Origin of the sequence: Thiomicrospira microaerophila (genome assembly GCF_000934765.1) — a bacterium.
Classification (GTDB): domain Bacteria; phylum Pseudomonadota; class Gammaproteobacteria; order Thiomicrospirales; family Thiomicrospiraceae; genus Thiomicrospira; species Thiomicrospira microaerophila.
Genome location: NZ_JYNN01000016.1, coordinates 1 through 57,671 on the forward strand (window position 1 = coordinate 1; position 57,671 = coordinate 57,671).

General features: G+C 46.3%; 58 protein-coding genes, 1 pseudogene and 1 riboswitch (1 of these 60 running past the window's edge). Of the genes and pseudogenes, 14 read left to right on the forward strand and 45 right to left on the reverse strand.

Going from position 1 to position 57,671, the window contains the following annotated elements:
- The 8 genes and pseudogenes from NA59_RS06675 to pglX form a co-directional block, all read right to left on the reverse strand.
- Positions 1–222, reverse strand: a pseudogene (locus NA59_RS06675) (IS5/IS1182 family transposase); the annotation flags it as partial.
- A 57-nt stretch (positions 223–279) separates the two neighbouring features.
- Positions 280–816: a hypothetical protein gene (locus NA59_RS06680; protein ID WP_044409946.1), complete on the reverse strand. Its 537-nt coding sequence runs from the start codon at positions 814–816 to the stop codon at positions 280–282.
- Complete coding sequence (locus NA59_RS06685) at positions 813–3,533, reverse strand: hypothetical protein (RefSeq protein ID WP_044409949.1); 2,721 nt, start codon at positions 3,531–3,533, stop codon at positions 813–815. The genes NA59_RS06680 and NA59_RS06685 overlap by 4 nt, the downstream gene beginning before the upstream one ends.
- A 469-nt stretch (positions 3,534–4,002) precedes the next feature.
- A complete protein-coding gene (locus tag NA59_RS06690; RefSeq protein ID WP_044409952.1) occupies positions 4,003–4,302 on the reverse strand; it encodes a HigA family addiction module antitoxin in 300 nt (99 codons plus the stop codon).
- Entirely contained in the window at positions 4,302–4,580 is a 279-nt protein-coding gene (locus NA59_RS06695; RefSeq protein WP_044409955.1) for a type II toxin-antitoxin system RelE/ParE family toxin, read from the reverse strand. The genes NA59_RS06690 and NA59_RS06695 overlap by 1 nt, the downstream gene beginning before the upstream one ends.
- Positions 4,581–5,079: 499 nt before the next feature.
- Positions 5,080–5,436 carry a type II toxin-antitoxin system PemK/MazF family toxin gene (locus NA59_RS06700; RefSeq protein WP_044409958.1) on the reverse strand — a complete coding sequence of 119 codons (357 nt, stop codon included), beginning with the start codon at positions 5,434–5,436 and terminating at the stop codon, positions 5,080–5,082.
- Entirely contained in the window at positions 5,423–5,674 is a 252-nt protein-coding gene (locus NA59_RS06705; RefSeq protein WP_044409961.1) for a hypothetical protein, read from the reverse strand. The genes NA59_RS06700 and NA59_RS06705 overlap by 14 nt, the downstream gene beginning before the upstream one ends.
- A gap of 170 nt (positions 5,675–5,844) precedes the next feature.
- The gene (gene pglX / locus NA59_RS06710; RefSeq protein WP_052501511.1) at positions 5,845–7,596 is read right to left on the reverse strand and encodes a BREX-1 system adenine-specific DNA-methyltransferase PglX; all 1,752 of its coding nucleotides are present in this window, start codon (positions 7,594–7,596) and stop codon (positions 5,845–5,847) included.
- Positions 7,597–7,651: 55 nt separating this feature from the next.
- Here pglX and NA59_RS15540 point away from each other — a divergent pair, with 55 nt between their 5' ends.
- On the forward strand, positions 7,652–7,810 hold the full coding sequence (locus NA59_RS15540; RefSeq protein ID WP_232504048.1) for a hypothetical protein: 159 nt from the start codon (positions 7,652–7,654) through the stop codon (positions 7,808–7,810).
- Here NA59_RS15540 and NA59_RS06715 read toward each other — a convergent pair.
- The 9 genes from NA59_RS06715 to NA59_RS06755 all read right to left on the reverse strand — a co-directional run bounded on the left by NA59_RS06715 (position 7,807) and on the right by NA59_RS06755 (position 16,185).
- Positions 7,807–8,604 (reverse strand): thiazole synthase, encoded by a 798-nt coding sequence (locus NA59_RS06715; protein WP_044409964.1) that lies wholly within the window; start codon positions 8,602–8,604, stop codon positions 7,807–7,809. The genes NA59_RS15540 and NA59_RS06715 overlap by 4 nt on opposite strands.
- Positions 8,605–8,620: 16 nt before the next feature.
- A complete protein-coding gene (locus NA59_RS06720) occupies positions 8,621–8,884 on the reverse strand; it encodes a type II toxin-antitoxin system YoeB family toxin (RefSeq protein WP_044409967.1) in 264 nt (87 codons plus the stop codon).
- Positions 8,881–9,141 carry a type II toxin-antitoxin system Phd/YefM family antitoxin gene (locus NA59_RS06725; protein WP_044410110.1) on the reverse strand — a complete coding sequence of 87 codons (261 nt, stop codon included), beginning with the start codon at positions 9,139–9,141 and terminating at the stop codon, positions 8,881–8,883. The genes NA59_RS06720 and NA59_RS06725 overlap by 4 nt, the downstream gene beginning before the upstream one ends.
- A gap of 87 nt (positions 9,142–9,228) precedes the next feature.
- Entirely contained in the window at positions 9,229–9,423 is a 195-nt protein-coding gene (gene thiS / locus NA59_RS06730; protein WP_044409970.1) for a sulfur carrier protein ThiS, read from the reverse strand.
- A 284-nt stretch (positions 9,424–9,707) separates the two neighbouring features.
- Positions 9,708–10,751 (reverse strand): FAD-dependent oxidoreductase, encoded by a 1,044-nt coding sequence (locus NA59_RS06735; RefSeq protein WP_044409973.1) that lies wholly within the window; start codon positions 10,749–10,751, stop codon positions 9,708–9,710.
- A 3-nt stretch (positions 10,752–10,754) separates the two neighbouring features.
- A complete protein-coding gene (gene thiC, locus NA59_RS06740; RefSeq protein WP_044409976.1) occupies positions 10,755–12,632 on the reverse strand; it encodes a phosphomethylpyrimidine synthase ThiC in 1,878 nt (625 codons plus the stop codon).
- A 159-nt stretch (positions 12,633–12,791) separates the two neighbouring features.
- Positions 12,792–12,901: riboswitch (TPP riboswitch) on the reverse strand.
- An 82-nt stretch (positions 12,902–12,983) separates the two neighbouring features.
- Positions 12,984–13,895, reverse strand: a complete 912-nt coding sequence (locus NA59_RS06745) for an Rpn family recombination-promoting nuclease/putative transposase (protein WP_044409979.1) — start codon at positions 13,893–13,895, stop codon at positions 12,984–12,986.
- A 487-nt stretch (positions 13,896–14,382) separates the two neighbouring features.
- Complete coding sequence (locus tag NA59_RS06750; RefSeq protein WP_232504049.1) at positions 14,383–15,432, reverse strand: Rpn family recombination-promoting nuclease/putative transposase; 1,050 nt, start codon at positions 15,430–15,432, stop codon at positions 14,383–14,385.
- Positions 15,433–15,690: 258 nt separating this feature from the next.
- Positions 15,691–16,185 carry a DsrE family protein gene (locus tag NA59_RS06755; protein ID WP_232504050.1) on the reverse strand — a complete coding sequence of 165 codons (495 nt, stop codon included), beginning with the start codon at positions 16,183–16,185 and terminating at the stop codon, positions 15,691–15,693.
- Between the two features lie 470 nt (positions 16,186–16,655).
- On the opposite strand from NA59_RS06755, the gene NA59_RS06760 reads away from it, so the two are divergent.
- Entirely contained in the window at positions 16,656–17,669 is a 1,014-nt protein-coding gene (locus NA59_RS06760; RefSeq protein WP_044409985.1) for a porin, read from the forward strand.
- A 212-nt stretch (positions 17,670–17,881) separates the two neighbouring features.
- On the opposite strand, the gene NA59_RS06765 is transcribed toward NA59_RS06760, so the two are convergent.
- The gene (locus NA59_RS06765; RefSeq protein ID WP_096777595.1) at positions 17,882–18,973 is read right to left on the reverse strand and encodes an FAD:protein FMN transferase; all 1,092 of its coding nucleotides are present in this window, start codon (positions 18,971–18,973) and stop codon (positions 17,882–17,884) included.
- 10 nt (positions 18,974–18,983) lie between these two features.
- Positions 18,984–19,940, reverse strand: a complete 957-nt coding sequence (gene gshB, locus NA59_RS06770; RefSeq protein ID WP_044409988.1) for a glutathione synthase — start codon at positions 19,938–19,940, stop codon at positions 18,984–18,986.
- Positions 19,941–20,177: 237 nt separating this feature from the next.
- Here gshB and NA59_RS06775 point away from each other — a divergent pair, with 237 nt between their 5' ends.
- From NA59_RS06775 to NA59_RS06785, 3 genes are read left to right on the forward strand one after another with little or no spacing between them, the layout of a single operon-like run.
- Positions 20,178–21,632, forward strand: a complete 1,455-nt coding sequence (locus tag NA59_RS06775; protein ID WP_044409992.1) for a circularly permuted type 2 ATP-grasp protein — start codon at positions 20,178–20,180, stop codon at positions 21,630–21,632.
- Complete coding sequence (locus NA59_RS06780; protein WP_232504051.1) at positions 21,619–22,566, forward strand: alpha-E domain-containing protein; 948 nt, start codon at positions 21,619–21,621, stop codon at positions 22,564–22,566. Before NA59_RS06775 ends, NA59_RS06780 begins: the two co-directional genes overlap by 14 nt.
- Before the next feature lie 3 nt (positions 22,567–22,569).
- A complete protein-coding gene (locus tag NA59_RS06785) occupies positions 22,570–23,592 on the forward strand; it encodes a zinc-binding metallopeptidase family protein (protein WP_044409998.1) in 1,023 nt (340 codons plus the stop codon).
- A 63-nt stretch (positions 23,593–23,655) separates the two neighbouring features.
- On the opposite strand, the gene NA59_RS14305 is transcribed toward NA59_RS06785, so the two are convergent.
- Both NA59_RS14305 and NA59_RS06795 read right to left on the reverse strand, forming a co-directional pair.
- Positions 23,656–24,543, reverse strand: coding sequence for a type II secretion system protein (locus NA59_RS14305; RefSeq protein WP_052501512.1), 888 nt, complete (start codon positions 24,541–24,543; stop codon positions 23,656–23,658).
- Positions 24,534–25,355: a hypothetical protein gene (locus tag NA59_RS06795; RefSeq protein ID WP_052501513.1), complete on the reverse strand. Its 822-nt coding sequence runs from the start codon at positions 25,353–25,355 to the stop codon at positions 24,534–24,536. The genes NA59_RS14305 and NA59_RS06795 overlap by 10 nt, the downstream gene beginning before the upstream one ends.
- 198 nt (positions 25,356–25,553) lie before the next feature.
- Between NA59_RS06795 and hemH the strand changes: the two genes are divergently transcribed.
- Complete coding sequence (hemH, locus tag NA59_RS06800) at positions 25,554–26,672, forward strand: ferrochelatase (protein WP_044410001.1); 1,119 nt, start codon at positions 25,554–25,556, stop codon at positions 26,670–26,672.
- 9 nt (positions 26,673–26,681) lie between these two features.
- Complete coding sequence (locus NA59_RS06805) at positions 26,682–26,993, forward strand: YqfO family protein (protein WP_044410004.1); 312 nt, start codon at positions 26,682–26,684, stop codon at positions 26,991–26,993.
- Between the two features lie 17 nt (positions 26,994–27,010).
- On the opposite strand, the gene NA59_RS06810 is transcribed toward NA59_RS06805, so the two are convergent.
- The 14 genes from NA59_RS06810 to NA59_RS06875 form a co-directional block, all read right to left on the reverse strand.
- Positions 27,011–27,502 (reverse strand): copper chaperone PCu(A)C, encoded by a 492-nt coding sequence (locus NA59_RS06810; protein ID WP_044410007.1) that lies wholly within the window; start codon positions 27,500–27,502, stop codon positions 27,011–27,013.
- Positions 27,503–27,522: 20 nt separating this feature from the next.
- Entirely contained in the window at positions 27,523–28,146 is a 624-nt protein-coding gene (locus NA59_RS06815) for an SCO family protein (protein ID WP_044410010.1), read from the reverse strand.
- Positions 28,147–28,538: 392 nt separating this feature from the next.
- Positions 28,539–32,399, reverse strand: coding sequence for a DUF3683 domain-containing protein (locus NA59_RS06820; protein ID WP_044410013.1), 3,861 nt, complete (start codon positions 32,397–32,399; stop codon positions 28,539–28,541).
- A gap of 70 nt (positions 32,400–32,469) precedes the next feature.
- Positions 32,470–33,897 (reverse strand): ribosome biogenesis GTPase Der, encoded by a 1,428-nt coding sequence (gene der, locus NA59_RS06825; RefSeq protein WP_044410016.1) that lies wholly within the window; start codon positions 33,895–33,897, stop codon positions 32,470–32,472.
- Positions 33,894–35,132 (reverse strand): outer membrane protein assembly factor BamB, encoded by a 1,239-nt coding sequence (bamB, locus tag NA59_RS06830; protein WP_044410018.1) that lies wholly within the window; start codon positions 35,130–35,132, stop codon positions 33,894–33,896. Before bamB ends, der begins: the two co-directional genes overlap by 4 nt.
- Positions 35,129–35,773, reverse strand: a complete 645-nt coding sequence (locus tag NA59_RS06835) for a YfgM family protein (protein ID WP_044410021.1) — start codon at positions 35,771–35,773, stop codon at positions 35,129–35,131. The genes bamB and NA59_RS06835 overlap by 4 nt, the downstream gene beginning before the upstream one ends.
- A 16-nt stretch (positions 35,774–35,789) precedes the next feature.
- A complete protein-coding gene (gene hisS, locus NA59_RS06840) occupies positions 35,790–37,070 on the reverse strand; it encodes a histidine--tRNA ligase (RefSeq protein ID WP_044410023.1) in 1,281 nt (426 codons plus the stop codon).
- A 39-nt stretch (positions 37,071–37,109) separates the two neighbouring features.
- Positions 37,110–37,511, reverse strand: coding sequence for a helix-turn-helix domain-containing protein (locus NA59_RS06845; RefSeq protein ID WP_044410026.1), 402 nt, complete (start codon positions 37,509–37,511; stop codon positions 37,110–37,112).
- 24 nt (positions 37,512–37,535) lie between these two features.
- On the reverse strand, positions 37,536–38,663 hold the full coding sequence (gene rlmN, locus NA59_RS06850; protein ID WP_044410029.1) for a dual-specificity RNA methyltransferase RlmN: 1,128 nt from the start codon (positions 38,661–38,663) through the stop codon (positions 37,536–37,538).
- 34 nt (positions 38,664–38,697) lie between these two features.
- Complete coding sequence (gene ndk / locus NA59_RS06855) at positions 38,698–39,117, reverse strand: nucleoside-diphosphate kinase (protein ID WP_044410032.1); 420 nt, start codon at positions 39,115–39,117, stop codon at positions 38,698–38,700.
- A gap of 372 nt (positions 39,118–39,489) precedes the next feature.
- Complete coding sequence (locus NA59_RS06860; RefSeq protein ID WP_044410035.1) at positions 39,490–39,816, reverse strand: HesB/IscA family protein; 327 nt, start codon at positions 39,814–39,816, stop codon at positions 39,490–39,492.
- 2 nt (positions 39,817–39,818) lie between these two features.
- Positions 39,819–40,238 (reverse strand): Rrf2 family transcriptional regulator, encoded by a 420-nt coding sequence (locus NA59_RS06865; RefSeq protein ID WP_044410038.1) that lies wholly within the window; start codon positions 40,236–40,238, stop codon positions 39,819–39,821.
- A gap of 58 nt (positions 40,239–40,296) precedes the next feature.
- The gene (gene cysE, locus NA59_RS06870; RefSeq protein WP_044410041.1) at positions 40,297–41,079 is read right to left on the reverse strand and encodes a serine O-acetyltransferase; all 783 of its coding nucleotides are present in this window, start codon (positions 41,077–41,079) and stop codon (positions 40,297–40,299) included.
- Positions 41,072–41,860, reverse strand: a complete 789-nt coding sequence (locus NA59_RS06875; RefSeq protein ID WP_083945001.1) for an RNA methyltransferase — start codon at positions 41,858–41,860, stop codon at positions 41,072–41,074. Before NA59_RS06875 ends, cysE begins: the two co-directional genes overlap by 8 nt.
- 77 nt (positions 41,861–41,937) lie before the next feature.
- On the opposite strand from NA59_RS06875, the gene NA59_RS06880 reads away from it, so the two are divergent.
- The gene (locus tag NA59_RS06880) at positions 41,938–42,738 is read left to right on the forward strand and encodes an inositol monophosphatase family protein (RefSeq protein ID WP_044410044.1); all 801 of its coding nucleotides are present in this window, start codon (positions 41,938–41,940) and stop codon (positions 42,736–42,738) included.
- A gap of 1 nt (position 42,739) precedes the next feature.
- On the opposite strand, the gene rimI is transcribed toward NA59_RS06880, so the two are convergent.
- The 8 genes from rimI to NA59_RS06920 form a co-directional block, all read right to left on the reverse strand.
- A complete protein-coding gene (rimI, locus tag NA59_RS06885) occupies positions 42,740–43,189 on the reverse strand; it encodes a ribosomal protein S18-alanine N-acetyltransferase (RefSeq protein WP_052501514.1) in 450 nt (149 codons plus the stop codon).
- Positions 43,176–43,718 carry a hypothetical protein gene (locus NA59_RS06890; RefSeq protein WP_044410049.1) on the reverse strand — a complete coding sequence of 181 codons (543 nt, stop codon included), beginning with the start codon at positions 43,716–43,718 and terminating at the stop codon, positions 43,176–43,178. The genes rimI and NA59_RS06890 overlap by 14 nt, the downstream gene beginning before the upstream one ends.
- 6 nt (positions 43,719–43,724) lie before the next feature.
- Complete coding sequence (locus NA59_RS06895) at positions 43,725–45,275, reverse strand: 2-isopropylmalate synthase (protein WP_044410052.1); 1,551 nt, start codon at positions 45,273–45,275, stop codon at positions 43,725–43,727.
- 13 nt (positions 45,276–45,288) lie between these two features.
- Entirely contained in the window at positions 45,289–46,026 is a 738-nt protein-coding gene (gene pssA / locus NA59_RS06900) for a CDP-diacylglycerol--serine O-phosphatidyltransferase (RefSeq protein WP_044410128.1), read from the reverse strand.
- Positions 46,027–46,138: 112 nt separating this feature from the next.
- Positions 46,139–47,449 (reverse strand): UDP-glucose dehydrogenase family protein, encoded by a 1,311-nt coding sequence (locus NA59_RS06905; RefSeq protein ID WP_044410056.1) that lies wholly within the window; start codon positions 47,447–47,449, stop codon positions 46,139–46,141.
- Positions 47,446–49,086 (reverse strand): glucose-6-phosphate isomerase, encoded by a 1,641-nt coding sequence (gene pgi / locus NA59_RS06910; RefSeq protein WP_044410058.1) that lies wholly within the window; start codon positions 49,084–49,086, stop codon positions 47,446–47,448. The genes NA59_RS06905 and pgi overlap by 4 nt, the downstream gene beginning before the upstream one ends.
- A 24-nt stretch (positions 49,087–49,110) precedes the next feature.
- The gene (gene galU / locus NA59_RS06915) at positions 49,111–49,986 is read right to left on the reverse strand and encodes a UTP--glucose-1-phosphate uridylyltransferase GalU (protein WP_044410061.1); all 876 of its coding nucleotides are present in this window, start codon (positions 49,984–49,986) and stop codon (positions 49,111–49,113) included.
- Between the two features lie 17 nt (positions 49,987–50,003).
- Positions 50,004–50,222, reverse strand: coding sequence for a sulfurtransferase TusA family protein (locus NA59_RS06920; RefSeq protein ID WP_157792563.1), 219 nt, complete (start codon positions 50,220–50,222; stop codon positions 50,004–50,006).
- 72 nt (positions 50,223–50,294) lie between these two features.
- Between NA59_RS06920 and NA59_RS06925 the strand changes: the two genes are divergently transcribed.
- The 5 genes from NA59_RS06925 (at position 50,295) to soxA (ending at position 54,170) form a co-directional block, all read left to right on the forward strand.
- Positions 50,295–51,671 (forward strand): M48 family metalloprotease, encoded by a 1,377-nt coding sequence (locus NA59_RS06925; RefSeq protein ID WP_052501515.1) that lies wholly within the window; start codon positions 50,295–50,297, stop codon positions 51,669–51,671.
- Positions 51,672–51,879: 208 nt separating this feature from the next.
- Positions 51,880–52,323 carry a sulfur oxidation c-type cytochrome SoxX gene (locus NA59_RS06930; protein WP_044410068.1) on the forward strand — a complete coding sequence of 148 codons (444 nt, stop codon included), beginning with the start codon at positions 51,880–51,882 and terminating at the stop codon, positions 52,321–52,323.
- Between the two features lie 63 nt (positions 52,324–52,386).
- On the forward strand, positions 52,387–52,854 hold the full coding sequence (soxY, locus tag NA59_RS06935) for a thiosulfate oxidation carrier protein SoxY (protein WP_044410070.1): 468 nt from the start codon (positions 52,387–52,389) through the stop codon (positions 52,852–52,854).
- Positions 52,855–52,915: 61 nt separating this feature from the next.
- Positions 52,916–53,227: a thiosulfate oxidation carrier complex protein SoxZ gene (gene soxZ / locus NA59_RS06940; protein WP_044410073.1), complete on the forward strand. Its 312-nt coding sequence runs from the start codon at positions 52,916–52,918 to the stop codon at positions 53,225–53,227.
- Positions 53,228–53,306: 79 nt separating this feature from the next.
- Complete coding sequence (soxA, locus tag NA59_RS06945) at positions 53,307–54,170, forward strand: sulfur oxidation c-type cytochrome SoxA (protein ID WP_044410077.1); 864 nt, start codon at positions 53,307–53,309, stop codon at positions 54,168–54,170.
- 66 nt (positions 54,171–54,236) lie between these two features.
- Here the strand turns inward: soxA and NA59_RS06950 are convergent, their stop codons facing one another.
- Both NA59_RS06950 and ilvD read right to left on the reverse strand, forming a co-directional pair.
- Entirely contained in the window at positions 54,237–54,641 is a 405-nt protein-coding gene (locus NA59_RS06950) for a tellurite resistance TerB family protein (protein ID WP_044410080.1), read from the reverse strand.
- 18 nt (positions 54,642–54,659) lie between these two features.
- Positions 54,660–56,522 carry a dihydroxy-acid dehydratase gene (gene ilvD / locus NA59_RS06955; RefSeq protein ID WP_044410082.1) on the reverse strand — a complete coding sequence of 621 codons (1,863 nt, stop codon included), beginning with the start codon at positions 56,520–56,522 and terminating at the stop codon, positions 54,660–54,662.
- Between the two features lie 109 nt (positions 56,523–56,631).
- Between ilvD and argA the strand changes: the two genes are divergently transcribed.
- A protein-coding gene (argA, locus tag NA59_RS06960; RefSeq protein ID WP_044410084.1) for an amino-acid N-acetyltransferase crosses the window boundary here: on the forward strand, positions 56,632–57,671 show its 5' portion. It continues 259 nt past the right edge of the window; 1,040 of the gene's 1,299 nt are visible here — the first part of the coding sequence; its start codon is at positions 56,632–56,634; its stop codon lies beyond the right edge, outside the window.

Consider the following 57,671-nt stretch of genomic DNA (forward strand, 5'->3'; position numbering starts at 1 on the left):
GAATACACCGGTGGCATAGCCATAGACCAACAAGCTAATTAATAAACTGGGGTGGTAGGCGCTACTACCGCGCAAACCATAACTGTTTTCAATTTGGGTTAAATCAAGCTGGTCAACGACCTCGACGACAAAACGTGCAAGATGGTCATCAGGCAGCCATTCATCTAAGGTTGGCGGTAGAAGATATCCGCTAAGGCGGTCTATTGGGCGAAAGCGACTCATTGTTTTTATCTCATAAGTAATATGGGCATATTTTAACACATATCGTCTTTTAGCATATTATTGTTTGATTAGTCCGACAGGCTCCTCGTAAGATTCGGGCTTAATCGGCTCTTTACTTTGGGCTAACACCTCAATTGCAAACGTTTTAATATCTAATTTTTGTTTGTGAAATTGGGACTTAGTGGTCGCAATTAATGAGGATTCACAAAACGGGTGCAAGTTATGATCTTCACACAAAGCTAGCTGTAACCATTTATGGTAAATAAACATAATCACCGAATCGTTTGTTAGTTTGTCGGCATTCTGCGCTTCAAAGTACCCTAAATTATGGTGCATTCTCGTTGTCAGATAGGCTTTTAACTTCTCTAACGCCTCGGCATCTATCATCAGCTGCTCATTTAATTCACCCTGCCAGAAATCATTAAGATCTTTGTTTTTTTCAATATCGTGCTTGATGCGTCTTAGACTGTAATAACCCTTTTGTTGTTTATGTTGCCATTGTTCTTTATATCGATGAATAATGGTTGAAGTACGCCTGATGGTTCGTACCACCTTCCTTTGTTTTAATGATAAGCGTGACTCAATAAGACTCATTGCTGATAAACATCCTGACTAAACGCTTTAAAACCAAGTTCGTCCAAAATTACGGGGATTGTTTGGCTCATTTTTTCAATGTAATCTTTTTGATCAAACAAACTCATCTGCCCCCAGGGCTGTGTTCCAAGGTGCCAATGCCCCAAGTAGGCATCAATGTAATGACCAGGAACATTTAGCTCAAGCAATCGACCTCTCAAGTAGTGTCGATTAACATTGGTTTTTAAGTGTTTTAGCAGGTTTAATTTACTTACACCGCGCTCTAGTTGCATACAAAGTTCAGATTGGCTGTAGAGCTCATCTCTAGATGCTGTGCGTGCATACCGGTTTATTTGGACACCCTGCTCAGCATTGATAACAAAAAAAATGAGATTATTTTTTTTGGTCAACGCAAGCTCAGAAGACCCAACTAACTTCTCTTTAACGAGAGCAACAAGAATTATTCTGCGGATACGCTTATATTGTTTCAATGCCTGCTTAAGATTAGGCGGCACATATGTCATGCGCGTGTTAAATCCATCGTGAATATTTTTATCATTAACACGGAACAGCCCCTGCTCACTAACCAAGCCTATATCGACGGAAGGGTCATACACATTTCGAATTGCACACGAAAACGCACAGAATAGATCGATATAAATTGCCAAAGCATTAAATCGTACAACAACTTCTTCCAGCTTTGAGATATTAAATCTTAGCGATCCATTTAATGGCTCACTTAACTTATAGAGAGAGGTTACAATTTCATTGAATACACCGATATTTAAATAGTAAGGTGAACCTATTCGATGGGTGACTCGATTAAAGCCTACGTAATGTTTTACTTTGATACCGAAAAGCGAAGCACAATGCTTTTCAAAAATTGCCTGAGTTTTCCGTAGTGGACTCGAGGCATAATGTTTTTGCGTTTTTTGTAAACCCACTTCATTCCCACTAAATATTGCCATCATCCAACTGTCACTGTTTGAATAATTGCTATAACTGCGCGTCACTGCATCAATTAATCGTGCCAGGTCAATTTGATTGTTAAAGTGACTAGCTAAATAATTCTTTACGGTCTTTTTATCAGGAAGAGATATTCTGTTTGATTTTATAAGATCATCTTGCCGGAGGGAGGTTATTAAAACGGAGAGATATGATTTCAATTGCTCTGGCAGTATCAATTCGACATAGGTAACTGACGCTTTTCGATATAGTTCAGAATGAGCAAGATAATGTTCATTATGATAATGTGGAAATACAAGTCTGGCTTTTGAGCAGTCATCGCTTAAACCTAAGATCTGATTTTCAGTTGTATGTTCAAGCATCACTGCTTTGAAATGTCGCCCAAATAAGAGACTGATTAGCAGTGAAAGTAAATTTTTTCGCACACCAACATTGTAATTTTGGCGTCCATTGTAATCAATATCATTCACGATAATCTGGATGTGTTTTATGAGACCATTAACATGGTTGCTCGCCAGCCTATACTGTAACCCTTGATTTGCTAATGCAATGTGAGGGGCAATTCTTTTAGTATGAATGAGTTTTGCAATTGGATTATTAATTTCACAAGGGGGAAGTTGAAGCCAATTCAACTCGATTGTTTCTGTTTCAGCATCAATATCGTCACCGTACTCTGAGTATTCCGATGGAAAACTACTTCGATGCGCCGTGGCTCTTGGAATTCTTAAGCTTCTTATTTTTGCTGGATTACCACTCATGTTTGTTGCAACGTCTGTTTCCGAGTAGGTATATTTTTCTTTTAATGTTTTATCCAGAATCACTAAACCCATCTTACGGTTATACTCTCCACGCTCTGAGTTTTCTGCAGGTTTTTCATTTTGTTTTTTAGGTTTCTTAAGCCTAAAAAACCGGGCAAAAAACTGCAGCAAGCCTTGCTTAGCTCTTTCTATTCCTTCCCTTGATGCTGTTTCATTCTCGTCAGCATCCAAGCTTTTTGGGCCCTTTTTCTTTTTTCGATGTAACCGTTTTGTTTTATCCTCTAAAAAATGCTCATCGTCATCATGAGTACCCTTTAAAATGGCAAAATAAATTTTCGCTGGAGAGTCCATTAACTCATAACCCGTAATGTTTAAGTGATCATATTGATTTAATGTAATGATCTTAATTAAGCTTGATGAAAAATCATATAATGTCTTTTCGCTTAGTTTTGTAGTTATACTTGCTAGCAGTTTAAACGCTTGGGCTTTTATGAACTCATGGACTTTCAATGTCATCGTAAGTGATGCATTTTCTGTGAGCACCGATGGATCTGTAATAAAAGGGAAAAAGAGACACGTATAAATGGCATTTTTCTTCTTATAGCCATGAAGCAGGCTGCCATGTATAAATGGGGTAAGCCAATCCTGTTGCTCAGATATTTGAATGTGATTTAATTGACTGACTTTTTCAATATAGGCATCGAAGTATAGGTGAGCGTAGGAATCATTTTCAGGTGTAAAACGAGATTTGATATCAACAAGCATCCACTTCGCAGTTGAGATGAATGCGCTTAAATCATCATACTTGGGCACACCCTTTTCAAGACCATCACCCAATTCAATAAAATTACTTAAAATGGTAACAAGCAGATAACCATTATCTGGAGCTTGAATAAAAACCTTTAGCGCTTCGAGATCTTTTTTCTTATGCAAATGAATATCAGTAAATTCCCGCCAAAAATTAGTATCACTTACATTGGTTTTTTTGAGTGCAATTTCATAGCCTATTTTCACAAGCTTCCACCATTAAATTTGCTTTTTTCAATGGTTTTAATTTTCCCACAAACCAGGTCTTTTTGTCATAAAAAGTAAGCTTGTAACCAGGAATAAATAGATGTTAATTAGAGTTAAACTACATTCCGCTTCATAACAGATGATTTAGCAATGTATTGATTAATGTAGGTTTATGAAAGTCTAGAAATGATGATGACAGGTAGAGCAGTTATGTCAAAATGGATTTTCAATCACCGGTTGAAGCGAAAAAAAGTCTGGTTTAGCTTCGCTTTCTTCGATTGAGTCAGTTTTTGTTCAATTTCGAGGAGAATAGCTAGCTATTTGACGAGGAAGTGGGCAAAACATGGCCAAATCCAGCTTTTTTGCAGCCGATTGGCTTTAGTCCGACAGGCTCCTAGCTTACAGATTTTTCTGCAATCAAACGGTCTCATTTTTCAAAAAGTTAACTTAACCGCATCAATCGAGATGGTTATGCAAACTCAGCAACCATGCTAATGGGTTTTAAGCTTGAAAAGAAAGGATTCTGCTTAGCATGCCACAAATCATAATTCGCTTGCATGGCTAGCCAACTTTCTGGGGTACGCCCTAAAACTGTTGAAAGTCGTAACGCCATTTCCGGTGTAACACCACTTTTTCTCTTCAAGAGTCGCTGGATTGTTGAAGGCGCAACATCAAGGTGCTCCGCAAGCTGCCGCCCACTTAAACCTGTAGTTTCTAGATAAACACTTTCAATAAATTCGCCAGGATGAGGAGGGTTGTACATGGTCATTAGTGATAATCCTCGTAATTTAAGATATACGCATTGCCATCAACAAACTCAAAGGTTATACGCCAATTGCCACTTACAGAAATTGACCAAATACCGCCACGATCACCCTTTAACGGATGAAGCCTAAATCCAGGTAAATTAATATCCTCTATCTTTTGAGCGGTATCGATAGCGGCCAACTGCATTCTAAGTTTCTTGCTATGTGGCGCTTGAATGCCGGCTACACTACCCGACTCAAAAAACTGCCTAAGGCCTTTATGTTTGAATGACTTAATCATCGTTCAATTATAGCGTGTTGCGCACTACGCATCAATGAGTCCACTAACAATTAATAAGTTCCAGCATTTATTTGCAGGAAGTTGTGGTGGTGCGCCACTCTCGATTATTAAGCAATATATTGAGCAGCAACAACGACCACACTAAACAGGCTTCGCCTGTTCCGCTTATATCCCCGCCGTGAACGACGGGGTTTTACGCGGGATTCGAAAAAACGACCCCAGTAATATTTTACACCTTTAGGGAAACCGAATCGCTATTCCAACCCAAAAACCCAGAGCAAACGCATCTAAAGCAAATTATAAATCAACAACTTAAAATCAGGTCTCGCTCCCACGTTGAACGTCAATGCCATTAAGTTAACAACAAACTCGTTATTCCGGCGAAGGCCGGAATTTCCAACCGACCGTGCAAGATCTCAAGCGATCCCGACCTTCGTCGGGATGACGGTTGCACACTTCACGCCTCACTCCAAACAATCTTCAGCGTTAAATTAAAACGCTACCCGCCGATACCGTTCTTTTGCTCAACCAATTGGCACAGTGCTTTGGTTATCTGCTGGTATTCTTGTGCGCTGGTGGTGGTGAGTTTTTCTTTGACGCGTTGCTTGGATAAGGCGCGTATTTCGTTAATACACGCATCGGAGTCTTGTTGTAACTTGTCTCTTGCGGAAATCCTTAAACGATACGGCAGCGCATCCTCAACGAGTTGGGTAGATAAAGGAATCACCATTAAGGTGGGTAATATCTCGTTATCGGTCGCTTCACTCAAAATAATCGCTGGACGATATTTGCCGATTTCTTGGCCTTTGGCAGGATTAAAGTTGACCAGTACCACATCGCCTCTATTTAATTCCATCTGCGGTGGCTCCCTCTTCAATGGGGTCGGCTAATTGCGCGGCAGCGATTTTTTTTAACAAGGCGTGTTTTCGCTCTTGTTCGAGTTTTTCCAGAACGGGGCTAAGCGCATCACTCAACGCTTCCGGAATAAAATAGCCAACCGAATGTTTTTTACGTGCATCCACAAGGTGCACGACCTGATCCCATTGCTGAAGGTACTTAGGGGAGCGCAAATCGGCTAGGGTTGCTTCAATCATGTCAAGCCTCCTTTGAGTTTTATGTTTTTTTAATTTGACAAATCATTTTGACAATTATAAACCCAAAAACATAATGAATCATGAATCATTCCTACGCGGACGTTTCGCCGCTCATTTAAATCTCAATAAACGTTTTCATGACGGCCGAGCGATAACCTAACCAGGCCTGGTTAGGTTTGGGTTTGTTTAATGGCTTGTTTAAACATTTCCGCTTTCGCCAATTCAGATTTACCATCCACCAATCTGAGATAGGTTCCTTTGTATTTTTCAAGATACGCCTTTTGAATGACAAATGCCGTGGTTGAAACCACTTCGCCTCCAATGCTATCAAACGCTCTGGTTCCTAAATGTGCCATTGATAGAATCGTGTTATTGCTCAAAATCGATTTGCGCATTTTTTCGTAGGAAGATAAAAACATCCAGCTCTGCATCGTAACCATCGCGTTTAAGCCATGTGGCGGCAACCATTTCAAACCACGTTCAATAAATATGGCAAACAAATCGGATTTCGAGTTTGGGTATTCTTTTTTGGTAAATCCATCTAACACTTTGATTTTTGATAACTTACCCATATACGGCGGGTTGGCGATGACGCAGTCGTATTGTTGGGTGAGGTAATGCGCTTGATGCAAGAATTGCATGAGTTTGTCGTGGGTGTCTTTTATAAACAATTGACTTTGCAGGTCTTGGTGCTCGAGTTGCGCTTTGGTCTCCAGCGGGTTTTGCAGTTGCGGTTGAATCAGCGAGCCGAGGGTTTCGGCTTGTTCAAAGTCGTTGAGGGCTTGTTTGAGCGGTGCGGTGAATAAATCTTGCCCGACAATTTCAAAATAGTCTTGGATTTCATGTTCGCTGAAATGCAAGTTGTCGAGTTTACAGATATTGGGCTTGATTGGGTTGCGCATAAACCGGCGGCGGTTGTTGCTGTCGTCGTAGGGGTTGCCTTTCATGGCTTTCATGGTGAGCGCAAAGGCGGCTAATTCAGCGGCACGTTCGTCAATTTCGATGCCGTAGAGGTTTTTGGTAAGAATCAGTGCGGGAATATCGGTTGGGTCGTAACCGGATTCGAGGTAAATGTCGTACAGCAAATCATAGGCTTCAACCAGAATATGCCCGGAACCGCAGGCAGGATCGAGTACCTTAATGTCTTCTGGATTGAGGGTTTTGGGGATGAGCGCGTCGAGGGTTTGTTGCGCTTCGGCGGGTTGTTCGGCCACGGGGATAAAGTAATCCATTTGCTGCTTGAGTGGCGAGTGCGGATGGGTCAGCATCCATTGGCGACCAAGCGAATTTTGCACCAGGTATTTGACAATCCAGTTGGGCGTAAAGAGTTGGGTGGCGGCGGGAATGTCTTCGGACTTGACCACTTTGCCGATGACTTGGTCTTTCTTTTCCGATATGTAATATTGATACAGCCAGCCGATCACCTCGACCGATTGGCAGGCATCCGGTGTCATGGCTTCTCGGGTGTAGGCGAGCATCGAGTTGCCGGAGAGCAGATCGTCGGGCATCAGCAGTTCGGTGTAGTCGTCGATGCGCTGGAACAGGAACGGCATAGTCTTGTTCCAGGAGTTGCAAGCCGCGACCACTAGCAGGCGATAAGCCTCGCCTTGCGGGTCACGGCTGGCGGTGTGACCTTCCAGCAGGCCTGCTATTTGTTGGCGAATGTTGGTCGGCACCATGTCTTCGTCGATATGCCCCATTTTGGCTTCGGTGAGGATTTCGGGTTGGAACTGTCCTTCGTCGGCGGGCGATACGATGTTGATGGTGTTGTAGCGATTGACGTCCATAAAACGCAGGGCGCAGAAGCGGTTGAACCAGATGTAGGCGACGCGTTCGGTGACCTGTTGTTTGTCGGTGTGTTGTATCGCTTGTTCGAGTGTTTTGACCGCTTGCGAGTGTTCGCGACGGGCGGCGCTCGCCAACGGAGCTGTGTTTGCCTTCAAATGCGTTGTGGGCGGAGAGGTTTTGGATCGCCGATTGGAACAGCGCAAATTGATAGAAAATAAAGGAGTAGCTGTAGACAAAGTGCTCAGTGTCTTTGAAGTTGCGGTAGCTTTGAGAGCCGTCGGCAAAATCAAACAGGGTTTTAATAGACTTCTTGCAAAACTCAAACACCCAACCCCCGATCAACATTAACCCTGATGCCAAAACGGGGTGCCGAGGGTGGGAGTGGAGGCGCTGGCGAGTTCGCGTTGCGGCATGGTGCCGGCTTCAAAGCCTAGGCGTCCGGCGTCGATGGCGTATTTAAAAGCGATTGCCATTTTGACTGGGTCATCGGCGAGGGCCACCGCTGAATTGAGTAACACGCCATCAAATCCCATTTCTAAAGCTTGCGCCGCGTGCGAAGGTTTACCGATGCCGGCATCGACAATTAAGGTGGTTTTATCGAGGCGTTTGCGAATCAACTCCATATTGTAGGGATTCATTATTCCTTTGCCGGAACCAATCGGTGACGCCCAGGGCATCACAATCCGACAGCCGACATCGACTAAACGCTGACATAAGACTAAGTCATCACTGGCATAAGGAAAGACTTCAAAACCGTCTTCGATTAATGCTTGGGCGGCTTTGACCAGATCAAACGGGTCAGGTTGTAACGTATAGTCGTCGCCAATAACTTCGAGCTTGATCCAGTTGGTGCCGAAGATTTCGCGCGCCATTTGGGCGGTGGTAATGGCTTCTTTGGCATTTCGACAACCGGCGGTATTTGGCAAAATATGACAACCCAGCGATTGAATGATTTTCCAGAAGGCTTGTCCGCTCTTATCACCGGGGTTCTGGCGGCGAATAGATACTGTGACTACTTGACTGCCACTGGCTTGAATCGCTTGGCGCATAATGTCCGGCGACGGATAGAGCGCCGAGCCAATTAATAAACGGCTTTGTAGTAACCTATCCGCTAATGACCAGGCCTGGTTGTGAGTTGTCATATTCATTTCCTGTTTTTTATTCACCATAATGGGTTTTCGCGCGAACAACCAACACAATACATCGCCCCTGTTCTATGCGATAGACAATGCGATCCTGAAAGCTTAGACGTACGGAATAATAGCCTTTTAGGTCCCCCATCAGCGGCTTGCCGGTTTCGGGTGCGATGGCGATTTTATTGCGTAAAATGTCCTTGAGTTTGTTTTTTAACTTTGGAGAGAGTTTTGCCACATCCTTTTGTGCCAATTTAGTGAACACAATTTGATAGCTTTCGCAACTCACTGTGGCTCTCCGAACACCTCGTCAAAACTGGCTAAATCACCCGCATCGGCTTCAGCAACAGACTGACTAAATGTTTGTTTAAAATCAGGCTGTGATAAAAGGTGAAGTGTCTCCTGTAAACTCTCATAATCTTCTGCCGACATAATGACGGCATTACCGGCTTTGTGTTGTACTTGAAACATTTCATGCTGCTGATTTGTTTGTTTAATTAGCTCAAAAAATGTTTTTCTGGCTTCTGTCGCGGTTAAAGTCATCATGGGGTTAGCCTCTTGCATTTATAAAGCGTACCAGTTAATGTACCACTATTGGCCTGTGAAGTAAACCTATTCACCTCAGGCAAATGATTATCCGCCTTGCATCGGGGCGACGATCTCAATGCGATCGTTTTCGGTTATGGGTGTCTCGGCATACTGGTTTTTGGGGATAAAGTTTTCATTTAGCGCCAAGGCAAATGCGCCTTCAATGTTTAATTCCGCTACCAGGCCCGCTAGGTTAGCTGCGTTGGTTTCATTGGGTTTATCGTTAATCAGTAAAATCATATTTCACCTGTTTTTAATCACACTATTTTACCTAACCCCGACTTTTCCTCGTTCCCATGCTCCTGCGTGGGAACGCCTGCTAGGCAGGTCGGGTTAATTCGCTCCAGCCGAAAAGTCGGTCTGCGTTCCCACTGAGGACAGTGGAAACGAGGGCAAAACGCGTCATTCCGGCGAAGGCTGGAATCTCAAACCGACGGCACACAACCTCAAGAGATCCCGGCCTTCGCCGGGATGACGTACAAATAAGCCAGCTCTTTGCATTCGTTTACAAGGCGAAAGCGCGTTCAAGCAAGCTGTGCTAATGCTTTTTCAACAATAGCGGGAGAAAACAAATAGCCGTGGCGATATAAACCGTTAATGCGCGTTAGACCGTCGAGTTGTTCAATCCTTGGCAGGTTATCCCCCAGCGCCGGACGGCAATTGGTCAGTTGATTGACGATGCGCGCTTCGGCAAAACCTGGGTGCACACTGTAGACCGCTGACAATAATTCCAAGCTAGAGCGCACCGACATCGGGCTGCGATCTTCGCTTTCGATTTCACTCGCGCCAATCACATAACGCCCATCGGCGCGTGGCACAATATAGATGCGATAACGCGGATGCATTAAGCGCACCGGCCGCGAAAGTTTCACCTCTCGCGCATCCAGCCAAAAGACCTCGCCGCGCACGCCGCGTAAATCTTTGATGTCTGTTTTTGCGCCTAAACCGCGACAGTCAAACACCCAATCAAATGCTTGGCCGTCAATTTGATGGTTTTCGACCTTTTCAACGGTTTGGTTTTCACGCCAGTCTACCAGCCATTGGTTTTTCAGCAGACGTTCACTTTGGGCAAAAAACTGGGTCGAATCCACTTGGCCTTCAATCGGCAGCCACCAGGCCTGGTGGTGATGGGCGAGTTCGGGTTCCAGTTCGCTAATGCGTGCATTATTGAGCTGTTCAACCTGGTAGCCGTCCGGCAGTTTATGGGTCAGTTGACGCATAAAATGGTGTAAGTCGGCACGGTCATTATTGTGCGCGAGAATCAAGCTGCCGCGATGCTGAAAGTCCACCGCGCAATCCTGCTCCGCCATCCAATTCAGCAAATTTGGCCAAAGTTCAATTGAGCGCACACCCAGTTGAAACAAATCGGCATCCATTAACTCCAACTCGGCAAAGGGCGCAAGCATGCCTGCCGCCGTGTATCCGGCCGCATTGGGTGGGGTGTTGGCGCTATCTTTTTCATAGAGCGTGACATGGATGCCGCGCTGAATTAAATTCAACGCCAACACGCGTCCCACCAGGCCTGCTCCAGCAATCCCCACGGTTTTTAACGAGGATAGATCTGGCATCGTTTAGGCTCGCTTTTTAAGCTGATCAACCGGCACGGAAATTTCACTGCCGAGCTCTTTAAAGGTTTGCGCTTGCTCTGCCATGCCTGCTTCTAACGCTTTTTGCTCATCCACACCCAGTTGTGCCGCGTAATCGCGCACTTCTTGGCTGATTTTCATTGAGCAGAATTTTGGCCCGCACATCGAACAGAAATGCGCCACTTTGGCTGAATCACGCGGTAAGGTTTCATCGTGATACGCCATTGCGCGCTCTGGATCAAGCCCAATATTAAACTGATCCATCCAGCGGAATTCAAAGCGGGCTTTACTCATTTCATCATCACGATAACGTGCGCCCGGATGCCCCTTGGCAATGTCGGCGGCATGAGCAGCGATTTTATACGCCATTAAGCCTTCTTTTACATCTTCACGGTTAGGCAAGCCCAAGTGTTCTTTCGGCGTGACATAACATAACATGGCGGTGCCGTACCAGCCGATCATCGCGGCGCCAATCGCTGAGGTAATATGGTCATAACCCGGCGCAATATCGGTGGTCAATGGACCAAGAGTATAAAACGGCGCTTCGTGACAAAGCTCTAACTGCAAATCCATGTTTTCTTTAATCTTGTGCATCGGTACGTGACCTGGGCCTTCGATAATGGTTTGCACATCATGTTTCCAAGCGATTTTAGTCAGCTCGCCTAGGGTTTTGAGTTCAGCTAATTGCGCTTCGTCATTTGCATCCGCTAACGAACCCGGACGTAAACCATCACCGAGTGAGAAGCTAACGTCATAGGCTTTCATAATTTCGCAGATATCTTCGAAATGGGTATAGAGGAAACTTTCTTTATGGTGCGCTAAACACCATTTCGCCATAATCGAACCGCCACGCGACACAATGCCGGTGACTCGTTTGGCAGTCATCGGCACATAACGCAATAGCACGCCAGCGTGAATCGTGAAATAATCCACCCCTTGTTCCGCTTGTTCAATCAGGGTGTCGCGGTAGACTTCCCAAGTCAGGTCTTCGGCGATGCCATTCACCTTTTCCAAGGCTTGATACAAAGGCACGGTACCAATCGGGACCGGCGAGTTGCGCACAATCCAATCGCGGGTGGCGTGAATGTTTTTACCGGTGGATAAATCCATCACCGTATCGCCGCCCCAGCGCGTAGACCAAACCATTTTTTCTACTTCTTCGGCAATCGACGAGGTCAGTGCGGAGTTACCGATATTAGCGTTGATTTTAACCAAGAAATTACGACCGATAATCATCGGTTCGGATTCAGGATGGTTAATGTTATTTGGAATCACGGCACGACCAGCGGCGACTTCCGCACGTACAAACTCAGGGGTAATCAATTCTGGCAGGTTCGCGCCAAAGCTTTCGCCTTTTAAACGCGCTTCGCGTTCGGCATCAATCACTTCAGTACGGCGTTGGTTTTCACGAATCGCGATAAATTCCATTTCCGGCGTAATCATGCCCTGGCGCGCATAGTGCATTTGCGTCACGTTTTTGCCGGCTTTAGCGCGTAGCGGTTTGCGTTTTAAACCTTTTTCCGCCGCCAACAATTCATCCGGTACATCGGTTTCACGCTTGTAACCATTGTCTACCGCTTGGGTTTGACGGCCTTCGTATTCTTCAACATCACCACGCGCCGCAATCCAGGCCTGGCGAATTGGTTCAATCCCTTGGGTTAAATCGATTTTGGCATTGGGGTCAGTGTAAGGGCCAGATGTATCATAAACTGTGAGGGTTTCGCCATTGGTCAATGCGATTTCGCGCATCGGCACGCGGATGTCAGGATGGATTTCGCCAGGAATATAGGTTTTTGTCGAAGCCGGTAGCGGTTCGCGGGTGATTTCGCTGTGTTCAGCCGTGTGCTTAATGTGTTGAGTCATGTTTTTCTCCAAATAGTTTTGGGGTAGAAAAACAGCGTGAAAAGTCGGTTTGGGGCGTTGGATTAATAACAGGCGGGGTGTTTTTCAACCAGGCCTGGTATTCAAACGCAGGCACCGGAGGCATTCAGAAACGGCGCAATAACGAAAAATAAACGCGCCGATTAAAATGATTCTCTTCCCTACGCTGGTTCTAACCAGTTCAAGTTCAGCGGGTTAGGTCGAAGACCTTCTCAGCATCCGCTTGCACGAAAGCACCCCGAGAGATGGGCTAAAGACTACAGATAGAGAACAGGTTTGTCAAGCGCTTCAAAAAGCACAGGTATCTCTTCTTGCATTTCTTTAAGCAATGGCTTACTCATCACCGATACCTATTTTTTCACGTAGGTTTTGGATTTGGTCTGTCGACAATTTAGTTAGCAACGTTATATTTGAATCATCAAAACCCTGTTCTATCATTGTCTTGGCGATTTCAAGGGCTTTTTTTAATTCTCCGCGCTCTTCACCAATTGCAATCCCGCGCTCCTCGCCACGGATTTCGGCTTCTTCAACATGAGTATCAATCACGTTTTTCATGTCGCGGTAGTATTTTAGGCTGGCTTCATAGGTTTGGCGCTCAGTTGGCGTGAACTTGGCGATGCTGGCTTTTTCGAAGATGCGTAGGAAAATTTGTTGTTGTAGTCGGCGTGGGATGTCGTGCAGTTTGTGCAGGTTTTTGAACAGGAATAGCCATTTGTCCTGATCGGTTTCAAGTTCGTCTTCGGTTTTGGTGAAGTTGGGCATGGTGAGGTAAATGAACATGCATTTGTCGTAGAAGACTTGGTTGTGTTGGTTTTTGAGCTGTACGGTATGCACCACATCTTTATTGCCAGCGGATTTGTCTTCGTCGAATTCAAAGTCTAGGATGCCGATGGTATAGACCGCATCCAACTCAAAATCCCAGTCGTTGCCGCGCTCGGCTTGTTGTTGAATCGGGAAGCTGGCGTAGTAGACACTGCGGTCTTTAAAGAACTTTTGTTTGGCCTTTTGGATTTCAACGATGAAGTGTTCACCAGATGGGCTGGTGCAATTCAGATCAAACACCGCACGGCGATCCAGCTGGGTGGCGCCGAGTTTTTCGTTATGGGTGAAGTTGAGTGCTTGGATTTGATGTTTTTGCGGCAATAGGGTATTGAGGAACGCAATCAGGTTGTCCTTGGAGTCTTCTTCGCCAAATAGGCGTTTGAAGCCGTAGTCGGTGAATAGGTTGAGGTATTTTTCTTTCATGCGCTGGCCCTGCTTGGTGTTTTTACAGGTTGCTAGTATAGCAGAGTGGATAGGTTTGATGGTATGGCGCGCCCGTGAGAGATTGCCACGGCCTTCGGCCTCGCAATGACAGAATGAGCCGTCATTGCGATCGGAGCGAAGCAATCTCTTGAACCAGTGCGCAGTCGGCTGGAGATTCCGGCCTTCGCCGGAATGACGGGATGTGCGGTTGGCTGGAGATTGCCGCGTCGCTTTGCTCCTCGCAATGACAGTTTTTTCTAGCACCGTCATCCTGCGCAAAGTCGCAGGATCCAGCCGCTGGCGGTAATAGACCCTGCGACTTCGCGCAGGGTGACAGCGCAATGAGGGAAACATGTCCAGTTGCCCCACAATCCTTAACTTAATGGCAATCTCTTGAACCAGCGCACGCTCTCAAGAGATTGCCGCGGCCTTTGGCCTCGCAATGACGGTGTGGGTTGCACAGTCGGCTAGAGATTGCCGCGTCGCTTTACTTGCGCAAAGCTTGAATCTGGTCAATAGACAACTCAGTAAGCTGTAAGATCATATCATTATCAAAACCTTTTTGGATTAATGCTCGCACCATTGTTAGTTTTTCAAGTAATCGCCCTTCTTCACGACCTTTTTCAATGCCAATGCCAATGCCTTTTTCAATCCCGCGCTCCTCGCCACGGATTTCGGCTTCTTCAACATGGGTATCAATCACGTTTTTCATGTCGCGGTAGTATTTTAGGCTGGCTTCATAGGTCTGGCGCTCAGTCGGGGTGAACTTGGCGATGCTGGCTTTTTCGAAGATGCGTAGGAAGATTTGTTGTTGTAGTCGGCGGGGGATATCGTGTAGTTTGTGCAGGTTTTTGAATAGGAATAGCCATTTGTCTTGGTCGGTTTCAAGTTCGTCTTCGGTTTTGGTGAAGTTGGGCATAGTGAGGTAAATGAACATGCATTTGTCATAAAAGACTTGGTTGTGTTGGTTTTTCAATTGTACGGTATGCACGACATCTTTGTTGCCCGCGGATTTGTCTTCGTCGAATTCAAAGTCTAGTATGCCAATGGTATAGACCGCATCGAGTTCAAAATCCCAGTCGTTGCCGCGCTCGGCTTGTTGTTGGATTGGGAAGCTGGCGTAATAAACACTGCGGTCTTTAAAGAACTTTTGTTTGGCCTTTTGGATTTCAACGATGAAGTGTTCACCAGATGGGCTGGTACAGTTGAGATCAAACACCGCGCGGCGATCTAACTGGGTGATGCCGAGTTTTTCGTTATGGGTGAAGTTGAGCGCTTGAATTTGATGTTTTTGCGGTAACAGGGTATTGAGGAACGCAATTAGGTTGTCCTTGGAGTCTTCTTCGCCAAATAGGCGTTTGAAGCCATAATCGGTGAATAGGTTGAGGTATTTTTCTTTCATGCGCTGGCCCTGCTGAGTGTTTTTACAGGTTGTTAGTATAGCAGAGTGGATGTGTTTGATGGTATGGCGCGCCCGTGAGAGATTGCCGCGTCGCTGCGCTCCTCGCAATGACAAACTTTCCATCATTGCGAGCATACTTCCACGTCATTGCGAGCGGAGCGAAGCAATCTTTTGAACCAGGACTCAGTCGGTTGGAGATTCCGGCCTTCGCCGGAATGACGGGATTTGCGGTTGGCTGGAGATTGCCGCGGCTTGTGGCCTTGCAATGACTGGTGTTTTTTTATGTCATTGCACAACAACGTTAAAATGCGTGCGCTTTTAACTGTCCCTTATAACGGCTTTACGTCCAGAAATCGCCCTACCCGGTTTGTTAGGTGGGGCTTTTGTGGGTATTTACCAAGCGATAAACGCAAAGCCGTTGGCTTGGAGTTCCATTAGGGCTGAAGCGCCGACCTCGACGTATTCTGCAAACGGGCGCATGTCTTGATGTTGCCAGCCAATGGTGTTCATTGTGCTGCCGCAGGCAATCCAGCGCACGTTGTAGTCGTTTGCAAAGCTTTCAACGCGGTCATAAATTAGCGGGTCGACGTCACGTTGCGGTTTGTTAGCGAGTACGTGAATGCCAGGCCCAATCACGACAACCGCGATTTCAACATCATCGTCGTAAAGTCGAAGCATCGCTTGAATCGAATTGAGAATACTGGTTTGGTAGTCGCTATCAGCTTGGTTGAACATGTAGACGACTTTATGGGTAGCCGGATCACCGGGAAAGCGGTCTTGGCTTGGGCCTTGGATTTCTTTTACTGGTTTTAGGGTTTGGGCATGCGCTAGCTGGCTAAAGCCAAATAGGCTGGCTAGGCTGATGAAGACGATTTGAAACATACGCATGTGGCGCTCCTTTTGTTATCTAATATTATGTGCTGTCAGCTACTTCATCACCAAAGACTCTGCGCGCTCAATCACGCGAACCTTTGACTTTGACTGCTAGTATAACCTGAACATTGTTTAAATTTCACCCATCCCCGTTTGTTGACCAGGGCAAACGCATTTACTTAATGGCCGTGATGCACGACGTGGGAACGAGAAAAGAAGTGTGCATACGTTAGGTTCACGGCGGGGAGGATGTCAAATTGATGGGGTAGCCCGGTAGTTGTGTGCTGCATGCGTAAATAACGCGCGCCATACACTTTTTAGCGGCGCAACACTGTTGCAAAAAAACAACACATGAAAAAAATGTTGCACAAGCTAAACAAACCCTTGCACAACCGGCCCCTCTTCCATTAGAGTAGCCAACAAGTTCGCGCTGATAGCGAATAGTGGTAAAACAAAAACTAACGAATTAATTAGGAAGACACTATATGAAAAAGAATATTTTAGCTATGGGTATCGCTGCTGCGATTGCTGCGCCAGTTGCAATGGCTGATGCGCCAACTGTTTATGGTCAGTTCAACATTGCTGTAGACATGATTGATGGTGATATGTCTGTAGGACATCGTAACTCTCGTCTAGGCATCAAAGGTGGTGAAGATCTAGGTAATGGCTTAAAAGCTGTTTATTCTATTGAAGGTACTGTTGGTCAAAGCACTGATTATAAAACTGGCGGAGCGTCAGCTGGCACAGTTATAGATACTACTGGCAACGAAATTGGCACTTACTCAAACCGCTCAGCTGGTTTCGCGTTTGACCGTAACACCTTCGCTGGTATCGCGGGTGGATTCGGTACCGTTGTAATGGGTCGTCACGACACCCCATTACGCATGATTCAGCCTAACGACGGCTTCAACGACAGTCCATGGGCAGGTAACAATACTTCAGTATTCAACGGCTTTACTGGTGGTGTTTCTGGTGAAGATCGTGTAAACCAAGTACTTGCTTATATCTCTCCTAGCTTCAATGGTATCCAAGTTGCAGCAGCATTTACAAATACTTCTGGTGATACTTTAACAGACGACATGTCTGTATCGATTGCTTATGGCTCTAAACGCTCTGGCTTATATGCTGCAGCAGCAATGACCTCGCTAGATGCAGGTCGTGACAATATGCGTGTAACGGTACAGTACAACGAAGGTGGTATGCTAGGTTATGTCATGTACAATGACATTGACAGTGGAAACCCTCTAACGTCTGGTAACTCAATCACACTAGGTGCAGCTTATAAAATGGGTGCTTTAACACCTCGCGCTAAACTTTCGATGATTTCTTATGACGCCGGTGCTAATGATTCAGCTATGAACATGGCATTTGGTGCGGACTATGCAATGGGCAAACGTACTGCATTATTTGCTGAAGTTGCTATGATTGACTCAGATAGCCGTAATAACCCAGTTGCTGATGAAACTGCAATCTCTGTAGGTCTTAAGCACAGCTTCTAATCAATCCGCGGCCAAAACCGCTTTTGATTAAACCCAAAAACCCCGCCGTCAAACGCGGGGTTTTTTGCTTGGTGGCAGGGTTCTATTGTCGTTATATGCGGGGCCGGAGGCCGCGGCCATCTCTTGAGGCTTCGCACGGGTTTTGGAGAGTGCTTTCAGTGCGCTTGTAATGACGTGGGTGTGCTGACCGCGTAACGGCAAAAAACCCACTATCATCCCTTAATATTCACCGTCTGCTTTTGCATCTCAGGGCTTAGGTTAATATGGCCTTGCTGGTCGATGGTTAAGAATTTAGTGACGCCAAGTTGTTGAGCGATGCGTTGCCCATGTTTTGGGCCGGCTATCAGCAGCGCGGTGGCGGCGGTGTCGGCGAGAATCGGGTCTGGGTGGATGACGGTGACCGAGGCGAAGCTGTCGGCCGGCCAGGCGGTGTTGGGGTTGAGGATATGGCTGTAGCGTTGGCCTTGCCATTCAAAATAGCGCTGGTAGGTGCCTGAGGTGAAAATCGTGTCGCCATCTTGTGCTTGAATCTGTGCTATTGCCTGCAATCGGTTTTGTGGGTTTTTCGGGTTTTGAATGCCGATTGACCAGGCCTGGTTATTGCTTTTCCGACCGCGCACCAGCAAATCACCACCAATATTGATCAGCGCGTGTTCAATGTGGTGTTGGTTTAGGATCGCGTTGGCTATCTCCAGCGCCAGCCCTTTGGCATTGCCGCCAAAGTCCAGTTGTACCCCAGGGTGATAGCTATGGAGTTGGTTGTCGATAAAGTAAATGTCGGCTATCGATGGGCGGTTTTGTAACCAGGTCTGGCGTTCGTGCTCACTGGGTGGTTGCCAATCGGTTTGGCCTTGAAACCCCCAGAGCCTCAATAGACCGCCAATGGCGGGGTCAAACAAGTAATCGGTCTGCGCACTGAGTTGTTGGCTTTTTTCGATAAAGGCTTGGGTTTGGTTATCTACCTTGATGGGCTCACCGGCTGCAATCGCGCGGTTGATGGCGCTGAGCATGGAGTCAGGCTGCCAAGCATGCCACTGTTGGTGAAAGGCATAAAAACGCTGTTCGATCTGACTGATGGCCGCCTGCGCTTGGGCGAGGTCAGGGTGGTGGATTTGAATCGTAACTTTAGTGCCAAAGGTGTAAAAAGTCTGTTCAAGTAGGTTTGACCTAGGTTGGCTGCAACCTAGGAGCAATTGGGTTAGAAATAACGTTAGAAATAATGTTAGACATGACGACAGCGTGAAGCGTAAAAAACCGCGTTGTCGTAACCAGGCCTGGTTATAAAAATAGCCCATGTAAGACATGACGTTGTTACTAAGGCTGGGTTATTTTGGCTTCAAGGCAATCGAATAAGGTGCCAGCAATATTCAAATCATAGAGCTTGTCCAGTTCGCGAATACAGGTTGGGCTGGTGACATTGATTTCAGTGATGTAGTCGCCAATCACGTCCAAGCCAACAAATAATAACCCTTTTTGCTGGAGTTTGGGTGCGATCTGTTGGCAGAGCCACATATCGCGCTCGCTCAGTGCCACGCCTTCACCGCGTCCACCGGCGGCAATATTGCCCCGGGTTTCACCCTGCTGGGGAATGCGTGCCAGCGCATAGGGAATCGGTTCACCGTTAATCAATAAAATGCGTTTGTCGCCGTCTTTAATTTCGGGCAGGTAGCGTTGCGCCATTATATGGTGCTTGCCGTGGTCGGTCATGGTTTCGATAATCACGCTCAGGTTGGGGTCACCCTGTTTGACACGAAAAATGGATGCGCCCCCCATCGCGTCTAAGGGTTTAAAAATTGTGTCTTGCTGTTCGCTCACAAAGTCTTTTAAAAGTGTCGCTTTGGCACTAACCAGCGTAGGGGGAAGGCACGCGGGAAACCAGCTGGCAAACAGTTTTTCATTCGCATCGCGCAGGCTTTGTGGTTTGTTGACCACTAAAACACCCTGCGCCTCAGCCAGCTCAAGAATGTGTGTAACGTAGAGATAGTCTTGGTTGAATGGTGGGTCTTGGCGGATGAGGATGATGTCTAGCTCACGGAGGGGGGTGTGTGCGCTTGCGCCAAAGCCGTAAAACTGACCGTCATTACGATCCCATACTTTCAATAGGGTGCTCGTTGCCATCGGCTGCGTGTCACGCAAATACAGGTCTTCGGGTTGCATGTAAAAAAGTTCATAGCCACGGCGTTGTGCTTCGAGTAGCATCGCAAATGAGCTGTCTTTGTAGGATTTGATCTGTTCAATCGGGTCCATTACGATGCCAAGTTTTATTGTCATTTTGTGTCCTTATCAACCATACGCTAAAAGGGATATAAAGCCTGATTGGTGTTTTGGGTGTTTTTACAGTTTTTATTTTTTTGAATCATTTAGCACCAAAATTGTGCATAAATGTTCTTAGGTTAGTTTTTTTCTTGTATAACTTAAATTAACATTATGAATAATATAAGTTAATTTATTATGTCTTCTATTTTGCTTGGTATTTTAAAAATATAAGCAAAATGAGGATTCGTTACTATGTTAGTGCAAGATTATACCAGCCCCGGCTGTTTTGATGAGTCTTTGATTGAGGAAGGAGGCGCGCGTCCGGCCTCAGAAGCTTTGGTGGCGTATGTGTCACCAATGGATATCAAGGATGTGCAGGCGTTACAGAAACTCGCCGATGCGACCATTGCCAGAATGGGGGTGAGTTTTACGGTATACAGTGATCAGGGTAATATAGATCGCGCTTGGCCGTTTGATATTTGGCCGCGCACCATTGAAGCCAGTGAATGGCGACAGGTTGAAAAGGGTTTGGCGCAGCGTTTAAAAGCGCTAAATTGTTTTATTGATGATGTGTATAACGAACGCGCGATTTTCAAGGCTGGCATCGTGCCGGATGAGGTGGTTTATAGTTCGCGTAATTTTCGCCCCGAATGCGTGGGGATGAAACCCAAGCACCAGGCCTGGGCCAATATTTGTGGTACGGATTTGGTGCGCGATGCGTCGGGAAGGTTTTTTGTATTAGAAGATAACCTGCGCGTGCCCTCAGGCGTATCCTATATGCTTGAAAACCGCGCGGTGATGAAACAGGTGGTGCCAGAGCTATTTGAAAATCTGCATATTCAGCCAATCGGCGATTACTCAAACCGTTTGTTGTCGATGTTATCTTCCATGTCGCCCAACGAAGTGGCCGTGCCCGAGGTGGTCGTGTTAACGCCAGGCATTTATAACTCGGCCTATTATGAGCATGCCTTTTTGGCGCATGAAATGGGCGCCGAGTTGGTTGAAGGCGGTGACCTGTTGGTGGGTGAGGACGATTATGTCTATATGCGCAATATTGAAGGCCTGAAGCGGGTGGATGTGATTTATCGGCGGATTGATGATGAGTTTATTGACCCGGAAGCCTTTCGTGATGATTCGACCCTCGGTGTGCCTGGGTTGATGCGTGCATGGCGCGCGGGTAACGTGGCGATTGCCAATGCGCCCGGATGCGGTGTGGCTGATGATAAGGTGGTGTATGCCTATGTACCCGATATGATTCGGTTTTATTTGAATGAGGAGCCGTTAGTAAGCAATGTGCCAACCTATTTATGTAGCCGTGAAGACGAGCGGGCTTATGTATTGGCGAATATTGAAAAATTGGTGGTCAAACCCGCCAATGAATCCGGTGGTTATGGCATGCTGGTTGGGCCGCATGCCACCGCAGAGCAACATCATGAATTTCGGGGATTAATTGCCAATAACCCACGAAACTATATTGCGCAACCGACCTTGAGTTTATCGACCGTGCCGAGTTTGTGTGGTGATGCGATTGAGCCGCGTCATGTGGATTTGCGGCCTTTTATTTTGCAGGGGGCTAATACCTATGTTACCCCCGGCGGTTTGACACGGGTGGCGATGGTGAAAGGCTCATTGGTAGTGAATTCGTCACAGGGTGGCGGCAGTAAAGATACTTGGATCGTGGATACGGAGGTGGATGATGTTATCTAGAGTCGCAGAGCGGGTTTTTTGGTTGGCACGTTACATTGAGCGGGTGGAGAACACCGCGCGCATGGTTTTGGTTCACTCGAATCTGATGTATGATTTACCGAAAAAAATTGATATGTGTTGGTATCGTTTAATTGAGTTGACCAGTAGTGAAGAGCTGTTTGCCAAGTTATACGACAATAAAACCGAAAAAAGCGTAATGCAAATGCTGCTGGTGGAGCCGAATAATCCGGGCTCATTGATGTCGTCGCTCAAATCGGCGCGTGAAAATATTCGCACCACACGTGATATTCTGCCAAAAGAAACTTGGAACCAAATTAACCAGCTACATCTATTGCTGCGTTCACGCGAGTCCGATGTGCAAACCCGCAGCAAGCGTAATGCCTTGATGGAAGAGGTGATTCAGCATTGTCAGGCGATGGTCGGGATGTTTGCGGGTACCTTAAGCCAAGATGAAACCTTCGCATTTTTAGTGCTGGGGCGTAATTTAGAACGCGCCGATATGACCTCCAGAATGTTGGATGAGGGCGGATTTTTCCTTGGGCAGCAAAAGCATCTTGAACAGGTGCAAGCCTATGAAAATGTGCTGTGGGCGAATATTTTACGTTCCGTCAGTGGGTATTTAATGTATCGCCAACATGTTCAAACCCAAATAGAAGGCGAAGGCGTGATTAAGTTTTTACTCAATGACCGCCCATTTCCGCGCTCAGTGACCCATTGTTTATTAAAGGTGCAGGAAATGCTCGATGCCCTGCCAGATGGTGAAGGGGTGCGCGAAGAAGTACAAACCCTACTCCGTTATCTACAAGAATGGACGCAGTTTGAAGCAGGTTCGGAAGAATTGCATGCCTATCTTGATCACCTACAACAAGGATTTATTCGGGTGAATAATAGCATCTACCAGGCCTGGTTTATTCCCAAGCATGTGGCGGCCTAAACCATGAAGCGTTTTCATTGTGATTGCGGACAAGAAGTCTATTTCCATAATACCCACTGTGAACATTGCGGACGTGACTTAGCGTTTGACCCGGTTCGTTTGACACTGGTTTGTGGTCATCGGGAGCAAGGGCGTTTTTTGAGTCAAGATGCCCAGCATCGCAACCTGATATACAAAACCTGCGCCAATCATACGGAACCCTTGCAATGTAATTGGCTGATGGCGGCCGATGATCCGCACAGCCAGTGCATATCATGCAGAACAACCCAGACCATTCCAGATTTGTCACGCCCAAAAAATCCATTGCGCTGGAAAAAATTGGAGCAGGCGAAGCGGCGATTGTTCTATACCCTGCTCAATTTAGGCTTGGATGTCAGGGGGCGTGAACAGGATGAAAAAGGACTGAGCTTTCAGTTTTTAGAGGATCAGCGCACTAATCCGCATGTGAACGTTGAACATGTGCTCACGGGGCATTATAACGGCTTGATTACGCTGAACGCGGCTGAGGCGGATGAGGGGTTTTTGCACACGATGAAAGAGGCGATGAACGAGCCCTATCGCACACTGTTAGGTCATTTCCGGCATGAAGTCGGGCATTATTATTGGATGAAGCTGGTTAAGGACGATACGCTGGTGCAGTTTCGGCGGGTATTTGGTGATGAGCGTTTTGATTATCAACGTGCGCTGAGCATTTATTATCAGTATGGTGCGGCACGCGATTGGAATGTGAGTTTTATTAGTGGTTATGCAACCAGCCATCCGCTTGAAGATTGGGCGGAAACCTGGGCGCACTATATGCATATTACCGACACCCTCGACACGGCGCACGCTTATGGGTTGAGCGATTACGAGCCTAGTAAAAATGATTTTGATACCTGGGTGGCGGAATGGAATCAAGTCAGTCAGGTGATGAACGCACTGAATCGCAGCATGGGGTTAGCCGATGCCTATCCTTTTGTCCTTACCCCCATTATCCTCAGCAAGTTGCGCTTTATTGATCAGTTGGTAGATAGCCAGGGGCGTTAATCCGCATCACACCGGTGTTAACCCGGATATTTAGCTTCGAAGCTAAATATCCGGGTTAAGCGATTAAGGCAGGTGCCAGTCTATTTGGTTTTGCATCATAAATTTGATTTCATGCATGCTAATCCAGGTGAGCATGTCATCAAAGCTGTCTGAATAAGGGTCGAGCTGAAAGTAGCGGTTACCGTCACAGTTTGTTTGCTCCCTGGGGTTGGCGTTATTGCAGTTCGCCCAGGTTTGCGCACCGTTGCGGCCATAGCTGCCCACAATGACCGGCACGTGGCGTATGATGTAATTGGCGGCGCTCTGTGTCAGACTCGTACAGCTGGTGGCGTTTTCACTGCAAACCACCAACCCATTGCTTCCCGTCTGTGTCCCTATCGGAGGCGTCAGGAGATTAAAATAAGGTGGCCTAGCTCGAGTGGGTTGGACGTCGATACAACTAGAGGGCGCACAAAAGCTATCACAATTGGTTTGGGCGTTGGTGCCGCAATATTGTCGATAAGGTGTTTGACAGAGATAGTGCGCGGCATGCGCGGTGCCTGGTTCAGCAAAGAGGCTAGCCGCTTCACAGCTTTGTGTAATTCTGCTGAGGCTACTGGCGCCTCCATTCACTTTATAGAAAAAAGGCTGACCAAAGCCATCTAACCGTCCAACTCCATCTAACTGAAGATAAGGAAGTCGACCATAGGTGTTTGTGCAGCGTCCCGAGGTTCGATTCTCAAGGCCGTCTCCGCTGGTGTCTGGACAAGGCAAGAAGCCGTTAATCACCACATAACTTAATAAGGCCTGGCGAATGTGTTCAAGTTCAACGTTGGTTTTCTGGTATTGCTTATTGCTTGCATAAGTTGATAGGCCTGACGTAGCGATGGTTAAGATTAACCCCATAATAAATAAACCAATCAATACCTCCAGCAAACTAAAGCCTTTTTGTTTCTTGCATCTCAGGGGCATGTCATAATACCTCGCCAGTTTGCACCAACAGGATTGTCATCCCGAGAAAAATCGGCTGGGCACGCCGTTGATGGATTTGTTTGATTATTGCAGTCATTAAACCAATGCGCTTGCGCATTGGGTAGGCGACAAAGTTTATGACGCTGTGGCCTGAGACGCTGTAATAGCATGCCATGCCATTCATTGTGGGTAATGGCGGCGACTAGCATGGGACGACTAAACTGACCGATTGTTGGGTCGGTTAAAAAATGGTTAAAGTCACGCTCGTCTATAAACAGAAAAGCCACGATATTTGTTTGGTGGCCGAGTCTCAAAAACCCACTACCCGGGCTATTTGGATTGAGCGGCGCGTAGCGTTGCGTAGGGGGATTGTTATAGTCACTGTTTTGAATGACATACCGGCTATCAACCACATAGTAAATTGGCGTGTTTGACGGATTAAACTGAACATAACGAGAATGTATTCCTTGCGGTAAGCGCCCTGCGGCAAAATCCACGCCCTGACCACACGGCGTATTCATCGCACCATCACCGTTACTATCAGGACACGGCAGATAACCGGGGCTAGGTACGCGGTCATTTGGAAAAAAACCACTTGATGTATTTGTGATTTGAATTTCTGGAAGGTTGGCAGCGTAAATGAGTAGGTTTAGTTTTGCTTGTTGAAGTAGGTCGAGCTGTTTTTGTTGCTGATTTAACTTGAGGGTTTGCGCATTGGGCTTTAAATACATTAAACCTGCACCACTGACGATGCCAACCAGTATTAAAAAATAAACTAACGAAAAACCACGCTGTTTAAGTAAAGTATTCACTGCTAATCCTTGACAGGCCTAAGCGCGATCATCACGCGAATTTATGAAATATCCAGGTTAACAAGCTTGGCCAACGTATGTTTACGTCACGTTTGAAGCCGTGCAATCAAAAGTGTATGACCGCTTGTTATTTGATACAAATCCTATACAATAACCAAATATAAACGCTAAACCCACCCTTTAACCATTGAGTAAACTATGAAATATCATAACAATACACATTATAAGCATGGCGATCAAGCCGCGATAGGCGTGCTGATTACTAATTTAGGCACACCGGATGCGCCGACTAAGCAAGCCTTAAAACCTTACCTAAAAGAATTCTTGTGGGATCCAAGAGTGGTTGAACCGCCACCTGCGCGTTGGTTGTGGTGGTTGATTTTGAACGGCATTATCTTGAACACGCGCCCCGCCAAGTCCGCGGAGGCTTATGAAGAAGTTTGGGGTTCTGAAGGGCCTGGTTCACCTCTGCTCGATATTACCCAACGTCAGTTGGATGGAATTAAACAGCGACTTAATCTGAAGTATCCAGGTAAGATCGTGTTTGAGCTGGCGATGCGTTATGGCAACCCCTCAATTGAATCGGCACTGAAAAAAATGGAAGCCCAAGGGGTACAACGCTTGATTGTGGTGCCTTTGTATCCACAGTATGCTGGCGCAACCACGGCTTCTACCTTTGATAAGCTGACCGAGGTATTGCGTGGTTGGCGTTGGATTCCTGAATTACGGTTTGTTAACCACTATCATCGTCATCCAGGTTATATCAAAGCGCTGGCCAATTCAATTCGTGAACACCAGGCGGAGCATGGCAAGCCCGATTTATTGGTAATGTCTTATCATGGCGTACCAAAGCGCTATTTGGACAACGGCGATCCTTATCATTGTGAGTGTCATGTCACCTCGCGTCTGGTCGCGCAAGAATTGGGGTTGAGCAAAGAGGAATATCGCGTTACCTTCCAGTCATTATTTGGTAAAGAAGAATGGCTCAAACCCTATACCGATGCCACAATGAAAGCCCTGCCTGGGGATGGTTTTAAGCATGTGCAGGTTATTTGCCCCGGCTTTTCAGCCGACTGTTTGGAAACGATTGAAGAAATTGATGGGGAAAACCGTGAGTATTTTGAGCATGCTGGCGGTGAAAAATTTAGTTATATTAAAGCACTGAATAGTCGCGAAGACCATTTGGATGCGTTATCCGACTTAATTTTACAGCACACGCAAGGTTGGGTGGAGCGAGATGGTTTTGATGCGGATGAAGATGACGCCGAGCGTGCGCGTGTTAAAGAAAATGCGCGTGCAATGGGTTGTCCGATTTAAGGCGTAATGATGTTTAAGCTAATTTATTTTGTGCCGGCGGCCCAGTTAGAGCAAACCAAGCTAGCGGTGTTTAGTGTTGGCGCGGGTCGGTTGGGTAACTATGAACACTGTGCTTGGCAAGCGCTGGGTGTCGGTCAATTTAAACCCTGTGAAGGCAGTCAGCCTTTTATTGGTCAGCAAGGTGAGTTAGAGCAGGTGGAGGAATATCGGGTTGAAGTGCTGGTTGATCCCGCTTGTATTCAGCAGGCGGTAGCGGCATTAAAAGCCGCCCATCCGTACGAAGAGCCCGCCTACGAAGTGATCAAGCTCGAAGCGTTTTAACCCGCCTATTTCATTTATTAGTGGCGGTGGTGACCCATGCCGTGACCGCCGCCTTGCATTTGCCCCATTCCCATGATTTTACGCACCGGTGCTTGAATCATTTTTTCTGAACCATCTTGCATAATAAGTTTAATATCAACTAGGTCGCCGGCTTTTAACGCACGCGTAGGGCCGATGAGCATCACATGCAATCCACCCGGTTTTAATTCGGTTTGCCCCATCGCGGGTACGCTGATTTCGGGGATTTCACGCATCCTCATCACCCCGTTGTCATGAATGTGAGTGTGGAGTTCAACGGTTTTTGCCGCATCTGAATCGGCACGCACGACAGCAATCGGTTGGTCGCTAGAGTTAATCAAAGTCATAAACGCGCCCGTTGCCGGTGCGACCGGCGGCATTTCGCGCACAAACGGGTTTTCAACATCAAGCTGGGCAGCTTGATTGGCTTGTACAGCTAGGCTCATTAGGCCGGCTAAAGCAACACTGGTTAGGCTAATTAGTTTATTCATGGTGTTATCCTTTTGTTTTCTTAAGGGGTAAGGTATCGGTTAATGGCATCTAAAAACTGTTCGGCATTTAAACCGTGCGGTAGTTGTTCGCGTAATACACCTTGTTGGTCAATTACATAGGTAAAGGCCGAATGGTCAACCGCATAGTTTTCGCTGCCATCTTCGACTTTTTCATACACCGCACCGTAACGTCTAGCGACTTCTGCAATGACATCAGGTGTACTGGTTAAGCCAATGATATTGGCATCAAAATAATCGGCATACTGTTGTAAACGCTCCGGGCTATCACGCTCTGGATCCACCGAGATAAATAGAATTTCAAGGTTATCTCTTTGCGTTTGGTTAATCTGACGGTAGGCCATTGATAAGTAACCTAAATTGGTCGGGCAGATGTCCGGGCAAAAGGTATAGCCAAAATAAGCCAGCACCAGCTTGCCTTTGAAGTCAGACAGGGAGACTTCACCGCGTGGCGACATCAGCGTAAAGTCTCCACCTGGCGGCGCCTCTAAACTAATTTTGTGCGCACTTGGGTGGCTATCGGGTGTGGGTTTAATAACATAAATTAATGCATAGCTACCCGCTAGAAATACACCAAAAGCGAGGGTCAATAGTAAAAAGGCACGATTAAGCTTATGTTGCGGCATCAAAAAGTCTCCAAGTAAAATTAAAAACCTTATTCTACAAGAACTGAAGGAACGAAGCCGTCGTAAATTGGGAACTGAAGAGGCCTTGTAGTCACGTTAGGTTCGCATGGATTTATTCTACGGGTATTCATTGCGAAGAGTATTGAGAAAGTCTTGAGATGTTTAATCCCGCTCACCGGCACTGGATGAAAACGCGCACACACACCCCCGTCATGCCGGCGAAGGCCGAAATCTCATACCGACGGCGCAAAACCTCAAAAGATCCCGGCCTTCGCCGGGATGACAGCTGATATGTGTTGTGCTGAGGGATGTTGGCTTGAGAGATTGCTTCACTTCGTTCGCAATGACGGTGGGTTGAGTGTTTTGAACAAAAACAAGATTGAATTCAAAGGTTACAACAGCACCCGCTCAACCCCCTCTTTTTCCACCTTGGCGACAAACTCGTTTTTCCATTCTTTGCCAATTAGGTTATTGGCTAACTCGACCACAATATAATCGGTTTTTAACCCTGTGTCGTCTTGATAGCGGTTAAGGCCCTGTTGACAAGCGGGGCAAGAGGTCAGTAGCTTGACATTACCATTGACCGCTTTTTCTTCGCCGGTGAGGTCTTTAATTCCCTTTTTCAGCTCTTCTTCCTTGCGGAATCGAAGCTGATTGGCAATGTCAGGACGTGCGGTGGCGAGTGTACCGGCTTCACTGCAACAACGATCACTAAGTGGCACATTAATCCCCGTCAAGGTCGAGGCGACCTTGGTTGAGTCGTATTTTTTCATCGGGTCATGGCACGGCGCATGATACATATACTGCACCCCACCGGTGCTTTCCATTTTGACGCCCTTTTCCATTAGATATTCGTGAATATCTAACAAGCGACAACCTGGGAATATCTGCTCAAATTCATATTTAAGCAACTGATCCATACAGGTACCACAAGACACCAACACGGTTTTAATATCCATGTAGTTGAGGGTATTGGCCACTCGATGGAATAACGCACGGTTTTCAGTGGTGATTTGTGAGCCTTTGGCGGCTTGACCTGCCGCTGTTTGTGGATAACCACAACACAGATAACCTGGCGGTAAAATCGTTTGTGCGCCGGTTTCATACAACATCGCCAAGGTGGCTAAACTGATGTCGCTAAACAAACGCTCCGAGCCACAGCCAGGGAAATAAAACACTGCTTCGGATTCTTCGGTTGTTTTTTTCGGGTCGCGTAAAATCGGCACAATCGTGCGATCTTCGAGTTTGAGTAACGAACGCATAGTCGGCTGATTCGGGCCAGTATCCAAAGGTTTGCGCACAAAATGAATCACCTGCTGGGTCACCGGCGTATTGCCTGTTGATTTAGCAGGTAACTGATCTTTTGAACCGAGTATTCCTGTCCATTTCGCCAGCTTATGACCCATACGCTGACCCAACGCGCCCCAACCAATCATGGTGGTACGTAATAGTTTAACCAGGCCTGGTTGTCCGGTATTCAAATAAAACAACGCCGCCTTGGTGCCAAGGCTAACTTTTTTCTTACCCATATCGGTCAAGATTTTGCGCATCCGAATCGACACATCGCCAAAATCAATATCAACGGGGCAAGGCGCTTCACATTTATGACAAGTAGTACAGTGATCGGCCACATCGTTCATTGCATCAAAATGATGCATCGAAATTCCGCGACGCGTTTGCTCTTCGTATAAGAAAGCTTCAATCATTTGGCCTGTGGCCAGTATTTTATTTCGCGGCGAATAGAGTAAATTCGCGCGCGGAATATGCGTCTGACAAACAGGTTTACATTTGCCACAGCGTAAGCAATCTTTAATATCGTTATTTAATTGATCCAACTCACTGGCTTCAAGAATCAAGGCTTCCTGTTTAACTAACGACAAGGAGGGGGTATAGGCATTATGCAAGCCAGAACCCGGCATTAACTTGCCCTTGTTAAAATGACCATTAGGGTCAACCTTGTTTTTGTATTCAACAAACGCTTGAATTTTTTCCGGTGAAAGGAACTCAATCTTGGTCAAACCGATACCATGTTCACCCGATATTACTCCCCCCAAATCGGTGGCGAGTTTCATCACCCGCTCCACAATGGTTTCGGCTTGGTGAATCATCCGATAGTTATTGGAGTGAACTGGAATATTGGTATGAATATTGCCATCGCCAGCATGCATATGTAGCGCAACAAACAACCTTGCATTACGCACTTCATAATGCAGTTCTTTTAAGCGTTTCATCATCGGCTCAAAATCATGGCCCATGAAGGTTTGTTTTAAAAAATCTAACACTTCTCTACGATAAGAGATCACCAAGTCACGCCGTAAAATCAGCTTAACCAACGCCTCTTGCCCGCGTATTTCGGTACGCGCGGCTTCATCCAGCAAGTCTAAGAACTGTTCAGCAGGCTGGTCAAGGCCGTTATATAGGTTCTGCCATTTACGTTTAACCTGTGCCAAATGCGCCAGCGTTGTATCAACCTTCGATTTGAAATAGGCCGCAGGATCCCCTTGCGAATCTTCAAAGTCATCGACCAGCGTGTATTCTTTGATTTCCGCTTTAAAATAGTCTTCTAACGCATCGATAATTTCGATTTTGTTTTGCATCGACATTTCGATATTAATGCGTTCAATGCCTTCGTTATATTCATTCAAGCGTGGTAATGGAATCACCACATCTTCATTGATCTTAAACGCATTGGTATGCGCAGAAATCGCGGCTGTGCGTGAACGGTCCAACCAAAAGCGCTTGCGGGCTTCAGCGGTGACCGCGACAAAGCCTTCGGCATTGCGCTTTTTCGCCAGCTCAACGATTTCTTGGCAGGTTTTGGCCACCTCAAAGCCGTTATCACCGGCGATATCACCAATCAAAATCATCTTCGGTAGTTCACGCCGATTGGCTTTGGTATTGTATTTAACCGCCCGCACATAACGCTCGTCCAAGTGCTCCAGACCGGCTAATAAAATACCCTCTGCCTTTTTGCTTTCGATAAAGTCGGTGATTTCGACAATCGCCGGTACCGCCAAACTTAAGTCCGTACCAAAAAACTCAAGGCAGACGGTGCGAATATGCTCTGGCATCCGATGCAATACAAAACGTGCTGAGGTAATCAACCCATCACAGCCTTCTTTTTGCACCCCTGGCAAGCCACTTAAAAACTTATCAGTCACGTCTTTACCCAGGCCTGCTTGGCGAAATGCCGAGCCTGGAATATCTAAACGTTCAACCTCACCTTTTGGCGTTTTGCCATCAGACTCATAACGATGCAACTCAAAACTCACCGTCGCTTGGTCTTGTAACTTGCCAAGATTATGGTTAACACGCACTACTTCCATCCAGCTGGCATCCGGCATCACCATTTTCCACGAGGCGAGGTTATCGAGTGTCGTCCCCCAAAGCACGGCTTTTTTACCGCCAGCGTTCATTGAGATATTACCCCCAATGGTCGAGGCATCATGCGAGGTCGGATCAACGGCAAACACCAAACCATTGCGCTCAGCCAATTCCGTCACACGTTTAGTCACCACACCCGCCCCAGTGCGCACCGTAGGCACCTTAACACCAACGCCAGGCAACTCCACTTTTTCAACCAGGCTTAAAAACTCAAGTTTTTCGGTGTTAATTACCGCTGTATTGGCATCCAATGGAATAGCGCCGCCAGTGTAGCCCGTGCCGCCACCTCGCGGAATAATGATCAACCCCAGCTCAATACAGGCCGCCACAATATCGGCGGTTTCTTGTTCGGTATCAGGGCAAATCACCACCAAGGGCAACTCTACTCGCCAATCGGTGGCATCAGTGGCATGCGACACACGTGCTAAGCCGCCGAAATCGACATTATCTAGACGGGTAATTTTTTTCAGTCGCTTGCTAACTTTTTGACGCAAGGTAATTTGCGCGGGAAACCAGTCTTCAAATTGCTTGACCGCCTGACGCACGGCATTTAACAGCGATTCGGCCAATTTATTGTTGTTTAACCGCGATTCTACCTGCGACAAACGATGATGCAACGCCTCGGTCAAGGCCGCACGTCGCTTAGCATTTTCTAATAAATCATCTTGAATATAGGGATTGCGCGTCACGACCCACATATCCCCCAACACCTCAAACAGCATTTGCGCTGAGCGTCCGGTACCTCGGCTTTCGCGCAATTGCTCTACCGTTTGCCAACCCGATTCCCCTATAAAACGCGTCACGATCTCACGATCTGAAAACGAAGTATAGTTATAGGGAATCTCACGAATACGCTTGTTTGTGTTCATAGGTTTTGGCTCACCAGATTGTTCTTAAGGTTTAAGGGTAAAAAAGCACCGTTTCCGGTGCCTTAAAAGATTATCGCTGTCGACTTCTTTCACGTGTTCGTTTGGATTCTCGGAAGGTATCCACACGACGCTTACGCTGTTTTTGCTGTTCGGTTAAACCGTCCTTATTCAGATCAAACGGATTATCTCCGACACGGAACTCAACCACCACTGGGGTGCCTTCCCACTTAAAGGCTTTACGGAAAGTATTTTCTAAGTAACGCTTATAGGGTGCAGGGGTTTTATCAATTTTATTACCATGAATAATCACACGCGGCGGGTTCAAACCACCCAAATGCGCATAACGCATTTTTAAACGACGCCCACCCACCAGCGGCGGTTGATGGTCCAATACCGCCTGCTCTAGTACGCGGTTTAAATCTGAGGTCGAGATTTTCTGCGTGGCAGCACGATAGACTTTTTTAACTGTTTTAAATAAATCACCCACACCGCTACCGTGTAAAGCCGAAATCAAATGGGTTTTGGCATATTCGACAAACTGCAGCCTAAAATCAAGTTCATGTTTAATTTTAGCGCGCTGATCGGCATCCAAACCATCCCACTTATTCACCGCCAATACCAAGCCACGCCCAGACTCAATGGCCAGACCCAGCAGGGTTAAATCTTGATCAGTAATACCTTCCGAGCCGTCCATCAGCATCACAACAACATGGGCATCCTGCATCGCCTCAATCGCTTTAATCACCGAAAACTTTTCAACTTTTTCCGCCACGTTTTTGCGTCGACGAACACCGGCGGTATCAATCAGGGTATAGTCTTGGCCATCCCGTTCAAACGGAATATAGATGCTATCTCGCGTTGTCCCAGGCATGTCAAACGCCACCACACGATCTTCGCCTAGCATCCGATTGACCAAGGTTGATTTACCGACGTTTGGCCGGCCAATAATCGCCACCCGAATACCAGGATGCTCGTCCAAATCAAACCCATCATCTAACGGATTAATCGGTAGGCGTTCAATCAAATCATCAACCGCTTCGGCAACGTTATCGCCATGTGCCGATGAAATGCCAATCGGTTCGCCCAAGCCCATACCATAGAACTCAGCGGTAATCACATCCAGATTACAGCCTTCGGTTTTATTTACCAACAACTGAACAGGCTTACCGTAGCTGCGGATATATTGGGCTATTGCCTCATCAGCGGGATTAAGCCCCGCGCGACCATCGACAATAAAAAATACGCCATGCGCTTCAGCCAAGGCTTGTTGCACCTGACCCGCCATTAACGGGTCAACCCCTTCCATATCGCCACTCAAGCCACCGGTATCAACGACTATATAATCGTAATCGCCCACCTTGCCTGTGCCGTATTGGCGATCACGCGTTAAACCAGGAAAATCGGCAACTATCGCGTCACGTGTCTTGGTTAAACGGTTAAATAAAGTGGATTTACCCACATTAGGACGCCCTACAAGGGCAATAATCGGTTTACTCATGGTTTCTCATTATTTGTCTGAATGGCGTGACCAGGCCTGGTTGTAAAAACACCATTAAAACGATACGCACTGACATTGCCGTCGGTATCTAATACATAATAACGTTGTTGCTGTTGATAAATATCTAAAATCTCTTGTCCTGCATCGAGGTGATTCGCATGCTTAAAACGTCCTACAATACTACCATCTTTTGGATCAACCCAATGTAGGTAACCTAAGCCATCGGCCAACATGAGTTGTGGCTGAGCTCCACGCTCACTATCTAAACGCACATCGGCTAAACGGCGATATTTAAGCGCCTGTTGATTCCAATATTCTGTACCGGTAGCTGGATCTAATGCGCGGAGAATGTCGTCTTCATCAACCAGATAAATGACTTGATTGTGAACAATAAAATCACGGAACCCTGAAATATCCTTCGCCCAAATCAAATTGCCATTCGCTGGGTTAATCGCCACCATCCGACCGTTATAACTGAGTACAAACAAGCGTCCGTCAGCCAATACCGGTGTGGCTTGAATATCGACCATTCTTTCAAGGTCGGTGCGTCCAGACGGTGTAGCAATACGCGCATCCCATAACTTTTCGCCCGACTGAAGTGATAGCGCCTCTAAAAACCCTGACTCTCGACCTATAAACAGGCGTTCTTTGTCTAGCACAACAGGTGCGGCACCGCGCAAAAACAAATTGGGCATTTGATGATCGGCTGTCCAAATCACTCGCCCTGTTTGCCGGTTAAGTGATACCAAGCGCCCGTCATTTGTGCGCACTAAAAGCATTTGCCCTGCCACCACAGGCTGACTCACTACTTCCGCACCTAGGTTTTCAACCCATTGTACCTGACCGGTTTTAGCATCTAGCGCAATGACATCACCTTTCGCGCTACCCACAATCAACTGATCACCGACAACCACTGGCCCTGCCAGTAAAACGGCGTCCATCCGGGTCTGCCAAGCAACCTGATCAGTATGACGCGCTTGATTTTGCTTAATAAACGCCGTCAGTAACCCAGAACTTGCCGCGACATACAGGTGTGTTGAATCCGATGCCATCCGTAAGCTACGGCCATCGGCTTCAGCCAACAAGTTTAAGTTAACTTGCCAATCTAACGCCATTTGATAACGCTGCTCAACAGGCTGTAATTCTGTAGGAATACGCACGGTCTGTGACGTTGAGCTGCAGCCTTGAACCAGCAATGCACTGGCGAGCGCGCCAATTAAAAAATAGGTTTTCATTCGATTGCTAAGTCATCCATTTGAATACTTGCCAGATTACGCAGATCGGGCTGCGCTTGCTCATTATCCGCTACAGACTTAAACAACTGGTGTGCTTGCTCAATTTTTTGCTGAGCCAGCGCAACTAAGGCCGCCACATAGTCTACATTGGCTTTAGCTTCCGGCGTTAAACGCTGCGCATTGAGCTGTGTGATCTGTTGCTGTGCCGCGCTAAAATCTGCTTGTTGCATGTAGATACGCGCTAAACGCAGTTGCGCGACCTGCTTTAAATCAATCGACTGCTTGCTGTTTACCAACCAGTTTAAAGCGTCAATCGCATCCTCGACGTCACCCGCCTGCAAGTGAAAATTTGCCAACATCAGGGCGGCTGAACCCGCATAGGGGCTTTTAGGCTGCTCTTGCATTAAACGACGTGCTTCACGCGATACCTCGCCAAATACACCCGCTTCATGGCTCATATCCAACACTTCAAACACACTTGACGCTTCCGCGGCTTTGCTAAAGGTGTAGCTCTGCCAATAGCGATACCCGGAAAACGCCACCACAACAGCCAAAATAACACTAAGTAGTAGCGTGCCGTATTTATCCCACCATGCCTTGATTGTTTCTAGCTGATCCTGCTCTGTATCATGACGACTCATATGCTATCTAAACCCTTTATTTAGTGTCTGTTGACGGCTGATTAAAAAATGTAATTAATTGATCCCAAGCAACCGTTTGCTGCTCGGCTTCTGTTCGCAGCGATTTAATAGTCACCACCTGCTGAGTAACTTCGTCCTCCCCCAAAATCAAGGCATAAGCCGCGCCCGATTTATCGGCTTTTTTAAACTGGCTTTTGAAGCTACCGCCGCCGCTATTCATCACGACTTTATATTGTGGTAACGCATCGCGCAACATCTCGGCCATCACCAGGCCGGGTTGTAATGTCGAGTCGCCAGCTAAAACAATATAAATATCCGCACTCGGTGTTTCGCTAATTTTTTGCTGATCTATCAGTAGCGCCATTAAACGCTCAATCCCCATTGCAAAACCAACGGCAGGGGTAGCTTTGCCACCAATTTGTTCAACCAAGCCATCATAGCGCCCACCGGCACACACCGTACCCTGCGCACCCAACTCCGTCGTTACCCATTCGAACACCGTGCGATTGTAATAATCCAAACCGCGCACTAGATTGGGGTTCACCACATAGTCTATCCCTAAGCAATCCAATGCCGCACAAACCTGTTCAAAATGGTGTTTGGACTCCACATCTAACGCATCAATCAGCTTAGGCGCCCCCGCCACTATCTCCGCCATCGCCGGGTTTTTGCTGTCTAAAATGCGCAAGGGATTGGTCTGCAGACGACGTTGACTGTCCTCATCAAGCTGGTCTGAAAACTGACTTAAATAACTAACGAGCTGCTCGCGATAATCTGCACGCGCTTGTTGACTGCCCAGTGAGTTAATCTGTAACTCTAAATTATCTATGCCCAAGGCATCCCATAAACGCGCGCTAAGCAAAATCAACTCAATATCAATATCTGGCCCATTTAAGCCAAATACTTCAACACCCAATTGATGAAACTGACGATACCGCCCTTTTTGCGGACGCTCATGGCGAAACATCGGGCCTGAATAATAGACCTTCTGCACTTGATTGTGCAGTAAACCATTTTCAATCATTGCCCGAACACAGCCCGCTGTCCCTTCGGGGCGTAAAGATAAACTATCGCCATTACGATCCGCAAAGGTATACATTTCTTTCTCTACGATATCGGTAACTTCACCAATTGAGCGCGAAAACAATTCCGTTTTTTCGACAATCGGTAGGCGAACCTGCTGGTAACCATATTGGGCAAGCACTTGCTCAGCTTGACTCAGGATGGTCGAAAACGCCTGAGATGGCAGCGCGTATAGATCGTTCATGCCGCGAATAGCGGAAATTTGTTTAGACATAAAATGGGCTAACCTAATACTTTTAAAGTAATTTAAACATTACGAAAACAGATCAACAAACAAGTAGACCACCAATAACAAGACAAATAAAACAATCAATGTAACGAGCCAACGCGTATTACGTGGCGCCTGCAAGTTAAGATTTTTCTGTTGAATCGTTCTTAATTTAGAATAGGTTTTCTCGATTTGCTTGGCACTCATCAGGTGACTGCTTATATCGACATCCAATATGGTTGCATAATTGCGCAAATGACCACGTTCAAAAGGCGACAAGTCTATAGCATCCGCCCTATTTTCTAAGTCCTCAATTTTTTCAGGCACTAACTTCATTTGCTCGGATAACTGCTCAAAACTGATGTTTTTTTCCAGTCTTTTTTGCCGCAATAAATTACTCAACTCCGCAGAACCTAAGCTTGGATCGATCTTTTCAATGTCTTTCATTTACACTTTCCTTTTTCAAAGGAGTTACAACGCACGCGATGCATTGAGCGCCTGCGGATTAAATTCAATGGGATGCAGGGTTCGCTTAGTGCGGTCTTTCACCTTGCCTGCCAACTGACCACAGGCCGCATCAATATCATCACCACGCGTTTTACGAATCGTACAATTTAATCCCGCTTCCTTTAATCGTGCTTGAAAACGGTGCACCGCATTATTCGATGAACGCTTATAGTCCGTATTTGGAAAAGGATTAAATGGAATCAAATTAATCTTTGAAGGTAGGTCCTTAATCAAGCGAACAAGCTGATCGGCATGTTCTAAGTGGTCATTCACACCATCCAACATTACATACTCAACCGTAATATGTTTTTTTGAATTCCCGCCCTCCACATAACGAAACAAGGCCGGCATCAAGACTTCCAACGGGTACTTTTTATTAATAGGAACCAGCTGGTCACGCAATGCATTATTCGGTGCATGCAAAGAAATCGCCAAACTGACATCTACCTCATGTTTTAACTTATCAATCGCCGGCACAACCCCAGCGGTACTAATGGTGACACGACGCTTGGATAAACCATACGCATTGTCTTCCATTAAAATACGCGCGACAGGAAAGACATGTGTGATATTGAGCAAAGGCTCCCCCATGCCCATAAACACCACATTGCTGATCACCCGTTCATCGCGTGGTGTCACACCCAATGCCTTATTCGCCACCCACATCTGCGCGATAATTTCCCAGTTTTCTAGGTTACGGTTGAAACCTTGCTGTGCAGTAGAACAAAATGTACATTCTAGCGCACAACCGACTTGCGACGAAATGCACAGGGTGCCGCGATCGTCTTCTGGGATAAACACCGTTTCAATACAGTTGTGGTTATCGACCTCTAGCACCCACTTAATCGTGCCATCGGCAGAACGCTGCTCCTCGACAATACGCGGTGTGCGAATTTGAGCCACTTGCTTCAATTTTTCACGCAAAACCTTACTGACATTGGTCATTTGATCAAAGTCACTCACACCCATTTGATGAATCCACTTCATCACTTGCACAGCACGAAAGGGTTTTTCACCTAACGCTGCAAAAAACACCTCTAAGGCGGCGCGATCCATGCCTAGTAAATCTATCTTTTCAGCGCTATCCGCCATTCAATTGCCTCTAAGGTAAAGTTTAAACTCGGTTTTATACAAAAATTTCATGTTCAGTAAAGAAAAACGCTATCTCACGCGCGGCACTTTCTGGCGAATCGGATCCATGCACACAATTAAGTCGAGTAGACTCTGCAAAATCAGCACGAATAGTATTGGCTGCCGCTTTGGTTGGGTCTGTCACCCCCATAATCTCACGATTCAATTGAATCGCATTTTCGCCCGCCAATACCTGGACGACACAAGGGCTTGAGGTCATAAAATCAACCAGCGGCTGATAAAATTCACGCCCTTGATGCTCGGCATAAAACTCAGCGGCCTGTTGCTCGGTCATCTGAATCATTTTCATCGCGACTGGACGTAAACCCTTAGCTTCAAAACGTCTGACAATCTCGCCAGTAAGGTGCTTTTTAACGGCATCGGGCTTGATAATCGAAAGTGTTAGTTCAGGCATAAGTTTTCCTTGCGATATAGAAAAAGGCTTTTATTTTAACAAGTCTCTCAACACTTTGCACAAAGATACTTGATTAAAAACAAAAAAAGCCTTGGTGCCTGTCGAACTAAACCGGCTAAAGCAAAAAAAGTCTGATTTCGCTTTGCATTCTTCGACTGAGTCAGTTTTTGTTCAATTTTGGGGAAAGTAGCACGCTATCTGACGAAAGAGTGAGCAAAAATTGGCCAAATTCAGCTTTTTTGCAGCTGATTGGCCCCTAGCCCGGATATATCCGGGCTAGGCACTATGCATGCTCACTTCTTTTCTTGTTCCCGCGCGCAGCGACGCGGCAACCTCGCAAGGGCATGAGCGCGGATTGTAACTCAGCGTGACTTAGACACTAAATGATTCACCGCAACCGCACATATCTTTAACGTTCGGGTTACGGAAATCAAATCCCTCATTCAGCAAGCTCTCTTTAACATAGTCCATTTCCATGCCATCAATATTTTTTAAACTTTTAGCATCAACGATCACCTTAACACCAAAGCTTTCAAACACCTGATCACCTTCTTCTATTTCATCCGCATAATCGACCAAATAGGCAAAGCCAGTACAGCCGCTCACCTTTGTTGCGACACGCAGACCGATACCATGTCCACGTTTTTCGAGCATCGTTTTCACGCGTTGCGCGCCTGCTTGCGTTAACGTCACGGCCATAGCTACCCCCTTCTTCGTTTATTGTGCTTATCGAGCAATGTCTGTAAATTAACCTCTGATAAAAAATCTTCAATCATACCGCTTAAATCATCCCAAAGTCGATGCGATAAGCACTGCTTGCCCGATTGACAGTTCGCCTTGCCTTCACACTTGCGTGGGTCTAGCTTTTCATCAACAGCAAAAATAATCTCACTAATACTAATTTGACCCGCCGGGCGACTTAAACGGTAGCCCCCTCCGGGTCCACGTGCACTGCGCACTAAGTCCGCACGCTTCATTTTAGAAAACAACTGTTCTAAGTAAGACAATGAAATATCTTGCCTTTGTGATATTTCAGACAAGGTAATTGAGCCTAAGTCTTGGTTTAATGCGATGTCGATCATCGCGGTCACGGCATAACGCCCTTTTGATGTTAGTTTCATGGTTTATTTATCGTCCTTGCTAAATGTGAAGCAATTGTATAATAACCAAGCAAAACACTCAACCTTTATGCAAGTGTGCCGCTTGCATAGGATCATCAGGTTCCAATACGGCACCTTCAAGATCAGGTAGATGCATATCTACCTTTTTGCCACCCAAACGCTCAACTTCTTGACTTAACTGTGCCAAACGCTCATCCTGTGCTTGCACATGATCCAACAAACTATAAATCGCCTTCTCTATCGGGTCATCCGCGCCCTGCGTCACGCCATAAGCATCAAAGCCTATCTTTTCAGCAATCTGTTTACGTTTTTGCAGCTTTTCATCCGAGCTACGCGTCACAATACGGCCAGGTATGCCTACCACCGTCTTATCAGCCGGCACATCCTTTATCACCACGGCATTAGACCCCACCCGCGCATCATCACCAATAGTGATGGGGCCTAAAATTTTTGCGCCGGCCCCCACTACTACACGGGCACCGAGTGTCGGATGGCGCTTGCCTTCTTGCCAACTAGTACCGCCTAGCGTCACGCCATGATACAAAGTACAATCATCCCCAATTTCTGCCGTTTCACCAATTACGACACCCATACCGTGGTCGATAAATACCCGCTCGCCAATTTTAGCCGCGGGATGTATTTCAATCCCCGTAAACCATCGCGCGGTTGTCGCAATAAAACGCGCCAACCATTTTAAGCCTTTACCCCACAAAAAATGGGCGACCCGATACCAAATAATCGCATGCACCCCCGGATAGGTAGTGAGCACATCCCACAGATTACGAGCAGCGGGATCACGATCAAAAACACATTTAACATCCTGACGAATTCGTTTAAACATTTTTCGCCTCAGGCGTTTGCAAACGCACCTGCCGCTGCGTCGCGGTCAATATTCCCCGTAAAATATCGAGCTCTTTAACATCCAATTCCGCACGGTTATAAAGACGACGCATACGACGCATAAAGCGCGCATTTTTTTCAGGATCTAGAAATTCAATATCTATCAAGGTTTGATGTAAGTGCGCATAAAAACCTTCCATCTGCACGCTAGAGGCCTGTTCAAACTTATAGCCAGATGCCTCATTATCTTGCTTGTCTACAGCTTGCTCAGCCAACCAGGCTATACGGCATTCATAACAAAACACCTGCACCGCCGCCGCTAGATTTAACGAACTATACTCAGGGTTGGAAGGAATATGCGCCAAATAATGACACAAATCCAGCTCGGCATTACTTAAACCTGAATCCTCACGACCAAACACCATCGCCATGGTCGAGTGACTCGCTTTGCTCATGGCGAGTTCTGCCGTTTGCCGAACATCCAACTGGGGCCATGCGACTTTGCGCAAACGTGCGCTCGCGCCTACCACCATATCACAATCCGCAATCGCATCTTGCAAACTATCACACACCTGTGCATTGGCTAATACATCTCCAGCGCCGGAGGCGCGCGATGAAGCCGCATGACTTGGAAACTCATTCGGGTTCACCAGATAAAGTTGGCTCAAGCCCATATTTTTCATCGCCCTTGCCACCCCACCAATATTTCCTGGATGCGAGGTTTCAACCAGCACCACACGAATATTATCAAGCAAATTGACCGACATATTTTTTTCTGGCATACCCTTGTTCCAATTTTGTTTTATAATAATCAGCTTAGATATTAGTTTACCCTCTCTTTAATAAATTGGAAACCACGATGCACCCTATTCTAAATGTAGCGATGATGGCGGCGCGCGAAGCCGGCGAGCTGATTATGCGCAGTATTGACAAGATTGACCAACTCACAATTGAACAAAAAGACAGAAACAATTATGTGAGCGAAGTCGATAAAGCCGCCGAACAAACTATTATTCGCGCTATTCATAAATATTATCCTGATCATGCTATTTTGGCTGAAGAAAGCGGCCGCAACCAAGCCAAATCGGATTTCGAGTGGATTATTGACCCTCTGGATGGCACCACTAATTTTTTGCATCAGTTTCCACAGTTCTCGATTTCTATCGCTGTTCTTGAAAAAGGCAAACTGATGCATGGCGTGGTGTTTGACCCAACCCGTGATGAAATGTTTTATGCCAGTCGTGGTCAGGGTGCGCGCATGAATAATCGTCGCCTTCGTGTTACCGAGCAAAAAACGCTGAACAATGCTTTATTAGCCACGGGCTTCCCTTACTATGAGTTTGACTACATAGACAGCTACTTGGCCAGTTTTAAATCCTTTATGCAATCCACCGCTGGCATACGTCGCGCGGGATCAGCGGCGTTGGATTTAGCCTATGTCGCCGCAGGGCGTGTTGATGGTTACTGGGAATTTAATCTAAAACCTTGGGATATCGCGGCGGGTATTTTGCTGGTCAAAGAAGCGGGCGGCTTATGCACAGATTTTGCTGGCACTGAAAATCAACTCGAAACCGGCAATGTATTAGCCTGTACGCCAAAAATAATGAAAGAAATGATGCAAACCCTGGTAAAAACCGTGCCAGCAGAACTTAGAAAGTAGGTTATAGCTTCAAAGACATCAACACGGCGTGTTCGCGCCCTGTTGATGTTTGATAATAGTTTTTTCGCATGCCATCTTGCTGAAAACCGATTTTTTGATAAATATGGCGTGCGATTTTATTGGATTCTCTTACCTCAAGCAGCAAGGTTTGATAATCAGATTCATCAAACCGTTTAATCAGCGCTTGCATGGCCGCCTTCGCCACCCCCTGACCTTGATAATCGCTATCCACCGCCAGATTAAGTAGGTGCAACTCGTCTAGTACAGGCAACAGGATCATATAACCCAATGCTCGATTATCCGCCCCCTGCATCACAAAACTAACGCTATCCGCCAACGCCTGCTCAAACCCTTTTTTTGACCAGGGCACTAAATGCACACGTTGCTCAACCGAAACCGCCCAATCCAAATCTGTTTCATCCATCAAGCGTAAACAATCAAACCTCGACACGATTGAAGCCAGCCTCCAATAATGCCAAATAAACATCGCGCTTTAACAGTGGCTGATCCAGCATCTGCTCAAAACTGGGCAAAACAACTAGCTGTGCACCTTCTATCAACATTTCATTGATCGGGTGATCCGCATCCATCGTAAACACCCTTTCAGCACCGGTCTCAATGATCTGTTCCAGCACCTCGAACTGCAGGTCTTCATCCTGCAAACCATCAGTATCAAAAAAACGCATTTGACTGACATCAGAAAGATGAAACTGGAAAATGGCCTGCCATAACAACCAGGCCTGGTTGTTATCGGCTTGCCAAGTTGCGTTTAAACCTGAGCCTAATAGCACCCAGAAAGGAAGAACTGGCTGTTGGTTGGTTTTAGCCAGCGGCATGACATCAGATTCATCATTCAGATGTAAAGCCGAATCAACGACAGGCGCAAGCTCAACGCCAGCCTGCTGAAAAGCGGGTTTAGCTTGCCAAGCACTCACCCCTAACTCGGCAAGCAGGCCTGGTGATAACTGAACACTTGGCATCAAGCTTTAAACCGTTTCTTGCCATTGCGGATGGGCTTTATTATCATCGATGGCAAACTTGTTCAACGCATTAATGTAAGCCTTCGCAGAGGCGGTAACGATATCCGAATCCGAACCCTGACCATTCACAATACGCCCACCTTTTTCAAGACGCACCGTGGTTTCACCCAATGAATCAGTGCCATTGGTGACATTGCTAACAGAGTAGAGCTCTAAAGTTGTGCCCGAACCGATAATCTGCTCAATCGCTTTAAAAGTGGCATCAACCGCACCGCTGCCTTTGATTTGCGCAGAATGCTCTTTCCCGTTCACCCACAAGGTGACCGCGGCATGAGGTAGCTCACCCATTTCCGTTGAAACCTTAAGCGCCATTAAACGAATGGTTTCGTTCTCAACGCGCTCAATATTGGCATCCGTAACCAACGCCTGTAAGTCTTCATCATAAATTTCGTGCTTGCGATCGGCCAAGTCTTTAAATAGTTTAAAGGCTTCATTAAGCTGCTGTTCAGTTTCAAACTCAATGCCCAGTTCTTGCAGGCGTGTGCGGAATGCATTGCGACCCGAATGCTTGCCCAACACCATTTTATTGGTGCTCCAGCCTACATCTTCAGCACGCATAATTTCATAGGTTTCACGATGTTTTAAAACACCATCTTGATGAATGCCCGACTCATGCGCAAACGCATTCGCACCAACAATGGCTTTATTCGGCTGCACGCTAAATCCAGTAATGTTCGAAACTAAGCGCGATGCCGCCAAAATCTCTGGGGTATGGATACGGCTATCAACATCAAAATAATCCTGTCGGGTACGAATCGCCATCACCACTTCTTCGAGTGCGGTATTGCCCGCACGCTCACCCAAACCGTTAATGGTGCACTCAACCTGACGCGCGCCATTCGAGACTGCGGCAAGAGAGTTAGCAACCGCCAAGCCTAAGTCATTATGACAGTGTGCAGAGAAAACAGCCTTGTCCGAGTTTGGCACACGTTCGATAATGTTTTTAAACAACAAACCAAATTGCTTCGGCACGTTATAACCGACGGTATCTGGAATATTTATCGTGGTGGCACCCGCCTTAATCACCGCTTCTATCACACGGCACAAAAAGTCTAGCTCAGAACGACCTGCATCTTCAGGTGAAAACTCAACATTATCGGTAAATTGGCGCGCACGCTTCACTGCCCAAACGGCGCGCTCAACCACTTCATCCGGAGTCATGCGCAGCTTCATTTGCATATGAATCGGTGAGGTGGCAATAAAAGTATGAATTCGACCAGAATTGGCTGGTTTAATCGCTTCACCGGCACGCACAATATCATTTTCTACCGCTCGCGCGAGACCACAAATCGTTGAGTCTTTGATGACCGAGGCGACGGCTTTTACCGATTCAAAATCACCTTCACTGGCAGCAGGAAACCCCGCCTCAATCACATCCACTCGCATTTTTTCGAGTTGTTTGGCGATGCGCACTTTCTCTTCTTTGGTCATCGACGCGCCTGGACTCTGCTCGCCATCGCGCAAGGTGGTATCAAATATCACTAAATGGTCTTTCATATATTTATCTCAATCAACTATTAGAATTATCAGTAGGTTCGGTTTCGGTAGATACAGACGAGGCTTTCGCCTTCTTACGTTGCTCTTGGGTTTGCCTTAGCCTGAAAACGGTCATTACCACGCCCGACAATGCATAAAGAAAGGCGGCGGCAAACAAGATTACCGAGGGTTTTAAGGTCACCACCACCACAACCAATACAATCAGCAACAGGGTGACAAAAGGTACCTTGTCTTTCAGGTTAAGCTCTTTAAAGCTGCTATAACGAACATTGCTGACCATTAGCAAACCGGTTGCCAGTGTGACAAACAATGCGAAACTGGCTTCAAAACCCGTTTCAATCTGATTCACCTCAACCATCCAAACCAGACCCGCCAGCACCGCCGCCGCTGCTGGACTTGGCAAGCCTTGAAAATAGCGCTTATCAGCTACCCCGACTTGAGTGTTAAAACGCGCCAAGCGCAAAGCCGCGCCAGCGGTAAATACAAAGGCAATTAACCAGCCGAGCTTACCAAAGTCACTCAACATCCACTGGTATATCAACAAGGCGGGGGCCAAACCAAATGACACCATATCGGCAAGGCTATCATACTCGGCACCAAACGCACTGCTAGAGTTGGTCATACGGGCAATACGGCCATCCAAGCCATCAAACACCATCGCAACAAAAATCGCAATCGCACCGGCAATAAAGTCACCGTTCATCCCTGCAATAACCGCATAAAACCCCGCAAACAAAGCCAGCGTGGTCATTAGATTGGGTAACAGATAAATACCGCGTTCAAAAGGGGGTTTCACATCATACCTCTAAATTTAAAATCACCCATCATTCTACCTTGCTTGCACGGCTTTTCAAACTGCAAACTCAAACAATCTCGCCCCGTCCAACAGCAAAATAACGAAAGCCTTTATCTTCTAACAAATCAGGCTCAAAAATATTGCGTCCATCAAAAATGACTGGCTGACGCATTAACTGTTTCATTTGCTTAAAATCAGGGCTCCAAAACATTTTCCATTCCGTCAAAATGACCAAAGCATCAACACCATCAAGGACGCTGTACATATCATCGACCAAGGTGACGCCCTTGCGATCGCCCCAATGCTTCATAAAATCAGCGCACGCCGTCGGATCATAAGCAACGACCTCGGCACCTTGGGCAACAAACGCCTCTAATGCTTTTAAACTAGGCGCATTTTCGACTGTGGCCGTATTAGGTTTAAACGACAAACCCCAAACACCGATTTTAATTCCGCGTAAGTCATTATCAAAAAAGCGCCAAGCTTTACGAAACAGCACTTCTTTTTGCGTTTCGTTATTCGATAGCACCGTGCGTAATAAATCCGCATCATAGCCCTTACCCTGCAAGGTACCTACTAAAGATTTTACGTCCGCTGCAAAGCTAGGACCACCAAAACCACAACCTGGATAGAGGTAACTAAACCCTATGCGTTTATCTGACCCTAAACCCTGACGCACCTCCTCAAAGTCTATATTAAAATGCTCCGCATTGTTTGCCAGTTCATTAATCAAGCTAATTCGCGTTGCTAATAAAGCATTAACGGCATATTTAGTATACTCGGCTGCACGCGTTGACATCACTTTAATCTGATCCGTCATCCGGTTAAACGGGCGCATTAAATCACGCATGACTTTTAAAGCCGCTTTATCAGTTCCACCCAGAACAATACGATCTGGGCGCATAAAGTTTTCAATCGCCGAGCCTTCACTAATAAAGTCGGGCATCGCAACCACCGCCACCTTAACCACCACGCCACGCTCCGCCAACGCCAACTTTAACTTGGCCTCAAAACGGTCTGCAGTGCCTATTGGAAAAGTGCTTTGGTTCACCACCAACACATCAGTTTTGACTGTCTCACCAATAAGCTTAATCACCGCTTCAGCACGATCCATCCGCCAAGAAGGCGTGCTTAAAATCAACACATCACCGTGCGCAATACCTTTTGCCCAGTCAGACTCAAAATGTAAACGCCCCTCGTCTTTTTGCTGGGCAATCAGACTATTTAACCCAGGCTCCTCACGCGGTAAACGGTTCGCATTCAAATCCTCAACCTTGACATAGCCGACAGGTAAAGACAGCACATCATTACCGGCATGTGCTAGCGCACCCGCTGTCACCAGGCCTGTTAATTCACAACCAAAAACTGATACTTTCATAGTCCTTTCACCTTGTTTAATAACCCAGCGGTGGAACAATCAAACCCATCGACTAACGCGGGCTCCTGCATGGCTTGGTAGGTTTCCTTTGCAATCAACTTACCTAACTCAACACCCCATTGATCAAAAGGGTTGATCTCCCAAATCACCGACTCAACGAACGTCTTGTGCTCATATAACGCCACCAGCATGCCTAAAGTCTTAGGCGAAATGGTTTTCATCAGCAAGGTGTTTGACGGTTGATTACCCGCATAATGCTTAAATGGCGTATTAAAGCTTGCTTGCAGCGATTCAGGAATCGCCGCATCCCCCAACATTAATACACGAGATTGCGCAAAACAGTTCGCCAAAGCTAAACGGTGCTGGTAACGCAAACTTTCATTTTTATGTGAGTGTGAACTGGCATCATAATCATCACGCTCAATCGGCGCAATAAAATCACACATGACACCCTGTGTGCCCTGATGCAACAACTGATAAAATGCATGCTGCGCATTCGGCCCAACCTCACCCCACAAAATTGGACAGGTTTTATAACTGACCGCTTCACCTTCACGGTTAACCGACTTACCATTACTCTCCATCACCAATTGCTCGAAATAAGAGGGGAGATATTTTAAGCGCGCATCATAAGGAAGAATGGCTTTGGCATTGATGTTCAAAAAATTAATATTCCAAATGTCAATTAACCCCATCAACACCGGCATGTTTTCAGCTAACGGTGCGCTCGCAAAATGCTGATCCATTAACCCAGCACCTTCAAGCATTTGATAAAAGCCTTCCATGCCGACTTTTAGTGCAATCGGAAATCCAATCGCCGACCACATCGAATAACGCCCACCCACCCAATCCCAAAACAGCAACTGGTTTTCTGGTGGAATCCCCCACTGCGTCATCATGTCTGGCTTGGTGGATACACCAATAAAATGCTGTGCCATAATCGTAGCTGGATTGCTAATACGCTCTTCCAACCAATCCTTAGCGGTTTCCGCATTCGACAATGTATCAATCGTGCTAAACGACTTAGAGGCCAAAACGAACAGGGTGGTTTCTTGATTTAAACACTTAAGCAAGTTAGATGTTTGCGTACCATCGATCGATGAAATAAAGTGTAGATTTAACGGTGATGTTTGCGTCTGCAATGCATGCGTGACCATTAAGGGACCTAAATCAGAGCCACCAACACCGATATTCACCACATCCGTAATCGGCTTGCCACTATAACCACGCCAATGACCCGCGCGCATTTTATTAACGATTTGCGTCATCTTCACAAACTGCTGACGCACCTCAGGCTGGACCTGAGCAGCAAATCCTGAAACATGCGCTTCACCGCGAACACGTAAGGCAGTATGAAGCGCTGGACGATCTTCTGTATCATTCACCTTATCGCCCGATACCAAGCGTCCAATCCAGTCTTCTAGCTTTTGTTGTTCGGCGAGTGCAAACAATCCGTCCATGACGCTGGACTGAATTCTATTTTTAGAATAGTCCAAAAACAAATCATCTACTTGAAGACTATAGCGCGCTGATCTACGCTCATCCTCAGCAAACAACTGCTTCATGTGTACTTGACCCGCTTGCGAACCTGCTAATTCTTGTAAAGCTAACCACGCTGCTGATAACTCAACCCCCATACCGCCTCCTAAGGTTCTATCTAATTAACTTAAGTCCAAGCTAGCCAGGTACTGACGGAAGTCAGCACCCAACACCTTGTCACGTAAAGCATATTCTATGTTTGCGCGCAAAAAACCCTGTTTATCACCACAGTCGTAGCTTTTCCCGCCACTAAACTCATAACCAAACATCACTTCTTCGCTCAACAGCGCCGCCATCGCATCCGTAAGTTGAATTTCACCGCCAACACCGGGCTTTGTTGACCTCAGCAACTCCATCAAGCGCGGCGTAAAGATATAACGCCCGACCACCGACAAATTCGAGGGGGCTTCTTCAGGTTTGGGTTTTTCAACCAGCTCAGTGATGCGTAAATCCGCATCCAATACGCCAGCAATACCGTATTTTTGCACTTGATCATCCGGCACCTGCTCCAGGGCAATCACGCTGGTATGCACCTTACGATAATACTGCGACATCTGCGCTAGGCAGCCTTTTTTAGGGTGATGCATTAACACATCAGGCAATAACACCGCAAACGGCTCATCAGGCGCAACAATATGCGATGCACACAAAATAGCATGCCCCAAACCCAAGGCCTCAGGCTGGCGAACACTTATAAAATTCACGCCTTTTGGCGTAATCGACTTCAACGCGTCAATGCGATCGTGCTTGGCCGACTCAATCAACTTACTCTCAAGCTCATAATGACTATCAAAGTGGTTTTCTATCGCATTCTTACTGGAATGGGTTACAAAAATGATATCGGTAATACCTGCCTCTGCCGCTTCCTGCACAATATACTGAATCAGTGGCTTATCCACCACGGTTAACATTTCTTTTGGAATCGCCTTTGTCGCAGGCAAAAAACGTGTTCCAAGCCCCGCTACGGGAATAATTGCCTTCGTTAAACCTCTATGCACCTTAAAATATCCTTATTTTAAATTGATCTCTTAACCCATATTACCAAAATTTCAGCCGAATCGTCAGTTTCGCAGTGGAAATTCATTTGCTGACAGAAAGCCGGCACATCCTTTAAAGCACTCTTATCCGTAAGCCTTAACTTAAAAACCTCTTCGCTAGCATGCTCAACTAGGCTTTTTTTAAGTTTTATAAGCGGCATTGGACAGCGATAATCCGTTAAATCTAATTCAATCACCTTACACCTCTCAAAAAAATCTCATCTATAATGCATATACTAAGCTAACTAGCTCACAAAGGTTACACCAAAATGCACAAAAAATACCCTCTGCTCATGATGACACTCATGCTATTTTTTTACAGCATCAGCGCCAATGCACACAACCTACCGGACTTAGGCTCCCCAGGCCTGGTTATTTACGACCGCCAAACTGAAATTGAACTTGGGCGTGCCTTTACTCAAGCCTTGCACAACGACGTGGACTTAATTAAAGACCCACAAGTACTCAGTTATGTTCGGCGTATCGGACATCGGATTGCAGAACACGCTCAAGACAACCGTAACTATCGTTTTTATGTGATAGATGATGACGCGATTAACGCTTTTGCAGGACCCGATGGCATTATTGGCATTCATAAAGGTCTCATCCTCGCGGCTGACACCGAAGATGAACTCGCCTCGGTAATTGCGCATGAAATTGCCCATGTCACACAACAGCACCTTGCCAGACGTTTTGAACAACAATCCAGCCTCAATGTCACCAGTTTTGCCTCTTTACTCGCCGCTATTCTCATCGGCACCCAAAACCCAGGAGCCGGTGTAGCCGCACTGATGGGCGCGACCGGGTTAAGCATGCAAGAGCAACTGCGTCACTCGCGCATCCATGAACACGAAGCCGACCATATTGGCATTACACTACTACAAAAAGCAGGCTACGATCCACATGCCATGGCGCATTTTTTTGGCAAACTAGCTAAACAACAACAGATTTATGAATTTCGCCCCCCCGAAATTCTCATGACTCACCCGGTAACCGAAACACGTCTTGCTCAGGCCACCCACCGCGCTTCACAGTTATCGAAAACACAGCACCAACATGACCCACTAAATTTAGGACTTATTCAACTAAGACTCAATCCAAAACGCGCCACACTTCAGTCTCGTACGGGCCTACTAAGCACACTTGAATGCTACCAGCAAACACTCAATGCACACAAACAGCAAAATACACCCTGTTTAAGCGAAGCGCTGAACACCCATCCTAATAACCGGCTTCTAAAACTTAAACATATCCGCCAACAACAAGGTCTAAACCCAAACCGCGCCGTCAGCGACTATGCAAAGCTCATTGAACTCTACCCGCAAGATGAAGCCATACTGTTACTTTTTGCTCAAGCCTACCGCACCCTCGGCCAAGAAGAAAATGCCCAAACACTGATTATTAGCCACCTGGACAACAAGCGATATAAATATGCGCTCTATCAAGAACTCAGTCAAAGTTTTTCTAGTCAACAACGACTCGCTGAGGCCTACTTATTTGAAGCCTTTGCTTATTTTGATCTCGGTAATCTACAGCGTGCCCAGCACCTACTCATGCAAAGCAAAAGAACCCATCGCCCCATCGCGAATATATACCAAAAAACACAGCAACAATTAGCGACACAAATTAAACCAAACAAAAACTAAAACAGAATTGAAATGGCGTCAAAACGCACCTCATAGAAAAAACTTTATTGGGCAATTAAATATTGCTATAGCGATTTTAAACAAAAAACTTGCTTTTAACCGCTAACTCCGTAAGCTTACACTTCAAGAGCAAGAACAAAAGCTCAAAGATAATTTCATGACTTACATTGTCAATGAAAAAATAATAAGAGACTCTTTAGGAGGGAGAATGAAAAATTCTAAAATCAACACAGCCATAGCGGCGTTAACCGTTTCTGCGGCCTTAGTTTCAGCACCGGTTTATGCAGCAACCGATGCCGCAGCAAAAGAAGCTATGGATAAGCGTATTGCCGAAGGTAAAGAGTTAGCATTTAGCCGAAGTCAAGGCAACTGTTTAGCTTGTCATAATATTATGAATGCTATGGGGCAACCGCAGGGTACCTCCCCTGGTACAATCGGTCCTGCATTGGTCATGCCAGCGATTCGTTTTGGCACTAAACAAAATCTGTATGATAAACTTTGGGCACCAGAAGGTACATTTAAGGATGCACCTCGCGCTGGTGAACAAATCAGAGTTAAATACAGCATGATGCCTTATTTCGGCGCTTATGGTATCCTATCCGATGATGAAATTAGTAAAATCGTTGATTATCTATGGAGCTTAAATCCATAATCCAGCGTTACTTTTTGATTCTTATAAAAATTATTAAAACCTAAATTGGGAGTTTTAAATCTTATGAAACGTAGATCATTCCTTAAAGCTACATTAGCAACCGGTGCAGCGTCAGTTGCAGTAAGTGCTGGCCTTTTAACACCTTCAACTGTTTTAGCTAGCTGGAACAAAGGTGCTTTTGAAGCAAAAAGCGTTAATGACGCATTAAATGGTATTTTCGGTGCATCAAATGCAGCTACTTCTGCTGATGTTAAATTAACCGCTCCAGCAATCGCTGAAAACGGTGCTGTTACACCTGTAACTGTTGATGCATCTGGTATGTCTGGTGTTGAATCTATTGCTATCATTGCATCTTCAAACCCAACGCCTTTAGTTTGCGAATACAAGTTCCAAGGCGCAGCTCAAGGTTTCGTGTCAACTCGTATTCGTATGGGTGAAACACAAACCGTTATGGGTGTTGTGAAAGCAGGCGGCAAGCTATTTAAAGCTGAACAAGAAGTTCGTGTAACCATTGGTGGTTGTGGCGGTTAATTTCTGCCCTATTCGGTTCAAGCTAAACTTAAAATAGAACAATTTTGAAAAGGAATTAAATATGTCTATCAATATCAGAACTCGTGGTCAAGTAAGAGGCGGCGTTGCAGAAATTAAATCTTTGATTCGTCATCCAATGGAATCTGGTGCGCGTATGGACCAGTCAACTGGCCGTCCATTCCCGATGAAGCTAATCACCAATGTTGATGTTTCTGTAAACGGCAGCAAAGTTGTTGACGCACAATGGTCAGCTAACATCTCTACTAACCCTTACATGCACGTAAACGTTGCGGCAAATTCTGGCGACGAAGTGACTATCAACCTAGTTGATAACACAGGTGAAACAGGTTCAGAGACCTTCAAACTAAGATAAGTTTGAATCGGCGTGCATTTTTTGCACGCCAACATAAAAAAATCATAAGAACAATAAAGCTCTCCAACGGAGGATTATAATGAAGAAGACACTTTCAAGTGCCATTGCCCTAGCCCTCGCGACTGGCTTCGGTACGACAGCCATTGCGGCTGATCACAGTGCACACGCAGAAAAAAGTCGCACAGATTTAGTAGATTATTTCAAAGCTAAACATCCGAATCGCCCAGTAGAAGATTATATCCATGGAATTTATGGTTATGATGAAGATCGTAGAATGCAATGGGCTGCTGAGGAAGAATTTCCGCAGTATTTAGAGTTTGTTGAGCGCGGTGAAGAACTGTTCAACAACGACAAAAATGCTTACATGGGCTGCCTGGTTAATTCTGACAAGGGCGTTAGCAAAATTAGACCAAGCTACCCTTATTTTAATGAAACAACTCAAATGGTCGTGACATTAGAAGGTGATATTAATCGTTGTCGTACTGAAGCTGGATTAAAGGCTTACGGTTGGAAGCGTGGTAACCTTGCACATGTCAGCGCCTATTTAGGTTATGAAGCACGGGGTGAAAAAATCAATGTCCAGATTAATTCTGAAGGTGCAGCCAAAGCATTTGCTCACGGTGAACGTGAGTTTATTGAGCCTCGCGGCCAGTTAGGATTAGCTTGTGCTAGTTGTCACGTATACAACGCATCAGCTCGTGCTCGTTCAGATATCCTTTCACCTGCATTAGGCCACGTAACGCACTTCCCTGTTTGGCGTGGTAAATGGGCCCGTGCTGGTGGTGATGGTTTAGGAACGTTGCATCGTCGCTACGAAGGCTGTCACAAAAACATGCGTCATACAGCTTACAAAGTACAAGATGAAGAGTACCGCAATATGGAATTCTTCCAAGCCTATATTTCGAATGGTTTAGAAATCAATGCGCCAAGCTATCGTCAGTAATTTTGATGAATGCTTTAAATAAAAAAACCCGGTTAAAACCGGGTTTTTTTTATTTACTGACAAAAATCACAGTTTATACTCAAGCAACTGCTCACCCTCATACATCCAGTCAAACCCTTGTCTTACCCATCTCTCAACAGCAAGAATCAAACTAGGGTCATTTACCCCCATTTTCTGCGCGATAACAAAAATCTTATCACGCTCATCCGGGCTAAAATGACCATCCTTGTAAGAGATACGAATCAGCTCTTGTAACGTGATAATCTTAGACTCGTTGGTGTCCATCACCTTCAATAAATCTGGCACGACGAGATGAGATTTATTTAGGTCCAATTCAATGCCGTACTTCTGACTTAATTCACGTAAATAATCCAACTCACCCTCTGAAACATCATTATCAGCGGCCGCCATCATCACCGCCAAATCAAATAAAGCTTGGCGCTGTTGGGCTGTTAATCTTTCTATAAACATGGCGCTCCCCTTAAAGGTTTATTTTCCGCGTTTTTCAATTTGAGTCACATCACGTACCGCACCAAATGCCGCGCTGGTGGTCATCGCCGCATAAGCTCGCAAAGCCGCACTGACATGACGCTGACGTTTTTCAGCAGGCTGCCAGGCCTGGTCACCTTTCTGCTCCATTTTTTGACGACGTTGCGCCAACTCATAGTCTGATACCTTTACATTAATCGAACGATTAGGAATATCAATTTCAATAATATCCCCCGGTTCAATCAAACCAATATTACCGCCTTCAGCGGCTTCCGGTGACGCGTGCCCAATCGATAAGCCAGAGGTGCCGCCTGAAAAACGACCGTCGGTTAATAATGCACAAGCCTTGCCCATTCCTTTTGATTTAAGGTAACTGGTTGGGTAAAGCATTTCTTGCATGCCTGGCCCGCCCTTAGGTCCTTCGTAACGAATAATCACCACTTCACCGGCTTTGACCTCATTACCCAAAATCCCAGCTACCGCTGAATCTTGGCTTTCGAATATGCGTGCTGGGCCTGAGAATTTAAAAATCTCCTCATCAACACCGGCGGTTTTAACGATACAACCATCCTGTGCAATATTGCCAAACAACACGGCTAGGCCACCATCTTGGGTATAGGCGTGCTCTACCGAACGAATACAACCATTTTGCGCATCATCATCCAGGGTCTTCCAACGCTTGTCTTGGCTAAAAGCCTGGGTAGTTCGTACATTACCTGGCGCCGCACTATAGAATTTTTGTACCGCCTCTGAGGGCTCACGTGAAATGTCCCACAACTCAATCGCTGCGCCTAGGGTTGAGGCATGTACGGTATAGGTAGTCGGATCAATCAAACCACCTCGATCCAACTCACCCAACAAGCGCATAATGCCGCCAGCACGATGCACGTCTTCCATATGATAGATTTTGGAGTTAGGGGCTACTTTTGACAAACATGGTACTTTACGCGACACCGCATCAATATCCGCCATGGTAAAACTCACATCGGCTTCATGCGCGACGGCTAATAAATGCAATACCGTGTTGGTTGAACCCCCCATCGCCACGTCTAATGCCACGGCATTTTGGAAGGCGCTAAAAGTAGCAATCGAACGCGGCAATACATTGTGATTATCCTTTTCATAATAGTCTTTGGCGATTTCAACAATCCGACGCCCCGCTTCTTCAAACAAATGCTTGCGATCCGCATGAGTCGCTAACATCGAACCATTACCCGGCAAGGCCATGCCTAACGCCTCGGCCAAACAGTTCATCGAGTTGGCGGTGAACATCCCCGAGCAAGAACCACAGGTAGGGCAAGCGGAAATTTCAACGGCTTCAACGTCGGCATCGCTGACATTATCATCCGCCGCCATCACCATCGCATCCACCAAGTCGAGTTTGATTTCCACACCACCTAAGATCGACTTACCTGATTCCATCGGGCCACCGGATACGAAAATCGTTGGAATATTTAAACGCATCGCCGCCATTAACATACCTGGCGTAATCTTGTCGCAGTTTGAAATACATACCAAGGCATCCGCACAGTGGGCATTTACCATGTATTCAACCGAATCGGCAATCACTTCACGCGAAGGCAAGGAATAAAGCATGCCGTCATGCCCCATCGCAATACCGTCATCGACCGCAATAGTGTTAAATTCTTTCGCCACGCCACCGGCTTGTTCAACCACGCGCGCCACCAACTGCCCCATGTCTTTTAAATGCACATGACCAGGTACAAATTGGGTAAATGAATTGGCAATCGCGATAATCGGCTTGCCAAAATCTTCGGTATTCATGCCGGTGGCACGCCATAAGGCGCGTGCGCCAGCCATATTTCTGCCATGGGTACTGGTTCTTGAACGATATGCGGGCATAGTTAAACTCCTTAACTCAATTAGTTCGCCGTAAAAACCGGCGGTTTGTTATACTTGCAATTAATAATAGTTATAATTTTTTGATATTTTCTCACAACTGTCCTAAAGCATGAAAAAATCTGACATTGAATTTCTTAATAGTTTACGCCAAGCCTCTGGCTATGTGCATTTACATCGCGGCAAAACCTGCGTTATTTATTTGCCAGGCGATTTATTTCTTGATAATCAAGCATTACAAGAGTTCGCCGAAGATATTAGCCATCTTCACGCCTTTGGTTTAAAAATCGTGCTGGTAATGGGCGCCACCCCACAAATCAACCAAGCGCTAGAAAATGCGGGGATGGATTGGCAACAGCAGCAACAATTTCGTATCACCTCCGCCGCCATGCTGCCCGTTTTGCAACGAACGCTCGGCGAGGTGCGCAGCCAACTTGAAGCCGCGTTTAGCCGCCAGCAACCGCTAAGTGGTCATCCGCTCACTCTCTGCTCAGGCAATTGGGTGATTGCCCAACCCAAAGGCGTGATTAATGGCATCGATTTTCAATACACAGGACAGACGCGCAAAGTCAATGAAGAGGCGATACGTGCGATCCTTGACTCTGGCCAGGTGGTATTACTCACTCCCCTTGCCTACTCACTGACAGGCGAAGTATTTAACCTCAATACCTTGGAGCAGGCCTGCAGCGTCGCCAATAAACTTCAGGCTGACAAGCTGATGGTATTCACTACGGCTGAACAAATGCAAGGCTTGCCACGGCAGGTGAGTTTAACCGACCTTAAAACCTTCCAACCCCACAATCAAGATCAAGCCCAATTGATTGACCTACTCAGTGAACAAACACGTCAGGTTAAGCGGATTCACTTAATGAATGAATCCGACCCCAGCAGCCTCATCATCGAACTATTTAGTCGAGATGGCATAGGCACCCTCGTGTTCACTGACCGCTATCATCAAATTCGCCAAGCGCGGATTGAAGATGTCAGTGGCATTATCGACCTGATTGCCCCACTGGAACAAAAAGGCATGCTGGTTAAGCGTTCTCGTGAACGTCTCGAACTTGAAATCAACAACTTCAGTGTAATTGAGCGCGATGGACATATCATTGGCTGCGCCGCGCTTTATCCATACCAAGGAGAAACCGCTGAAGA

Excerpts from the sequence above, each read along its gene's own strand:
- NA59_RS06680 (WP_044409946.1), bottom strand. The coding sequence starts at position 816 with ATGAGTCTTATTGAGTCACGCTTATCATTAAAACAAAGGAAGGTGGTA.
- NA59_RS06690 (WP_044409952.1), bottom strand. The coding sequence starts at position 4,302 with ATGACCATGTACAACCCTCCTCATCCTGGCGAATTTATTGAAAGTGTT.
- NA59_RS06695 (WP_044409955.1), bottom strand. The coding sequence starts at position 4,580 with ATGATTAAGTCATTCAAACATAAAGGCCTTAGGCAGTTTTTTGAGTCG.
- NA59_RS06700 (WP_044409958.1), bottom strand. The coding sequence starts at position 5,436 with ATGGAATTAAATAGAGGCGATGTGGTACTGGTCAACTTTAATCCTGCC.
- NA59_RS06705 (WP_044409961.1), bottom strand. The coding sequence starts at position 5,674 with ATGATTGAAGCAACCCTAGCCGATTTGCGCTCCCCTAAGTACCTTCAG.
- NA59_RS06715 (WP_044409964.1), bottom strand. The coding sequence starts at position 8,604 with ATGACAACTCACAACCAGGCCTGGTCATTAGCGGATAGGTTACTACAA.
- NA59_RS06725 (WP_044410110.1), bottom strand. The coding sequence starts at position 9,141 with ATGATGACTTTAACCGCGACAGAAGCCAGAAAAACATTTTTTGAGCTA.
- thiS (WP_044409970.1), bottom strand. The coding sequence starts at position 9,423 with ATGATTTTACTGATTAACGATAAACCCAATGAAACCAACGCAGCTAAC.
- NA59_RS06735 (WP_044409973.1), bottom strand. The coding sequence starts at position 10,751 with ATGCCAGATCTATCCTCGTTAAAAACCGTGGGGATTGCTGGAGCAGGC.
- thiC (WP_044409976.1), bottom strand. The coding sequence starts at position 12,632 with ATGACTCAACACATTAAGCACACGGCTGAACACAGCGAAATCACCCGC.
- NA59_RS06745 (WP_044409979.1), bottom strand. The coding sequence starts at position 13,895 with ATGAAAGAAAAATACCTCAACCTATTCACCGACTACGGCTTCAAACGC.
- NA59_RS06750 (WP_232504049.1), bottom strand. The coding sequence starts at position 15,432 with ATGCTCGCAATGATGGAAAGTTTGTCATTGCGAGGAGCGCAGCGACGC.
- NA59_RS06755 (WP_232504050.1), bottom strand. The coding sequence starts at position 16,185 with ATGCGTATGTTTCAAATCGTCTTCATCAGCCTAGCCAGCCTATTTGGC.
- NA59_RS06760 (WP_044409985.1), top strand. The coding sequence starts at position 16,656 with ATGAAAAAGAATATTTTAGCTATGGGTATCGCTGCTGCGATTGCTGCG.
- NA59_RS06765 (WP_096777595.1), bottom strand. The coding sequence starts at position 18,973 with ATGTCTTACATGGGCTATTTTTATAACCAGGCCTGGTTACGACAACGC.
- gshB (WP_044409988.1), bottom strand. The coding sequence starts at position 19,940 with ATGACAATAAAACTTGGCATCGTAATGGACCCGATTGAACAGATCAAA.
- NA59_RS06775 (WP_044409992.1), top strand. The coding sequence starts at position 20,178 with ATGTTAGTGCAAGATTATACCAGCCCCGGCTGTTTTGATGAGTCTTTG.
- NA59_RS06780 (WP_232504051.1), top strand. The coding sequence starts at position 21,619 with ATGATGTTATCTAGAGTCGCAGAGCGGGTTTTTTGGTTGGCACGTTAC.
- NA59_RS06785 (WP_044409998.1), top strand. The coding sequence starts at position 22,570 with ATGAAGCGTTTTCATTGTGATTGCGGACAAGAAGTCTATTTCCATAAT.
- NA59_RS14305 (WP_052501512.1), bottom strand. The coding sequence starts at position 24,543 with ATGCCCCTGAGATGCAAGAAACAAAAAGGCTTTAGTTTGCTGGAGGTA.
- hemH (WP_044410001.1), top strand. The coding sequence starts at position 25,554 with ATGAAATATCATAACAATACACATTATAAGCATGGCGATCAAGCCGCG.
- NA59_RS06805 (WP_044410004.1), top strand. The coding sequence starts at position 26,682 with ATGTTTAAGCTAATTTATTTTGTGCCGGCGGCCCAGTTAGAGCAAACC.
- NA59_RS06810 (WP_044410007.1), bottom strand. The coding sequence starts at position 27,502 with ATGAATAAACTAATTAGCCTAACCAGTGTTGCTTTAGCCGGCCTAATG.
- NA59_RS06815 (WP_044410010.1), bottom strand. The coding sequence starts at position 28,146 with ATGCCGCAACATAAGCTTAATCGTGCCTTTTTACTATTGACCCTCGCT.
- NA59_RS06820 (WP_044410013.1), bottom strand. The coding sequence starts at position 32,399 with ATGAACACAAACAAGCGTATTCGTGAGATTCCCTATAACTATACTTCG.
- der (WP_044410016.1), bottom strand. The coding sequence starts at position 33,897 with ATGAGTAAACCGATTATTGCCCTTGTAGGGCGTCCTAATGTGGGTAAA.
- bamB (WP_044410018.1), bottom strand. The coding sequence starts at position 35,132 with ATGAAAACCTATTTTTTAATTGGCGCGCTCGCCAGTGCATTGCTGGTT.
- NA59_RS06835 (WP_044410021.1), bottom strand. The coding sequence starts at position 35,773 with ATGAGTCGTCATGATACAGAGCAGGATCAGCTAGAAACAATCAAGGCA.
- hisS (WP_044410023.1), bottom strand. The coding sequence starts at position 37,070 with ATGTCTAAACAAATTTCCGCTATTCGCGGCATGAACGATCTATACGCG.
- NA59_RS06845 (WP_044410026.1), bottom strand. The coding sequence starts at position 37,511 with ATGAAAGACATTGAAAAGATCGATCCAAGCTTAGGTTCTGCGGAGTTG.
- rlmN (WP_044410029.1), bottom strand. The coding sequence starts at position 38,663 with ATGGCGGATAGCGCTGAAAAGATAGATTTACTAGGCATGGATCGCGCC.
- ndk (WP_044410032.1), bottom strand. The coding sequence starts at position 39,117 with ATGCCTGAACTAACACTTTCGATTATCAAGCCCGATGCCGTTAAAAAG.
- NA59_RS06860 (WP_044410035.1), bottom strand. The coding sequence starts at position 39,816 with ATGGCCGTGACGTTAACGCAAGCAGGCGCGCAACGCGTGAAAACGATG.
- NA59_RS06865 (WP_044410038.1), bottom strand. The coding sequence starts at position 40,238 with ATGAAACTAACATCAAAAGGGCGTTATGCCGTGACCGCGATGATCGAC.
- cysE (WP_044410041.1), bottom strand. The coding sequence starts at position 41,079 with ATGTTTAAACGAATTCGTCAGGATGTTAAATGTGTTTTTGATCGTGAT.
- NA59_RS06875 (WP_083945001.1), bottom strand. The coding sequence starts at position 41,860 with ATGCCAGAAAAAAATATGTCGGTCAATTTGCTTGATAATATTCGTGTG.
- NA59_RS06880 (WP_044410044.1), top strand. The coding sequence starts at position 41,938 with ATGCACCCTATTCTAAATGTAGCGATGATGGCGGCGCGCGAAGCCGGC.
- NA59_RS06890 (WP_044410049.1), bottom strand. The coding sequence starts at position 43,718 with ATGCCAAGTGTTCAGTTATCACCAGGCCTGCTTGCCGAGTTAGGGGTG.
- NA59_RS06895 (WP_044410052.1), bottom strand. The coding sequence starts at position 45,275 with ATGAAAGACCATTTAGTGATATTTGATACCACCTTGCGCGATGGCGAG.
- pssA (WP_044410128.1), bottom strand. The coding sequence starts at position 46,026 with ATGACCACGCTGGCTTTGTTTGCGGGGTTTTATGCGGTTATTGCAGGG.
- NA59_RS06905 (WP_044410056.1), bottom strand. The coding sequence starts at position 47,449 with ATGAAAGTATCAGTTTTTGGTTGTGAATTAACAGGCCTGGTGACAGCG.
- pgi (WP_044410058.1), bottom strand. The coding sequence starts at position 49,086 with ATGGGGGTTGAGTTATCAGCAGCGTGGTTAGCTTTACAAGAATTAGCA.
- NA59_RS06925 (WP_052501515.1), top strand. The coding sequence starts at position 50,295 with ATGCACAAAAAATACCCTCTGCTCATGATGACACTCATGCTATTTTTT.
- NA59_RS06930 (WP_044410068.1), top strand. The coding sequence starts at position 51,880 with ATGAAAAATTCTAAAATCAACACAGCCATAGCGGCGTTAACCGTTTCT.
- soxY (WP_044410070.1), top strand. The coding sequence starts at position 52,387 with ATGAAACGTAGATCATTCCTTAAAGCTACATTAGCAACCGGTGCAGCG.
- soxZ (WP_044410073.1), top strand. The coding sequence starts at position 52,916 with ATGTCTATCAATATCAGAACTCGTGGTCAAGTAAGAGGCGGCGTTGCA.
- soxA (WP_044410077.1), top strand. The coding sequence starts at position 53,307 with ATGAAGAAGACACTTTCAAGTGCCATTGCCCTAGCCCTCGCGACTGGC.
- NA59_RS06950 (WP_044410080.1), bottom strand. The coding sequence starts at position 54,641 with ATGTTTATAGAAAGATTAACAGCCCAACAGCGCCAAGCTTTATTTGAT.
- ilvD (WP_044410082.1), bottom strand. The coding sequence starts at position 56,522 with ATGCCCGCATATCGTTCAAGAACCAGTACCCATGGCAGAAATATGGCT.